The sequence below is a fragment of the Niallia yueguangensis genome (assembly GCF_052663115.1).
The window spans coordinates 57,672-115,342 of sequence record NZ_JBQTCX010000001.1 but is presented as its reverse complement, the minus strand read 5'-3'; the positions used below and the strand labels follow the sequence as shown (position 1 = coordinate 115,342).

Annotated in this window: 58 protein-coding genes and 1 pseudogene (1 of these 59 only partly in view); 14 read left to right on the top strand and 45 right to left on the bottom strand. The window is 34.2% G+C overall.

Features of this window, described 5'->3' with window-relative positions:
• Positions 1 to 62: 62 nt before the first annotated feature.
• The 5 genes from ACTYA4_RS00570 to ACTYA4_RS00550 all read right to left on the bottom strand — a co-directional run bounded on the left by ACTYA4_RS00570 (position 63) and on the right by ACTYA4_RS00550 (position 4,283).
• On the bottom strand, positions 63 to 650 hold the full coding sequence (locus ACTYA4_RS00570) for a hypothetical protein (protein WP_443479591.1): 588 nt from the start codon (positions 648 to 650) through the stop codon (positions 63 to 65).
• A 65-nt stretch (positions 651 to 715) separates the two neighbouring features.
• Positions 716 to 1,045, bottom strand: coding sequence for a hypothetical protein (locus ACTYA4_RS00565; RefSeq protein WP_443479590.1), 330 nt, complete (start codon positions 1,043 to 1,045; stop codon positions 716 to 718).
• Positions 1,046 to 1,069: 24 nt separating this feature from the next.
• Positions 1,070 to 3,028, bottom strand: coding sequence for a DUF6449 domain-containing protein (locus ACTYA4_RS00560; RefSeq protein ID WP_443479589.1), 1,959 nt, complete (start codon positions 3,026 to 3,028; stop codon positions 1,070 to 1,072).
• Entirely contained in the window at positions 3,000 to 3,902 is a 903-nt protein-coding gene (locus tag ACTYA4_RS00555; RefSeq protein ID WP_443479588.1) for an ABC transporter ATP-binding protein, read from the bottom strand. The genes ACTYA4_RS00560 and ACTYA4_RS00555 overlap by 29 nt, the downstream gene beginning before the upstream one ends.
• Positions 3,903 to 4,283 carry a GntR family transcriptional regulator gene (locus ACTYA4_RS00550; protein ID WP_443479587.1) on the bottom strand — a complete coding sequence of 127 codons (381 nt, stop codon included), beginning with the start codon at positions 4,281 to 4,283 and terminating at the stop codon, positions 3,903 to 3,905. It abuts the gene before it with no gap.
• A 270-nt stretch (positions 4,284 to 4,553) separates the two neighbouring features.
• Here ACTYA4_RS00550 and ACTYA4_RS00545 point away from each other — a divergent pair, with 270 nt between their 5' ends.
• Positions 4,554 to 7,556 (top strand): S8 family peptidase, encoded by a 3,003-nt coding sequence (locus ACTYA4_RS00545; protein WP_443479586.1) that lies wholly within the window; start codon positions 4,554 to 4,556, stop codon positions 7,554 to 7,556.
• Between the two features lie 58 nt (positions 7,557 to 7,614).
• Here the strand turns inward: ACTYA4_RS00545 and ACTYA4_RS00540 are convergent, their stop codons facing one another.
• Both ACTYA4_RS00540 and ACTYA4_RS00535 read right to left on the bottom strand, forming a co-directional pair.
• Positions 7,615 to 8,823: an MFS transporter gene (locus tag ACTYA4_RS00540; protein WP_443479585.1), complete on the bottom strand. Its 1,209-nt coding sequence runs from the start codon at positions 8,821 to 8,823 to the stop codon at positions 7,615 to 7,617.
• Positions 8,823 to 9,254: a MarR family winged helix-turn-helix transcriptional regulator gene (locus ACTYA4_RS00535; protein ID WP_443479584.1), complete on the bottom strand. Its 432-nt coding sequence runs from the start codon at positions 9,252 to 9,254 to the stop codon at positions 8,823 to 8,825. Before ACTYA4_RS00535 ends, ACTYA4_RS00540 begins: the two co-directional genes overlap by 1 nt.
• A gap of 263 nt (positions 9,255 to 9,517) precedes the next feature.
• On the opposite strand from ACTYA4_RS00535, the gene ACTYA4_RS00530 reads away from it, so the two are divergent.
• A complete protein-coding gene (locus ACTYA4_RS00530) occupies positions 9,518 to 9,940 on the top strand; it encodes a VanZ family protein (protein WP_443479583.1) in 423 nt (140 codons plus the stop codon).
• A 247-nt stretch (positions 9,941 to 10,187) separates the two neighbouring features.
• On the opposite strand, the gene ACTYA4_RS00525 is transcribed toward ACTYA4_RS00530, so the two are convergent.
• From ACTYA4_RS00525 to ACTYA4_RS00515, 3 genes are all read right to left on the bottom strand, one after another.
• On the bottom strand, positions 10,188 to 10,325 hold the full coding sequence (locus ACTYA4_RS00525) for a hypothetical protein (protein ID WP_443479582.1): 138 nt from the start codon (positions 10,323 to 10,325) through the stop codon (positions 10,188 to 10,190).
• A 205-nt stretch (positions 10,326 to 10,530) separates the two neighbouring features.
• Positions 10,531 to 11,256 (bottom strand): MOSC domain-containing protein, encoded by a 726-nt coding sequence (locus tag ACTYA4_RS00520; protein ID WP_443479581.1) that lies wholly within the window; start codon positions 11,254 to 11,256, stop codon positions 10,531 to 10,533.
• Between the two features lie 240 nt (positions 11,257 to 11,496).
• The gene (locus ACTYA4_RS00515; protein ID WP_443479580.1) at positions 11,497 to 11,820 is read right to left on the bottom strand and encodes a DUF3889 domain-containing protein; all 324 of its coding nucleotides are present in this window, start codon (positions 11,818 to 11,820) and stop codon (positions 11,497 to 11,499) included.
• Between the two features lie 681 nt (positions 11,821 to 12,501).
• Here ACTYA4_RS00515 and ACTYA4_RS00510 point away from each other — a divergent pair.
• The gene (locus ACTYA4_RS00510) at positions 12,502 to 12,675 is read left to right on the top strand and encodes a hypothetical protein (RefSeq protein WP_443479579.1); all 174 of its coding nucleotides are present in this window, start codon (positions 12,502 to 12,504) and stop codon (positions 12,673 to 12,675) included.
• 249 nt (positions 12,676 to 12,924) lie between these two features.
• Positions 12,925 to 13,899 (top strand): cation diffusion facilitator family transporter, encoded by a 975-nt coding sequence (locus ACTYA4_RS00505; protein WP_443479578.1) that lies wholly within the window; start codon positions 12,925 to 12,927, stop codon positions 13,897 to 13,899.
• A 218-nt stretch (positions 13,900 to 14,117) separates the two neighbouring features.
• Here the strand turns inward: ACTYA4_RS00505 and ACTYA4_RS00500 are convergent, their stop codons facing one another.
• The 3 genes from ACTYA4_RS00500 to ACTYA4_RS00490 form a co-directional block, all read right to left on the bottom strand.
• Positions 14,118 to 14,522, bottom strand: coding sequence for a hypothetical protein (locus ACTYA4_RS00500; RefSeq protein WP_443479577.1), 405 nt, complete (start codon positions 14,520 to 14,522; stop codon positions 14,118 to 14,120).
• Positions 14,523 to 14,863: 341 nt separating this feature from the next.
• Entirely contained in the window at positions 14,864 to 15,871 is a 1,008-nt protein-coding gene (locus ACTYA4_RS00495; protein ID WP_443479576.1) for an LLM class flavin-dependent oxidoreductase, read from the bottom strand.
• Positions 15,872 to 16,017: 146 nt separating this feature from the next.
• Positions 16,018 to 17,160 (bottom strand): metallophosphoesterase, encoded by a 1,143-nt coding sequence (locus ACTYA4_RS00490; RefSeq protein WP_443479575.1) that lies wholly within the window; start codon positions 17,158 to 17,160, stop codon positions 16,018 to 16,020.
• Between the two features lie 256 nt (positions 17,161 to 17,416).
• Here ACTYA4_RS00490 and ACTYA4_RS00485 point away from each other — a divergent pair, with 256 nt between their 5' ends.
• Positions 17,417 to 18,328, top strand: coding sequence for a MerR family transcriptional regulator (locus ACTYA4_RS00485; RefSeq protein WP_443479574.1), 912 nt, complete (start codon positions 17,417 to 17,419; stop codon positions 18,326 to 18,328).
• A gap of 148 nt (positions 18,329 to 18,476) precedes the next feature.
• Entirely contained in the window at positions 18,477 to 19,265 is a 789-nt protein-coding gene (locus ACTYA4_RS00480; RefSeq protein ID WP_443479573.1) for an HAD family hydrolase, read from the top strand.
• A 273-nt stretch (positions 19,266 to 19,538) separates the two neighbouring features.
• Here the strand turns inward: ACTYA4_RS00480 and ACTYA4_RS00475 are convergent, their stop codons facing one another.
• Positions 19,539 to 19,967, bottom strand: a complete 429-nt coding sequence (locus tag ACTYA4_RS00475; RefSeq protein WP_443479572.1) for a hypothetical protein — start codon at positions 19,965 to 19,967, stop codon at positions 19,539 to 19,541.
• A 261-nt stretch (positions 19,968 to 20,228) separates the two neighbouring features.
• Here ACTYA4_RS00475 and ACTYA4_RS00470 point away from each other — a divergent pair, with 261 nt between their 5' ends.
• Positions 20,229 to 20,543 (top strand): thioredoxin family protein, encoded by a 315-nt coding sequence (locus ACTYA4_RS00470; RefSeq protein ID WP_443479571.1) that lies wholly within the window; start codon positions 20,229 to 20,231, stop codon positions 20,541 to 20,543.
• 72 nt (positions 20,544 to 20,615) lie between these two features.
• On the opposite strand, the gene ppc is transcribed toward ACTYA4_RS00470, so the two are convergent.
• The 3 genes from ppc to ACTYA4_RS00455 form a co-directional block, all read right to left on the bottom strand.
• Positions 20,616 to 23,375: a phosphoenolpyruvate carboxylase gene (gene ppc, locus ACTYA4_RS00465; RefSeq protein ID WP_443479570.1), complete on the bottom strand. Its 2,760-nt coding sequence runs from the start codon at positions 23,373 to 23,375 to the stop codon at positions 20,616 to 20,618.
• A gap of 270 nt (positions 23,376 to 23,645) precedes the next feature.
• Positions 23,646 to 23,945 (bottom strand): iron-sulfur cluster assembly accessory protein, encoded by a 300-nt coding sequence (locus tag ACTYA4_RS00460; protein ID WP_443479569.1) that lies wholly within the window; start codon positions 23,943 to 23,945, stop codon positions 23,646 to 23,648.
• Between the two features lie 327 nt (positions 23,946 to 24,272).
• Positions 24,273 to 24,653: a hypothetical protein gene (locus ACTYA4_RS00455; RefSeq protein WP_443479568.1), complete on the bottom strand. Its 381-nt coding sequence runs from the start codon at positions 24,651 to 24,653 to the stop codon at positions 24,273 to 24,275.
• 345 nt (positions 24,654 to 24,998) lie between these two features.
• On the opposite strand from ACTYA4_RS00455, the gene ACTYA4_RS00450 reads away from it, so the two are divergent.
• Positions 24,999 to 25,454 (top strand): Lrp/AsnC family transcriptional regulator, encoded by a 456-nt coding sequence (locus ACTYA4_RS00450; protein WP_443479567.1) that lies wholly within the window; start codon positions 24,999 to 25,001, stop codon positions 25,452 to 25,454.
• A gap of 159 nt (positions 25,455 to 25,613) precedes the next feature.
• Here ACTYA4_RS00450 and ACTYA4_RS00445 read toward each other — a convergent pair whose 3' ends face one another.
• From ACTYA4_RS00445 to resB, 16 genes and pseudogenes are all read right to left on the bottom strand, one after another.
• The gene (locus ACTYA4_RS00445; RefSeq protein ID WP_443479566.1) at positions 25,614 to 26,402 is read right to left on the bottom strand and encodes an HAD family hydrolase; all 789 of its coding nucleotides are present in this window, start codon (positions 26,400 to 26,402) and stop codon (positions 25,614 to 25,616) included.
• Between the two features lie 141 nt (positions 26,403 to 26,543).
• A complete protein-coding gene (locus ACTYA4_RS00440; protein ID WP_443479565.1) occupies positions 26,544 to 27,731 on the bottom strand; it encodes a class I SAM-dependent rRNA methyltransferase in 1,188 nt (395 codons plus the stop codon).
• A gap of 143 nt (positions 27,732 to 27,874) precedes the next feature.
• Positions 27,875 to 28,477 (bottom strand): ATP-dependent Clp endopeptidase proteolytic subunit ClpP, encoded by a 603-nt coding sequence (gene clpP / locus ACTYA4_RS00435; RefSeq protein WP_443479798.1) that lies wholly within the window; start codon positions 28,475 to 28,477, stop codon positions 27,875 to 27,877.
• 8 nt (positions 28,478 to 28,485) lie between these two features.
• Positions 28,486 to 29,145 carry a sigma-70 family RNA polymerase sigma factor gene (locus tag ACTYA4_RS00430; protein ID WP_443479564.1) on the bottom strand — a complete coding sequence of 220 codons (660 nt, stop codon included), beginning with the start codon at positions 29,143 to 29,145 and terminating at the stop codon, positions 28,486 to 28,488.
• Positions 29,146 to 29,551: 406 nt separating this feature from the next.
• A complete protein-coding gene (locus ACTYA4_RS00425) occupies positions 29,552 to 30,085 on the bottom strand; it encodes a hypothetical protein (protein ID WP_443479563.1) in 534 nt (177 codons plus the stop codon).
• A 127-nt stretch (positions 30,086 to 30,212) separates the two neighbouring features.
• Entirely contained in the window at positions 30,213 to 30,404 is a 192-nt protein-coding gene (locus ACTYA4_RS00420; RefSeq protein ID WP_443479562.1) for a hypothetical protein, read from the bottom strand.
• 70 nt (positions 30,405 to 30,474) lie between these two features.
• On the bottom strand, positions 30,475 to 30,762 hold the full coding sequence (locus ACTYA4_RS00415) for a hypothetical protein (protein WP_443479561.1): 288 nt from the start codon (positions 30,760 to 30,762) through the stop codon (positions 30,475 to 30,477).
• A gap of 391 nt (positions 30,763 to 31,153) precedes the next feature.
• Complete coding sequence (locus ACTYA4_RS00410) at positions 31,154 to 32,581, bottom strand: DUF4153 domain-containing protein (protein ID WP_443479560.1); 1,428 nt, start codon at positions 32,579 to 32,581, stop codon at positions 31,154 to 31,156.
• Positions 32,582 to 32,722: 141 nt separating this feature from the next.
• Positions 32,723 to 33,367 (bottom strand): hypothetical protein, encoded by a 645-nt coding sequence (locus ACTYA4_RS00405; protein WP_443479559.1) that lies wholly within the window; start codon positions 33,365 to 33,367, stop codon positions 32,723 to 32,725.
• Positions 33,364 to 33,696, bottom strand: a complete 333-nt coding sequence (locus tag ACTYA4_RS00400) for a PadR family transcriptional regulator (RefSeq protein WP_443479558.1) — start codon at positions 33,694 to 33,696, stop codon at positions 33,364 to 33,366. The genes ACTYA4_RS00405 and ACTYA4_RS00400 overlap by 4 nt, the downstream gene beginning before the upstream one ends.
• 278 nt (positions 33,697 to 33,974) lie before the next feature.
• Positions 33,975 to 34,301 (bottom strand): annotated as a pseudogene (locus ACTYA4_RS00395) (PQQ-dependent sugar dehydrogenase); the annotation flags it as partial.
• Between the two features lie 117 nt (positions 34,302 to 34,418).
• Positions 34,419 to 34,556, bottom strand: coding sequence for a hypothetical protein (locus ACTYA4_RS00390; protein WP_443479557.1), 138 nt, complete (start codon positions 34,554 to 34,556; stop codon positions 34,419 to 34,421).
• A gap of 113 nt (positions 34,557 to 34,669) precedes the next feature.
• The gene (locus ACTYA4_RS00385; protein ID WP_443479556.1) at positions 34,670 to 35,398 is read right to left on the bottom strand and encodes a cytochrome c biogenesis CcdA family protein; all 729 of its coding nucleotides are present in this window, start codon (positions 35,396 to 35,398) and stop codon (positions 34,670 to 34,672) included.
• A gap of 19 nt (positions 35,399 to 35,417) precedes the next feature.
• Complete coding sequence (resA, locus tag ACTYA4_RS00380) at positions 35,418 to 35,945, bottom strand: thiol-disulfide oxidoreductase ResA (RefSeq protein WP_443479555.1); 528 nt, start codon at positions 35,943 to 35,945, stop codon at positions 35,418 to 35,420.
• A 163-nt stretch (positions 35,946 to 36,108) separates the two neighbouring features.
• Positions 36,109 to 37,284 (bottom strand): c-type cytochrome biogenesis protein CcsB, encoded by a 1,176-nt coding sequence (gene ccsB, locus ACTYA4_RS00375; protein WP_443479554.1) that lies wholly within the window; start codon positions 37,282 to 37,284, stop codon positions 36,109 to 36,111.
• 17 nt (positions 37,285 to 37,301) lie between these two features.
• A complete protein-coding gene (resB, locus tag ACTYA4_RS00370) occupies positions 37,302 to 38,918 on the bottom strand; it encodes a cytochrome c biogenesis protein ResB (protein ID WP_443479553.1) in 1,617 nt (538 codons plus the stop codon).
• A gap of 771 nt (positions 38,919 to 39,689) precedes the next feature.
• Between resB and ACTYA4_RS00365 the strand changes: the two genes are divergently transcribed.
• Positions 39,690 to 40,763 carry an alpha/beta hydrolase gene (locus tag ACTYA4_RS00365; RefSeq protein ID WP_443479552.1) on the top strand — a complete coding sequence of 358 codons (1,074 nt, stop codon included), beginning with the start codon at positions 39,690 to 39,692 and terminating at the stop codon, positions 40,761 to 40,763.
• Positions 40,764 to 41,046: 283 nt separating this feature from the next.
• Here the strand turns inward: ACTYA4_RS00365 and ACTYA4_RS00360 are convergent, their stop codons facing one another.
• The 9 genes from ACTYA4_RS00360 to ACTYA4_RS00320 form a co-directional block, all read right to left on the bottom strand.
• Positions 41,047 to 41,610 (bottom strand): M15 family metallopeptidase, encoded by a 564-nt coding sequence (locus ACTYA4_RS00360; protein ID WP_443479551.1) that lies wholly within the window; start codon positions 41,608 to 41,610, stop codon positions 41,047 to 41,049.
• 409 nt (positions 41,611 to 42,019) lie between these two features.
• Entirely contained in the window at positions 42,020 to 42,727 is a 708-nt protein-coding gene (locus tag ACTYA4_RS00355) for an SDR family oxidoreductase (RefSeq protein WP_443479550.1), read from the bottom strand.
• 143 nt (positions 42,728 to 42,870) lie between these two features.
• Positions 42,871 to 43,443 carry a cyclophilin-like fold protein gene (locus tag ACTYA4_RS00350; RefSeq protein ID WP_443479549.1) on the bottom strand — a complete coding sequence of 191 codons (573 nt, stop codon included), beginning with the start codon at positions 43,441 to 43,443 and terminating at the stop codon, positions 42,871 to 42,873.
• 284 nt (positions 43,444 to 43,727) lie between these two features.
• Positions 43,728 to 44,195, bottom strand: a complete 468-nt coding sequence (locus ACTYA4_RS00345; RefSeq protein WP_443479548.1) for a cupredoxin domain-containing protein — start codon at positions 44,193 to 44,195, stop codon at positions 43,728 to 43,730.
• A 241-nt stretch (positions 44,196 to 44,436) separates the two neighbouring features.
• On the bottom strand, positions 44,437 to 45,081 hold the full coding sequence (locus ACTYA4_RS00340; protein WP_443479547.1) for an SDR family oxidoreductase: 645 nt from the start codon (positions 45,079 to 45,081) through the stop codon (positions 44,437 to 44,439).
• Positions 45,082 to 45,216: 135 nt separating this feature from the next.
• On the bottom strand, positions 45,217 to 45,915 hold the full coding sequence (locus ACTYA4_RS00335; RefSeq protein ID WP_443479546.1) for a DUF4405 domain-containing protein: 699 nt from the start codon (positions 45,913 to 45,915) through the stop codon (positions 45,217 to 45,219).
• 102 nt (positions 45,916 to 46,017) lie between these two features.
• Complete coding sequence (locus ACTYA4_RS00330; protein WP_443479545.1) at positions 46,018 to 46,803, bottom strand: cytochrome P460 family protein; 786 nt, start codon at positions 46,801 to 46,803, stop codon at positions 46,018 to 46,020.
• A 522-nt stretch (positions 46,804 to 47,325) separates the two neighbouring features.
• A complete protein-coding gene (locus tag ACTYA4_RS00325; RefSeq protein ID WP_443479544.1) occupies positions 47,326 to 47,919 on the bottom strand; it encodes a cyclophilin-like fold protein in 594 nt (197 codons plus the stop codon).
• 96 nt (positions 47,920 to 48,015) lie between these two features.
• A complete protein-coding gene (locus tag ACTYA4_RS00320) occupies positions 48,016 to 49,185 on the bottom strand; it encodes an MFS transporter (RefSeq protein WP_443479543.1) in 1,170 nt (389 codons plus the stop codon).
• A 154-nt stretch (positions 49,186 to 49,339) separates the two neighbouring features.
• Between ACTYA4_RS00320 and ACTYA4_RS00315 the strand changes: the two genes are divergently transcribed.
• The gene (locus ACTYA4_RS00315; RefSeq protein WP_443479542.1) at positions 49,340 to 50,248 is read left to right on the top strand and encodes a LysR family transcriptional regulator; all 909 of its coding nucleotides are present in this window, start codon (positions 49,340 to 49,342) and stop codon (positions 50,246 to 50,248) included.
• A gap of 331 nt (positions 50,249 to 50,579) precedes the next feature.
• Here the strand turns inward: ACTYA4_RS00315 and ACTYA4_RS00310 are convergent, their stop codons facing one another.
• Both ACTYA4_RS00310 and ACTYA4_RS00305 read right to left on the bottom strand, forming a co-directional pair.
• On the bottom strand, positions 50,580 to 51,125 hold the full coding sequence (locus ACTYA4_RS00310) for an NAD(P)H-dependent oxidoreductase (RefSeq protein WP_443479541.1): 546 nt from the start codon (positions 51,123 to 51,125) through the stop codon (positions 50,580 to 50,582).
• A gap of 202 nt (positions 51,126 to 51,327) precedes the next feature.
• Positions 51,328 to 52,077 carry an SDR family oxidoreductase gene (locus ACTYA4_RS00305; protein WP_443479797.1) on the bottom strand — a complete coding sequence of 250 codons (750 nt, stop codon included), beginning with the start codon at positions 52,075 to 52,077 and terminating at the stop codon, positions 51,328 to 51,330.
• A 465-nt stretch (positions 52,078 to 52,542) separates the two neighbouring features.
• On the opposite strand from ACTYA4_RS00305, the gene ACTYA4_RS00300 reads away from it, so the two are divergent.
• Positions 52,543 to 52,803, top strand: a complete 261-nt coding sequence (locus tag ACTYA4_RS00300) for an HPr family phosphocarrier protein (protein ID WP_443479540.1) — start codon at positions 52,543 to 52,545, stop codon at positions 52,801 to 52,803.
• A gap of 412 nt (positions 52,804 to 53,215) precedes the next feature.
• Here ACTYA4_RS00300 and ACTYA4_RS00295 read toward each other — a convergent pair whose 3' ends face one another.
• Positions 53,216 to 53,590, bottom strand: coding sequence for a MerR family transcriptional regulator (locus ACTYA4_RS00295; RefSeq protein WP_443479539.1), 375 nt, complete (start codon positions 53,588 to 53,590; stop codon positions 53,216 to 53,218).
• Between the two features lie 728 nt (positions 53,591 to 54,318).
• Here ACTYA4_RS00295 and ACTYA4_RS00290 point away from each other — a divergent pair.
• The 3 genes from ACTYA4_RS00290 to ACTYA4_RS00280 all read left to right on the top strand — a co-directional run.
• Positions 54,319 to 55,380: an NAD(P)-dependent alcohol dehydrogenase gene (locus ACTYA4_RS00290; RefSeq protein WP_443479538.1), complete on the top strand. Its 1,062-nt coding sequence runs from the start codon at positions 54,319 to 54,321 to the stop codon at positions 55,378 to 55,380.
• Positions 55,381 to 55,668: 288 nt separating this feature from the next.
• Positions 55,669 to 56,838, top strand: a complete 1,170-nt coding sequence (locus tag ACTYA4_RS00285; RefSeq protein WP_443479796.1) for an MFS transporter — start codon at positions 55,669 to 55,671, stop codon at positions 56,836 to 56,838.
• A 164-nt stretch (positions 56,839 to 57,002) separates the two neighbouring features.
• Positions 57,003 to 57,671, top strand: the 5' portion of a protein-coding gene (locus ACTYA4_RS00280; protein WP_443479537.1) for a CAP domain-containing protein. Its footprint extends 465 nt past the window's final position; only the first 669 of its 1,134 coding nucleotides appear in the window; the start codon lies at positions 57,003 to 57,005; its stop codon lies beyond the right edge, outside the window.

Sequence of the window (57,671 nt, the reverse complement as noted above, 5' to 3'; positions counted from 1 at the left end):
GGGAACCCTTGATTTACAGAGGGTTCCCCCTATTCACATTATTTGTTCATTTCATTTTAAAGTTATTGGTCATTGTTTGGCTCAATTTGAGTTTTAAGTCTCACAATCACTAAATACATAATAATACACATTATCATTAAACAGAAGGTAACATTTTGCGAAATACTAATAATGTTACTCCAACTTCTTGTACCGTTTACAGCCAACTGCAAGATTAATCCTACAAGTAAAAATAATAATGCATAAGGTGTTTTCTTTATGAAAAATCCTACTATGCCACCAAGAATACCGCCGACTGCTGATGCCCCGTACCAAATTGCATAAGCAATAGCCTGCTCTTTAAATGAAATTGTTACTGGTACAACCACGTAAAAATAGCCAATCAAAAAATAAAACGTAATGGCAGTAAGTGTATACATAGCACCAAATAACACAGCTTTCTTAATATTACCTGCAAATATATAACCAACAAACATGGCGAGTATAAACCACACCGGTAAAGAATTAATCATTACTGCCAAATAGGAAATAACGTATTCAAGAAGTGTTATACCATCACTTAAATTCGGTAAATTATCAGAAATAACTGAAAGAAAGCCAACAATTAAACCTGTGATTAATGTAAAAACAATAAAACGTCTCGATTCCACACTATATTTTTGAAATTCCTTCAACGATATCTCTCCCTTGATTTTGCCGGAACAAACAATGTGTTCTACTGAGCTTTCGTAAAAAAGGAAATATTCTTTTCACTAACGGACAGTGTTCGGTTGTCTGTAGATTTTTGCTGGTGTTGTTCTAGCAATCTTTTTTTCTCGTCGTTTGTTGATTTTTTACAAACGATTGCAGTTTTCGTTGTCAATTGCATGAGATATTGTTCCCATTGTGCAAAATCGATTGCATCAAATGATTCGTAGGCTGTTATCATTACTTTTTCCACAACTAGCTCTGCTAATTGCCTATCTTGAACAATACAAAAGGCCATTTGGAAAAGTTTTTGTGTATAATTTGTGATCATTTTTTTATATCGTTGTTTTTTTGTCACAACACATCCACCTTTCCATTCCTTTTAATTTTTTTCCAATTCTTCGATTAAAGAATCAGGTAGTTCTTCTTTCGAAATATGAGCAATATCAACATAATTTCTGAATTTATACGTTAACACAACAACATAGTCCTCTTTATTATGAACGGATGAATCCAAGATTTTTTGCTTCAAACGATCATCCTTTACGATCACTTTATGTTTTATGTCTGCCATGTTCTTTTCTTCATAAGCGATTTCTGACATCCCATGATACTTTATGCCAACATCTTTTGCTTTTGTTACGGCAACTTCTTGTACATCATCTGAAACTAACACTGCTTTTTCAAGCATATTCTTTTCTGCTAACCATTTTCTACTTTCTTTATAGGAAGGTTTTAATTCGATATGATATGTCTCGTCTCGTTTACCTTGGAAAGAAATCATAATACTAGATGAAATGGCATAGTTTGTTGTCATACTTTTATATGGTTCTTTCACGATATCTTTTAGTAAAACAGATAAAAATTCTTTTATTTCTTGTTTGCTGCTCAAGCGAATATAATCATTTTTATATTGCGGCTCAATTACCATGTCATTTATTTCATCACTTCTAAAGGTGAATAATGGCAAGTGAAGTATTTTAAATTCTTCTGATTCATAAAGCGGCTGCAGCCACTCTTGATAATCCGCTCTATTTATTTCATAGCTCCGTACTACTTTTCTGCCGTTATTTAATTTATATTTTAAAGTAATAAGCGAATCTTTTTCCTTTGTAGAGGGCTCCCTCTTCTGTTCCAAAATCTTTTTATGTATTGCCAGAACATGTTGAATATTAGCAGATGAATTCATCATCTTTTCTGCAAATGGATCCGATATGAAATTATCTTGGAAAGAAACACTTTGAATGGACCCAGCAGCTGGCCGAAACTGTTCGTATTTATGTACAAGTGGAATTGAACTAAACATAACAATTGCCACGATTCCAATAAATAGAGGAAACTTCTTTATTCGAAAAAATACCCTCCATGTTTTTTCTAGTATCATTTCTACTAATATAAAACCGATAAAAGCCCCCATTATATTTCCAATCACAATCCCTATTTTTCCGATTGTTACCAATTCTCCATAAAGACTGCCGATTAACATACACGAAATAGTAAATGTATATTTAAAAACGCCTTTTAGTTTGGAAAAAACAAATGCTTGTGAAATAGATTCTACTTTTCTTTTTTTAAAAAGCGCAAATGCAAAAACATAGAGGAAAATAGAACATAAAAAATAACAAGTATAGTAGAAGACTTTCCCTTCTGAACTCTCTAGTATAACTGGTACTAATATTGGCGATAACAAGAGCGTTTTATCTGTAATTATTTCATTCAATGGAAAACCATCTATCCAAAAATGGAAGTTATAACATAACACGGTGACAAAACCAGTTGGAAATAACAAGAATAAACAAGTAAAAACCCCTTGTAAAATCGATATTCCTGTAAACATTCCAACAAAAACAGTGGAAATATATAACAAAATACTAAACACGCAAAAAACTGCTGTCCAATAATAGATTTCACTGACAGGAAAAAACTTCTCCAATTGAAAGAAAGGATAAATAATTCTTAATAGGAATCCATTTAATAGAATCGGCAAGATTAACAAGAGAGCTCCACTGATACAATAATAGTGGAATAGAAACGTTCTGCTGATCGGCAAGCTATGTATTAAATCACTATATGCTTTATGCTGCATAAATCGAAATAAAAAAATAGCTAATAAAATCGGCATTACAATAATTACTGCCATTTGAAAGAAATCATTTACATTAAAAAGATGATCATATATTTGATAAGAATAGGAATCCTCTTTCAACTCTTTGTCTATTAACATTAAATGAAGCGGGACAGCAAAAAAGACAACCAAAAATGATAAAATACTCACCCAGCCAACACTGCGAAAAATAAGCAAGGACAGCTGCTTATGATAAAAGGATAGTTTGAAAGGCATAATTTTTATCCTCCAATTCATAAATAAATATTTCTTCTAATGTAAGCGGGAGTATGTCTAAAAGGAGTGGATGCTGCTCCTCTAATTCTGTGATGATTTGTTCTTTGTTTCCTTTTACGATAAGCATGACAACACTTCCCCGCTGTTCTACATATAAAGGATTTAATTTTTCCTTCCATATAGGGTCAGTTCCTGTTTTAAAGGCAATTTGGATTTTATGAACATCTGATTTTAAATCGTCAATATCTTTCTCTAATATACATTTTCCTTCATGGATAATACTGACATGATCGCATATATCTTCTACTTCTCGTAAGTTATGAGAAGATACGATAACCGTCATTTCCCTTTCCGCAACCTCTTGCACAATTAGATTTTTTACTTTTGTGCGGATGACAGGATCAAGACCATCAAATGGTTCATCGAGAATTAACAGCTCTGGAGTCGCAGCAAAAGCCAACCAAAATGCAGCTTGCCGCTGCAAACCTTTCGAGTAAGTATGTAATTTTTTATTTTTATCTAATTTAAATAGTTTAGCTAACTCATTAAATCTTATATCGCTCCAACTTGGATACACTTCTTTATAAAATTTCGCCATTTGATTTAATGTATATTGGGGAAAAAAGGTTGGAAAATCAGGCAAAAAAAATAAGGTTCTTTTCGTGTTAATATTTTCATATACCTCTTGACTTTCGACGGTTATTTTCCCGCTATCTTGTTTCAAAATTCCCGCCAGCAATTTTAATATCGTTGTTTTTCCCGCACCGTTTGAACCGAGCAGACCATAGATGGAGCCTTTATTAACGGTTAAGGATACATTTTCAAGAATCGGTTCTTTTTCGATTGTTCTGCTTACATTCTGAAACTTGATCATTTAGGCGGTTCCTCCTTTCTGTTCAGCTAGCCGTTGAACTATCATTATTATTTCATTAGGTGTAATCCCTAAATAAAGTGCTTCGGACAGAAGCTTCTCTAATTTAAAGAGTGCGTCCTTTTTTTTGCTGTCATTTACAATATTTTGAGAGGCATTCACAAAACTGCCTTTCCCTTTTACAGAATAAATATATCCTTGGCTTTCCAACTCTCTATATGCTTTTTGAATCGTATTAGGATTAATCGTTAATTGAGTAGCTAATGTTCGAACAGATGGAAGCTGTTCATCAGCTTGTAATAATCCAGAAACAATTAACTGTATTAACTTTTCCACTAATTGTTCATAGATAGGGGTTCTGCTTCTTATATCAAGCTCAAACATCAAGTGCCTCCAATCTGTATTAAGTGTACTATGATTCGTAATACAGTTAACATTATATAGCATATCTTTACAAATAAAAAGGATTATTTTGCTAATTTATGTTTATTATTTAAACACTGGAAAATCGAAGGATAGTTCCTCCTACCTATTGTTAGTTTAATAAACAAGGACAAAAGGAATAATTTCCCATACAAACTATGTAAATATTAACACTTATTGAAAAATTATGTTTTAATAGATTTATATTCTACTAAAATTAGGAGGCAAAATATGAAAAGCAAAAGAATGAGAGCATTTGCTGTTGTATTATTAACTATTGCATTCATAGTTAGTAACATGACAATGATGAAAGCGTCTGCAGCAAGTAATACGATTCAAACAAAAGCAGAACTAATGAATGGGCAATCGATAAATGAACGATTTGCTGATGGGGAAAATACACATTGGTATAAGATAACACCTACCAACACAGATTTTGAGAATTTTACCCATTTACAATTGACATTAAGGTCACATTTGGAAATGAATATATCGGTATATTCTAGCTTGGAAAATGCCGAATCTGGATCAACATTTGATCAATATAACCGCTACAGCTATGATAAAACTCCTGCAGTAATCAACTTTCCACTAGCATGGAACGATACTTATTATATTAAAGTAGAATACTACCCTAATGAAGAAGTAACTGAAGAACCAAGTGCGAATCAAGCAATACATACGGATGAAAATGGAAAAGAAGCAATTAACACTTCTTATACGCTAGAAACAGCAGGTGTTGTATTAGCTCCATCAACCGAAACAACGGAAGAATGTCCTGTAGAGCTAAGTACAACTGATAAAAAAGATGGCCAAAGCATTTTAAATGATTTACGCACCATTCGCGACACCTTACTGTCTCAAACGGAAAATGGCAAAGAACTATCTTCTCTTTATTACAAAGCAGCTCCTTTTTTAGGTGCAAAAATGGTATGGGACAAAACGCTGCGTGAAAATATTTTAAATGATTTACGACAGCTGAAGCCTATTTATAAGGAACTTATCAATAATGGAACAAGTAGTACTTATACGTTTACAAATGCAGATGTAGTGGCCATTAATAATTTATATAAGTATACACTTGATGCAGTTCCAGCAGTTCTCAAAGATCAAATTGAAAAAATAGAAGCTAAAGTCAATATAGCTAGTTTAGAAGACAAAACCGTTTCTTCGGTTTTCACCAAATTAGGTGCGTCCACTTCTGCAATTACAAATAAATCTAATGATGATAAATATATTGTAAAACTGAAGCCTTCTATATCATTAGCAAGTTTTAAAAGACAAGCAAAATCATTAAATATTCAATCGTTTGATGATTTAGGTTCGGAAGATCAAATTGCTGACAATCTCTATGTAGTGGATTTAAAAAAGGACGTTAATCCATTTTCAACCAAACAGAAAAGCAGTGTTATTACATCCTTACAACATTCTAGAGAGGTAGAATTTATCGAACCTATAAAGCAATATAAAGCATTGCAAATAACCAAGGACGTTTCCAATAACTACCAATGGTCATTAAACAATACCGGCCAATCAGAAGGAACTTTTGGTGTGGATATTCAATTTAAATCATTGAATCCATTAATTCAGGCAAATAAACCAGCTGAAACTTTAATCGCTGTTTTGGACACAGGTGTTGACGGCAGCCTCGCTGATTTAAAGGAAAATGTTCGGTCAGACATTGGAAAGAACTACATTGCCAACAACCAGGATGCATCAGATGATAATGGACATGGTACACACGTAAGCGGGATAATTGCAGCTGCAATGGATAACAACTATTCTATTGCAGGAATTAATGGTTCTGCAAAAATTCTTCCAGTTAAAGTACTAGATGCAACAGGTGCTGGAGATTTGGAACAAATTGCAAAAGGGATTAAATATGCTGTCGACAAAGGAGCAAAGGTGATTAACTTAAGCCTTGGCGGACAATATAGCAGAACATTGGAATATATGCTTCAATATGCAAGAAGCAAAAATGTCACTGTTATTGCCGCAAGCGGTAATGATGGTTCAGGAATGCTTTCTTATCCAGCTTCTTCTAAATATGCGATTTCTGTCGGTGCATCCAATGATATGGATTTGGTCTCCGATTATTCTAATTATGGAGAAGGACTTGATTTAGTAGCACCAGGAACCAATATTCCAAGCTTAGTTCCAAACGGCAATGTAACCTATATGAGCGGCACTTCCATGGCAGCTCCCCATGTATCTGCAGTTGCTGGATTATTATTGTCCATTGATCCAAGGCTTACTCCTGCTGATGTAGAAAAACTGTTAACAGAAACAGCAAAAAATATTGCCTTTACTGAAACAGACAATACTCTCCCTGCTCAAACGGATATTTCAGATATTCCAGTTGATATGGGCCAAGAGATTCCAAATGATCCACAAATCCCACCAGTCAAGCTAGAACCAGGATATGACCTTGTTTCTGGATGGGGACGTTTGGATGCCTACCATGCAGTAAGTGCAATATATTTACATGCAAAAATAAATGCTGTCTATAACAGTTCTAAACTAATTAAAGGTACTGCACTTAGTGGCACAGAGGTTTCTGTTGCGATTGGAAAAAATGTGTACAAAAGTATAGCAGACACTAATGGTAACTTTAGAATAGAAATTCCTTCACAAAAAACAGACAGTATTATTAACGTTGCTTTTAAAAATACGATAAATGGTGCAGAAGCTAATGCTAATATTCGATTAACAGTTAAAAAAGATAAAATAGCCCCAAATGCTCCATTAGTAAATACGGTATCTGATAAAGATACAAAAGTAACGGGTAAGACTGAAGAATTTGCTACTATCACTGTTCAAGTTAATGGGAAAACGCTTGGAAAAGGAACAGCAAATATAGATGGTAACTATTCTATTTCTATTAAAAAACAGACCGCCGGTTTAAAATTAGCTGTTACGTCAACAGATAATGCCAAAAATACTAGTAAAGCTACTTATATAACCGTACTGGATAAAACGGCTCCTTCTGCTCCTTCCATCACTGGTTCTATTAATGACCAATCAGTAAAAATAACTGGAAAAGCAGAAGCTAACGCAACAATAACAATTAAAAATGGAAAAGCTGTCGTTGCAAGTGGGACTAGTAACAATAAAGGTGCTTTTACTTTAAAAATTAAAAAACAAAAAGCCGGTACAAAACTTTCGATTACAGCAACAGATAAAGCTGGAAATACGAGCAAAAAAAACAACAAGACTGTGAAAAAAGCAAAATAACTATTCAAGCAAAACAGGGTGACAACAGGTAGTCACCCTGTTTTTATTTAATTAAAAATTAATTGGAGGGACTTTTTAAGCCCTTACTAAATAATGACTTCTCCTTTTTTCGCAGCAATAAATAGTACACCGCCAAACAGATAAGAATATAAATACTGCTGTATAAATAAAGATGTCGAAATCCAACTATTTCCCCAATGACTCCAGCTAAAAAAGAGCCTATTCCAATACCAGTATCAAATAACGATAAAAAAGTAGCAGTTGCCAGTCCCCTTCGTTCTGGTTCCGCTGATTGAACCGCAATCGTTTGAAAACTAGGAAATAAGCTTCCGTACCCAAGGCCAATTAATCCTGCTGCAATAAAAAATACTGTAGCCGTATGCATATTGCTTAATACAAACATTCCTATCGAAAAAATAATAATGCATGGATAAATAATCATATTGGCACCATATTGATCAAACCATTTTCCTGCAAACGGACGGGCAAGCAGCATAATCACGGCATACATGACGAAAAAATATCCTGAAACAGAGGATAGCCCCTCTTCTTTTGCAAAAACGGAAATAAACGATAAAATCGTCGAATACACCATCCCAAATAATCCTGCAACGATGCTTATCTTAACAGCTGCGGGTTCTAAAATATTTGACAAATGAAAGGATACTTTTTTGTTCACGTATGAGGTTGATTTATTTTCTATATGCGGTACGTGAATAAAAAATCCGATTATAAAAGATAGGAATGCACAAAAACTAGCCAATAAAAACATGCTGTTTATATTCCAAGAATGTACAGCCATCAATCCGAAAAAAGGACCAATAACCATTGCTATATTCATCGACATTGAAAAGTATCCCATCCCTTCTCCCCTTCTAGAATTTGGAATTAAATCCGCCACGATCGTTCCCGCCGCTGTTGTAGCCATTCCAAAGCCAATCCCATGGATGGCACGAACGATTAGTAATCCTTTGATAGAATGTGGAAAAAAGTAAAATAAAGACACCACAAAATATATGATCAGGGATAAAATTAATATACTTTTCTTTCCAAACTTTTGCAGAACATTTCCAGCTACAGGGCGAACCGCAATAGCAGAAATTAAAAAAACGGTAACGATTAATCCTGCATTACTTTGCTGTCCATGCAATTTTTCAATTGCATAGACTGGCATTGATACCAACAAATAATAAAAAGTTAAAAATAAAAAAAAATTGCTTACGCAAATATTAATAAATCCTTTTGTCCATAATGCTTCCTTTCTCATCAGATTTTCCCCCTAGTTTTTAACCGATTCGTCCATTCGATTATTGTCTTTGTTAATAGCTCTGGTGAAGGGTGCGGAAAATTATCAAGCAATTGCTGATTTTTTTGTAATACAGCTTCTTCCCACTTTGGATATAATAATAGCGCTTTTTCTGTTAGGATAATATATTTTGTTCGTTTATCCTCCCCTTTTACTTGTAATACATATCCTCCTGCGACGAGCTTTTGTATCGTTCGTGTCATTGGTGGCGCTTCTACAGCCAAATAATCCGACAATTCCTTTTGAGTAAGTGGACCTTTCTTTTTTAACAGATAAAGAACAGACCATTGCGAACTATATAATTCAAATGGCTGCAGCGCCTCATTCAACTCTTTTGTAAGTTCCCGAGCTAACTGATGGACACTATGAAACAACCGATGCAAATCCTCCATTTATATACTCCCTTTCAAACAACAAATTAGTTATCTAGGTAACTATTAAAATAAAAAAATATCTAAGTCTTCTTTCGTTGGTTACCTAAGTAACTATATCACAAAAAAATTATATGCTGCAAGAAATATTTACCTATTGACCATAATTACATGTTTATAATTTCCACTTTTCTATTTCCTTTTTTAGAAAAATAAACTACGATAAGACAAGTGGCTTTTAGCTTAGACTGGATGAAATAATTTTGGATTGGATGTTATCATAAATGCTAAAAAAATCAATTTTATGGATATTATTTTTGACGTATCTTTTGCTATTAGTGTATTTATTATTTTTTTCTGCTTACCGGCAGTCTGTACATGGGCAACTTACTTATAATTTCATTCCATTTAAAGGAATAATGGACGAATGGCGTATGATTGATGCATTCCAAATAACGATGTTAACGAATAACTTATTTGGCAATATTCTCGCATTTATGCCATTGGGGTTTTTTATTCCTCTTTTGTTTAATGCATCCTTCGTTCGGACCATCATTCTCTCGTTTTTATTATCTTGTTTTATAGAGTTGCTGCAGCTGCTATTTTATATCGGGGTTTGTGATATTAACGATACGATTTTAAATGCCATTGGGGGAGGAGTGGGTTATTGTATTTATGCAGTTTATGTGTTTTTTACTAAACGATAAGGTGTATACCTTACTTAAAAAGGACCAGGTGAGGTTTTCAGGCTGCTCAAAAATGTTCGCTCTCTTCGTCACTCCCCGTTTTTTTTTGCGGTGCTCATTACCAGGTAAGAGAGGAAGAACGACTAAGTATGTCATGTCCTATGACAACAACGTTCTGACCAACATCCTGTTGCCCGCCGCTCCACAAAAAGGGTCGTTCCTCGATAGACAAACGTTTTCATTCAGCCTGAAATTTTGCATATTCAGTTTAGTGAAATATGATGAACAAAATAATCGCCCCAAAAACGATAAATCCTCCAATTGTTGGGCTACCATAAAATGTTCTGTTCCAACTATCATTCGTCTCTATTTTGCTTTTTTCCGTTTGCTTTCTCTCTATTCTCACTGATCTTCCCCCCTATTTAATTGTTACGATTTAGATTAATTATAGATTCATATTTAAGTACATTCACCATTTTCATAAATGCAGAACAAACTTTAAAAAAATAATAAAAAAATTCTTTGGAGCAATACTTGCTGATAAACCCCATCTTTACTTTCAAAAACTTTTTGAAACTTCGTCCAAATCGTTAATTAGTTGCCCAAAATTTTTATAGCTGGATTTCGATTGAATCTCCCACGTTAATTTTTCCCGTCTTAATAATAGATGCATAAATGCCGAAATGATTATTCCGTTCTTTTACTACTTTTTTTAACAAGGAAGGCTGTTTTTCACCTGTTTTGGGATCAACGGTGATAATCATACATCTTTCGCAAAATCCGTTTACTTGTAAAATAACTTCATCTCCTAATTTCAACTTTTGCCCAATAAGCTTTTCTTCTGTATAAGGGGAATCATTCGGAATGGTAAATACAATATTGCCTCTAAACCTTCTTTCATCAATCGTTTCTCCCCATATTTCTTCTAATGAACGAAGAGAATTCTCTGTAATCAACAGGACATGGTCTACTTCAATCGCAGGAAAAGGCACATAATCTGGCGTATGCTGTTTTGTCTGAAGTTCCTTTTCTGTATTCTTTTCAAGCTCTTGTAATAACTGTATATCTCCCCATTGAAATTTTTCACCTTTTTCGTTTGTAACCTCAACCGGTGGATACTCGTTCATATTATCCTCACCAATAAATCTCGCATTATATGTAACCATTTTCGGATATTGTGTAATCGTTAAATATTTATTGTCGTTATTCTTATCGATAAACCCATGACTTCTATCTCCGTATACTCCATAACTCATTATATTTGCAGAAGAAATACTTTCTCCTGTAAAAGATTTAACTGGATGTCGGACTAACTTTGTTATTTCTCCTATTTTCATAACAATCACCTCATACATAACCTAAAAAGGAAAAGTATTCCTTTCTTAATATTATATTATTATGAAAGGATAAATTTTTCCATAAAAAAGACCGTCTTTTCCTACTTCCAACAACTTTGCTGCTCATAACTATAATGTGGAAGTTTATTAACGGGGTGAAGAAGACAAGACGGTCTTATTTAAACCTATTATAAATGTTCTCATACCTTTAACCTTCTATTTACTTTCTTACCTATCCTTTTATGGTTTAATTTCCGTCATATTGACTGACAATAACCGTTCCGTTCTTGTATCAAAAGTTAAATCGACCAATACACCTATTTCCTTATTTTCTTTTTTTACGATTAGTTTAAATTTTTCAATTGACGTATTATTTTTTTGTTCTTTGCCGATATGCAAATAGTCAATTATTTCACTATTAGGATATTTTTCTTTCGTTTTTGTCATCGCAAGTTTCCCCCATTTCACATAAGAAGGCAAACCATTATTTGCAGATGCAGGTAATACGCCGGATAAAACGAAAATGCTAACAAGCAGTACACTTAAAATCTTTGATTTTTTCATTCAATAAAACTCCCTTCTTTTATGTTTTTAGTGTAAACATCTACTATAAAAATATGTAGAGATTTAATCCACACTGAATACAGATTTACGTCAGCCTATAGATTACCACTCCTAAAATATTTCCTATTTTAATTCTGCTTTTTTAAGTTTACATATCAATTTGGATGCGTAAAATTTTTTGCTTGCGTACTAAACATAGACTATACTTTTCCTATTCATTCGACTATTTTCCATCCATTAAGACAATTTCCGACTTTCCCGAGAAAAATCTGTCTAAATCTGCGCTTTCCCGAGAAATATTTAGGTCATTTCCTCGGTATTTGTAAGCTTTAAACGTTTATTTGCAGACTTACAATGAAAGTACATTTCATTAAAGGCTGTTTTCTAAGAGTTTGTTGTTTTGAATAAAATAATAAACATGACTGAAGTACGGAGCAGCCTGAATACACGTAGACTCCTGCTTAGAAAAGCGAGAAAGACGAGACCCCACAGGAGCATAGCGACGAGGAGGCTCGGCACTCGTCCGCGGAAAGCGAAGTGTATTCAGGCTGCGGGGTAAATAACAACTATCTATACGAAAAGAGCGTTAGAATAATCACACTAAGAAAAAATTCAAAAGTATTTGTATATTACTTTTTATTTCAGGAAAAAATGAAAACAGATAAGGAAGGAGGTATTAGAATGGAAGTAAATATGACTGCAGAAGAAGTTATGATTGCTATTCAACAACTACAATCACGTGGAGAAAATTTAACGAAGAAAAAGGTGAAGCAATCGCATCCTGATTTAATGAGACATGCTCTTCATTATTTTCCTGATTGGAATAGTGCCATTGCAAAAAGTGATTTAGCATAGTAATCGTACTAAATTAGTTTGTCTTATTTGTCAACTTCTTGCTTCCGAGACTTTAAAACATAAAATTATACATAAACTGTAACTCTGATTGTTACTTCGAAGTACAGTAAAACTTAAAATGAATAACAAACCCATAGAAATTATTTTCTCTATGGGATTTCTTTTTTACAAAATTTATATTTTCTATATTGATATTATTATTTTTTTATTGCTAAAATATAAAGAATCATGTAGGAACGAGGTTTATGTATGAAGGAATTTTTTTTACTTTTACGCAATGGAAATAAATCTGCTCTGTTAGCAGCAATAATCAATACATTGATTGCCATCATTAAAGGAGCTGCTTATATGATGACGGGGAATGTAGCCATGTTTGCTGAGACCATGCATTCCTTGGGAGATGCTGCAAATCAGCTATTTGTTTTTATTGGATCTGCACTTAGTAAAAAACAACCAACTAAAAGGTTTCCAGGCGGCTTCGGCAGACTCGTTAATTTAGTTCTTTTAGGTGCTGTTCTGATCGTCGGCATTATGTCCTATGAAACAATCACGGAAGGTTTTCAGCATCTATTCAATCCGACAGAATCGAGTGGATTCGTGTTAAATTTAATCGTATTAACGATAGCTGTATGTCTTGAATTGATCGTGCTATTTAAGGCAATGAAAGAAATAGTTCATGAACAAGGACTGTCAACTAGAGGTTGGAAGCTGTTTACCCACAGCTTTCTTTATTTAAAAAGAGCAAAACCTGCAACTAAGTTAGTCTTTTTAGAAGATGTTGTGGCAACAGGTGGTGGCTTGCTTGCCATCATTGCTGTTATTATTGCAGAATTTTCGCCGTTTGATCAAGCGGAAGGAATCGCATCTATTATTATTGGTATCATGATGTTTATTGTTGTTGGCAGAGTATTTTTAGACAATGCAGCTGGTGCAATTGGAGAAAGTGATGCAGAAATGGAAGGGAAAATTGGCATCATCGCGATGAGAGATCCTGATGTCCGTGATATCCAAGACTTAACCGTCTATAAAGAAGGAGAAAATTTCCATGTAGAATTAAGCATTGAAATTGACAGTAAATTAACAGTAGAACAAGCAGATAAGATCCGCCACCGTGTTGAAGATCAAATCTTAGAAGAAAAAGGCGTTTCAGATGTTATTATAGAATTTGATAAAGACGATGGCATACTAAAGTGGACAGTAGGTACTGAAAATAAAGAAACTTAAAGTAGACGTTTGTATATTTAACAGAAATGGCAATAAAAAGGAAAGAACACTTCTCCCCTTTTTTAAAAGTAAGCATAAAATTTTTGAAGTTAGACGAGTGTCTAGTTGCAGCGCCTAGCCCTTGGGAAAAATAACCCCATGCCTCTAAAAATAAAAAGCACTTTCCCGAGTCAAATGAACATTTTTCTTCAGGGCTGAACAAGTCGCTTCCGCTTTTCTTATTTGCCATTTTCTTTTTTTACAGCTTCTTCAAAAGGCGCATAAAACACGCCTTTTGGTGCTAATATATCCGTTTCTGATTCCTTGTCTTGTCCATTAACTTGATAAATACCTGCCGGAAAATAATCAAAATTACCTGACTCTATATGTAAATCCACATACAAATCGTCTAGTTTACGCATTAATTCAGTATAGCTTTGTTGATCTACAATGTCACCATATTCATCCAATTCGAAATTCTTTTTTATTGCTTCCTCTAATTCCGGATGTGAATCTTTAGCAACAAATAAATCCACATCACAGCACTCCATACATAATAATATTTCATCTTCTTTAATTTGTTCGTATGCATGCTGTACCATGTTTTTTAATATCGTTTGCACTTCTTTTTCATTATTAAGCAAATCGTCAACCTCCTCATAAGAAAAACGCAGGCTCATTGCTCAGCCCCGAAGAAAAGTGTTCTCTTGCCTCAAAAAGTTTTTTTACTTTTAGAGGCAAGAGGTTATCTTTCACAGGGGCTAGGCGCCGGCCGGCTAAATGCGCACAGAGGAAAATCGACTAAGTACGCCACGTCCTTTGGCAACGTCGATTGACTCGCATCCTGCGAGCCTGTGGCAACGCCGGCACTTGTACATCCTGTACGTCGGAGCTAGATACTAAACTAGGTTCGAAATTTTATGCTTTCTTATTTAAAAAAATAAATACCTTCCTAACGTTAATATAGGAAAAAATACAAAAATCACTAGTTAATGACCAGTTCACTTAACAGTCGATAAGAGTTTAACCGCTCAGAATGACTAAAAATTTGGCTATTAACAATTATTTCGTCTGCCTTCGTTTCATCTAGAAATTGCTGTAATTTTTTTTCAACTGTTTTTTGCGTTCCAACCATAGAATTTTTTAACTTCTGTTCAATAACTGCTTTTTCGTTAAAATTCCAAATATTATCCATATTGTGAACAGGTTCCTTTAAGCGTGTTGGCTTTCCTCGTATTAAACTTAATAATTGCTGTTGAGAAGATGTTGCTAAAAATTGGGCTTTTGCTTCCGATTCCGCAACAATCACATTAGCTCCTACCATCACGTAAGGCTCTTGCAACTCCGTTGATGGACGGAAGGAATTCCGGTACATTTCCAGTGCAGACAAGGTAAAATCTGGAGAAAAATGACTAGCAAAAGCAAATGGCAATCCAGATTCTCCAGCTAATTTTGCACTAAAAATACTAGAACCTAACAGCCAAAGTGGTATATGTAATCCTTCTCCAGGAATTGCACGAACTGGCAGCATAGACAGTTCATTTGGCTGAAAATATTTTTTTAGTTCCTCTAACTGGTCTGGAAAATCGCTTCCATCCCTTTTTCCACTTTTTCTAAGTGCATATGCTGTCATTTGGTCACTTCCCGGAGCCCTTCCCAACCCCAAATCAATTCGGCCTGGATACATTGATTCTAACGTACCAAATTGTTCTGCGATAACTAACGGAGCATGGTTTGGAAGCATAATACCACCAGAACCTACGCGAATCGCTTTTGTCCCCCCTGCAATATAGCCGATTAATACGCTTGTCGCACTGCTGGCTATTCCAGGCATATTATGATGTTCAGCTAGCCAATAACGGTTGTATCCCCATTTCTCAGCATGCTGAGCTAAATCCAAACTATTTTTAAAGGCAATTGCTGCCGTACTGTCTTCTGTAATTGGCGACAAATCAAGGACAGAAAATTTTATGTCTCGAAAAGCGTTTCCCATTTCTGCTTCTCCCCCTATGAGTTTAACCTTCTCTTTACTATATAACTGAGTATCCATCTTTTTCAAATATATTGAACTATATATCATTGGTTTATTTAATGGGTCTCTTAGCTTTAAGAATTGAGTCCTCATAGTTTCAGCCATATTTACTTATGTTTTTGATTATTTTTTTCCAAAAAGTCAAGCGTTTCTTGATGATATGTTTTCATCAAATACTCGATTGGCTGATAAGGAGATACAATCGGTACTTTTTTACCTTTAATAATACGAATAATTGGTTTTGCTAAAGATTTCGATTCAATTATACGCCATTTTCCATCTTTTTGCTCTAATGTTAAGTCAATAATCCCTAAATGATTTCCCCAAAAACCTGCTTGAACTGCTGGCTTGCCATTTATTTTTCCAGTATCATGTTGCACATATAAATAGCTTTTTTCTCCTTTTTTTGGGAATAAACTATGGGAATGTCCGTATAAAATAACATCGATTCCGTCTACTTTGCTAACATCTTTTACATTATTCCCTTTTTTTTCTTTTAAACCGTTATCGGACTGCAAACCTGCATGAACAAGGGCAATAATAATATCTGCTCCTTCTTTCTTCATCTTTGGGACTATTTCTTTTGCTGTTTCTTGCATATTTTTTATTTTCACTTTATGTTTTAAATGCTCTTTATCCCATTCAGCAGTTATTGGCGTAATTAATCCAAGCACTCCTACTTTTAATTTCCTTTTTTGCCCATCCTTCGTCGTTACTTCTTTATCGATGATGATATAAGGTGAAAAAAAATGAATATCATCTTGCTCATAATCATTTTGATCATCCACATAAATATTAGCATTTACAAAAGGAAAATCTGCACCTTTAATGCTTTTTAGTAAAAAATCAAGTCCATAATTAAATTCATGATTTCCAACGGTTGCTGCATCATACTTTAAAAGGTTCATACTTTTATAAGCAGGATGAATATCGGTATAGTACAGTACATGACTTGATGCCACATAATCTGCTAATGCATTTCCTTTTATTACATCGCCAACATCAAATAACAACGTATTGTCTTGATCTTTTCTCGCTTGCTGAATAAGACTAGCTGTTCTGTCTAATCCATATTCAATCGTTCTTCTTTTTTTTTCATAATCATATTCGAGAATATGAGCATGAATATCAGTCGTTTCAAGAATTCGCAACGATGCTTGAAACGACTGATTCAACTCCTTCCCGTAACCATTATTTATTGGAACGAGTAAAATAATAATAATCATTACGCACATATATTTTTTCCACATAGCAACAATCACCTCTATTACAAAAAACTTTAAGTGAAAAAATCCTTCTAATACCTAATATTGTTCACCTTTTTCTTCAAAACAACACCGAGATATTCTTTCCATTTACTATTTTGATGAAAAATGTCTACTTATTAGAAGTTTTGATAGCTTTTGTCTTGTCGCAGGAAAAGGAGCGGAAGATATAAAAATATATATACACCAACATTCTTATCAGTGCTTGAATCACTAAAACAAATAACAAGGAGCGATATTAATGAAATCCTATTCTCTTTTTGAAGTATCAAAAAAACTGACAACCTCTCGAAATACGATAAAGAAATGGGAAAAGGAATTAGAAGATGTACTATTGATTCCCCGTCGTAATAATGGGTCTAGGTATTATACAGATAAAGAATTATCACTATTAGTCGAAGCCAAAAATTTGTATGCAAATAATAGACCAAAATCAGAAGTAAAAGAAAGATTAACTATGCTTCTTCATCCAAAGCAAGAACAACCATGTTTACCATCTAATGAAGAAGTACTTCATCAACAGTCACCAAATAAAAATGCTATTGATGAAGGCTCTGCCATTGCCGAACATAATCGCAACGTATTTTTTTCTTCTTTAGAAAAATATAAAGAAGATTTTTTAGAGGAAATAAAAGAAGAAATTCAAAACTGCATTCAGAAAGATGTGTTAGAAAATATTAAGCAGGAAATAAGAATAAGCCGGTCTGAAGTGGCGAGCAGTCTATCTGCAGCGATAGAAGAATCAAATGAAAAAATCAAGGAAAATATGGAAAGTTTAGCGAGCACCATACATACAAGTGTAAACAAAAGCCAGTCAAACTTTGAAGAACTACGGGGAAACATTTGCAAGTTAACTGCCAATTCAAAAGCGGAACGGAAAACATACTCTAAACAATGGACATCCTCTCATTCTTCTTCCAAAGAAATAAAATCGATGATCGAACAATTATCAAAATCAAATGAAGTAATAAATAAATCGGTTGAACAACTGCATCAAAATGATCATTATATATTGGAAACATTGCAACTAGAACGAGAGCAGCTTCATAAAGAAATTAGAGAACGAGAACAGACCTTTCAAAATCTAGTGCAAAGTTTCCGAAATACAGCAGCAGAAAATGAGAAGAAAAAACAATGGTGGCATTTTTGGTAAAAATAATTGCTAGAGCATGGTTAACATACCTCTGACTTATTGGATCGTTATCCTTATGCTCTAGCTTTCTTACGCCAATAAATATATGGTAAAATAAATAGTTGTATCGGTAATTTTAAGCATTAGAATGAAGAGATTGGAGGAAATAATGAGTACATATAAAATATTGTTTCTTGATATAGATGGAACCATTTTACGTCCAGATGACACAATGGAAGACAGCACAAAAAAAGCGGTTCAATTAATGAAAGCACAAGGGATAGAAGTGTTTTTGGCAACAGGAAGACCACTGCATGAAATTGCTGAAATTGCTGAAACACTTAGTATTGAATCCTTTATTGGCTATAATGGTGCATATGCCATTTATAAAGGAACAGATGTATTAAAAGAACCAATAAGTCCGGAACTAGTCAAATCGTATGTACAAATCGCACAACAAAACAACAATGAATTATTTTTATATACTAGTACACATAATTTATTAACACATCCTAACAGTCCTATAACAAAAGAATTTGCAAGAAAATTTCATTTACATAAAAATAAAACTTATACGGAAGAGGAAATAGACAATATTTTAGGAATAACGATCATTCATGCAAAAGAGGAAGATATACACCGGTATGAACAGTTTGAAAACATACATTTATCACAAGTAAATATTGAAGGATTTAGACATGCTTATGATGTGATTAGTGATAAAGTGAATAAAGGGAAAGCCGTTTCGAAGATTTTAAATACACTACAATTTAAAAAAGAAGAAGCAATTGCTTTCGGTGATGGATTAAATGATAAAGAAATGTTAAGTATCGTTGGAGAAGGCTTTGCGATGGGCAATGCAGATGAACGACTATTTTCCTATGCTAAACATAAAACGACATCTGTAACAGATTCTGGTATTTATAATGGATTAAAATCACTTGGGCTGATTAAATAATTCTTGCTTAAAAGGCTCCATCATATCGATTGATGGAGCCTTTGCTCTTTTACATAATGGGCTGTTTTCGTATAGAATGTTGCTTTTAAAATCGCAGACTGAATACACTTCGTCCGTTTAGCGAGCGTCGAGCCTCCTCGTCGCATACGCTCCTGTGGGGTCTCGTCTTTCTCGCATTCCCACAGGAGTCTACGTGTATTCAGTCTGCTGAGTACTTCTTCTCCCATTTTTTTACGTAAAATACAACAAACTTTGAGAAAACAGCCTACATAATTAATTAGTCTTATCCGTACTAACTTCCACAAGATGCTGACCTATCTTTTTATCATAATAGCTTGGATTCATTTTATAAGAAATTTCAAACGGTGGAGTAGTTGCATACTCTTTTTTAATCCAATAAAACGATTCTTCTTTACTTACTTCGTTTAACTCAAGCATAATAGTTACCTCTAATGATACAAGGTGCTTATTTTTTGTGATGGAAATAGTCGGATTAGATGTTCTGACAGGTTTGTTTATTAATTTCTTATTAAAGAAAATTGAAAAATTCAGTTCGTTTCCACTTTTACTTTTTTTATTCATCTTCAGTAAAAAAGAATCTCCTAAATCTTCTAGTTTATCTTTATCCATATCCTGAATGGATAATACTAATTTTATGTACATGTTTTCAACTGGTAAAATCGTTATTTTTGTTGCGCTCATCTATATCCTCCTTGTTACTAGCAGCCCTACCTCTAATTATATGACCAAATGATGGCTAATATAACGAATACTTTAGAAAGTATAGCGTAAAGCAGTTTTTTACAGCATTTTAATATCATAGTATATAAAGAAAGATAATATCAAGACCAAAGTCGACAATTAAGCAGAAAACGAGAAAAATTTTCATCTTTTGTTTATAATTATAGTGTTAGTGTTTTTATCACAATACTAACAGTAAATAAATGCTTATCGAGGTGTATGATGAAAGAAATACAAACAGTAGAAGAATTTGAACAAATTATTCAAAATGGAGAAACCAATATTATTAAATTTTTTACTACATGGTGCCCTGACTGTACAAGAATGGACCTTTTTATTGATGATATTATCGCAGCAAATAGCGATAAAAAATGGTACAGTTTAAATAAAGACGAACTACCAAGCATTGCAGAAAAATTTGATGTAATGGGTATTCCAAGTTTATTAATTTTCAAAAACGGCGATAAAACCGGTCATTTGCATAGTGCAAATGCAAAAACACCAGAACAGGTAGAAGAATTTTTAGAAGCATATTAATACCTATTCTTATAAAGTAGAAAGAAGAGAAAGGTTTATTTTCCTTTTCTCTTCTTTTTCATTTTTAATGGATCAGCCTGTATTGCGTAACCCAGCTGCTATTCCATTAATCGTTAATAAAACTTGGTTCATTAATTCTGGATCTGGAGTTTCTTGTTCACGTAGCTGCTTAATTAATTCTACTTGGAAGAAGTTTAATGGATCCACATACGGATTACGTCTGTAAACCGATTCTTGAATGGAAGGTGTATGATCCAATAATTGCTCTTCTTCTGTAATTTGCAGCAAGATTGATTTTGTTTTATTATATTCTTCTTTAATGTTCTCATAAATTCTTTTGCCGATTTCTTCATTTTCTACTAAAGAAGAATATTCTCTTGCAGTCGTTAAATCTGCTTTCATTAATGCCATTTGCAAGTTATCAATCGTTGAACGGAAAAACGGCCATTTTTTATACATTTCTTGAAGGGTTGCTAAATGATTGTCACCCATCTGTGTATATTCATAAAGACCCGTTCCTGCTGCATACCATCCAGGTAATAACTGTCTACTTTGAGTCCAAGCAAACACCCAGGGAATAGCACGAAGATCTTCAAAGCTTGTTTTATTTTTTCTAGCCATTGGTCTAGAACCAATTTTTAAATTTCCTATTTCATTTAAAGGTGTTGCTTCTTTAAAATAAGTTAAAAAGTCAGGATCGCAGAAAACTAACGATTGGTATTTTTCTAATGCAAAAGATGAAATTTCTTCCATCGTTGATTCCCATTTTGCTTTCTCATCCAGTTTGTCATCATCTTGAGAAATATGAGCAAAAGCTGTTAACAACGTAGAAGTTGCTTGTTCAAGACTTCTAAAAGCAATATCTTCTAATAGATATCTTGAAGATAATACTTCCCCTTGCTCTGTAATTTTCACTCCATCTCCTAATGTTTCCGGTGGCTGGGATAATATGCTCTTATTTAGCGGGCCGCCGCCTCGACCGAGTGAACCGCCGCGTCCATGGAAAAATTTCAACCCAATATTATAGCCGCTTGCCATCTCATGGATTTCACGCTGCGCCTTATACAGTTTCCAGTTTGCAGTAAGTGTGCCGCCATCCTTGCTTCCATCTGAATATCCTAACATGATTTCCTGTTGATTATTATGTTGTTTCAGATGCTCTTTATAAACAGGCAGATTGAACAATGTTTCCATTATCTCTGGTCCTGCAATCAAGTCGTCGATTGTTTCAAGCAATGGTGCAACATTTAAGTGGCTTTCCACAGAACCGTCCGCATGCAAACGGTATATTCCTGCTTCTTTTGCTAATACTAACACTTCTAAAATATCACTTGGTGCTTGTGTCATACTAATTAAATATACGGAAATAGCACGTTTGCCAAACTTTTTATGCGCATCTCGAATCATCGTAAAGACTTTGATCATTTCTTGTGTTTCTTTCGAATAATCTTCGTTCAAAAGCAAAATTGGTCTTGGATTTTTTAATACTTCCTCCAGCACCTTCACTTTTTCGGCTTCACTTAAACTGCTGTAATCGTCTGTAATACGAACTTTTCTTAAAATTTCGGATATAGCAGCTTCATGTTCTCCGCTATGATTGCGAATATCTAAAGTAGCTAAGTGAAATCCAAACAGTTGAACTTGACGAATTAGTTTTTGCAGCAATTTTTGTTCATGATTTTTCGGTTGATGATTTTTGATGCTTTCTTTTATGATGATTAAATCCTGCAATAATTCATCAGCGTTTTGATAGCCTTTATCAGAGATTCCAACTTGCTTTAATCTTTCAATCATAACAGCAAATTTTCTGCGGTACACTTCTTTATCGACTGGCCACTTTTTCTCATCTGATAAGTACAATTGTTCTTCCTCATTAATCGTTTGCATTAATGTTGGACTAACTTCCACGCGGTTTGTGGAATGACTAAAACGTTTCATAAGCTCTACAACCGCATCCGTATACTTAGTTATGACTAACTGATTTTGTTTATGCAACGTTTCCCACGTTACTTCTGGTGTTACATTCGGATTTCCATCTCTGTCTCCACCAATCCACGAACCAAATGATAAAAAATTTGGAACATTCCAATTAAAGTTTGGATAGTTTTGGTGAAGCGCATCCTGTACTTCTTGATGAATCTCTGGCAAAACGTCAAATAACGTTTGATCAAAATAATACAATCCATTTCGCACTTCATCCATAACAGATGGCTTTTGAAATCGCAATTCATCCGTTTGCCACATAATCGTAATTTCATTAAATAAGTCTTCCTCTATTTTTTTACGTTCTTTTTTTGTTAATAGAGGGTTATCCGATTGTTTTAATAAATCAGCAATTCGTTTTTGAATCTCTAAAATCGATCGTTTAGTAGATTCAGTTGGGTGAGCTGTAATAATTAATTCTAATGAAAGTGTATTCAGAACTTTTTGAATTTCAGACTCAGATAAATTTTTACTTTTAAACGTCTGGATCGCACTTTGAATAGAATCTGGCTGAATGCCTTTTTCGTCTAACAGCTGATAGTCCCTTCTGCGTCTAATACGATGATTTTGTTCGGCCACATTCACTAAATGAAAATATTTGGAGAAAGCTCGAATTACTTGGCGACGCATCGGCCTTTCTAGCTTTTCCATCTCTGCTTTTAATTCATTATATGTAGATTCATTATAGTTTTGGCGAAGCTCTTTTGCTATTTTACGAATTGTTTCTACTTTCTCTAAAAGCTCCTGGCCACCATGGTGAACAAGAATTTCTCCTAATATATAACCTAATTGTTTTACATCTTTTCTTAGAGGAAGACTGCTTTCATTTACTTTTAATCTTGTTGTCATTAGATTACCATCCCTTAATCTAAATATTATTTCAAACATTATAAACTCTATAAATTAATCCTATCATTATTTTTAGAAAAATTCATTAACAATTAACGTTTATTAATAGATAGATACGATAAATCACTATTGATTCATCTAATTTTTATATCAATACGTTCTGATTAGGTAATATATGGTTAAAATTCCCTTTTTTATATCCGTGTTTTATGATAAATAAAAAACGCTGTCTCCTTTCTCAATTGGGGAAAAAGAAGACAAAACGTTGGATTAATGATGATGATGTTCTTTTTGTGGATTATAAATCACAAACCCAGGTTCTGGAACATGGAAATACTGAACCCAAACCCCGTCTAAAAAGTCTGATTCACGTGTATCTAATAATACTTCTACATCCTTATCTGTTTGTACTATTTCATCATGTTCTGTTTGCTTATCTAATTTTACATCATAATGGGCATGGTTGCCATGATGCTCTGTTATGTAAACACGGATTTTTTCTTCTTCTTTTGCCTTGCTTAACATTTGCTTCAACACTTTTTCTGCATGTCTATTTACTTTAACCTTCACCCTATCTTCCCTCCTGAATTTCTCCAATTTTTTTTACTAATATACCCTCATAGTAAACTTTTGGAAAAATGTTTGCAAATAGATTGCTTGTACAATGTAATGCTAGCAACTTTATTAGAAAAAAACCAGGATCCTCTTCACCTGGTTTTTTCTTATTATTGTCATAATTTATATGCTTCAAGTTAGGTAGCTGTCTAGCTCCAGCGCCTAGCCCCTGTGAAAGATAAACTCTTGGCTCTAAAAGCAAAAGACTCTTTTTGAGCCAAGAGAACATTTTTCTTCGGGGCTGGTCAAGTCGTTCTGCTTTTCTTATTATTCAAAAATTTCTTATCGAACCGCAACACTTTCTTGTATTTCTTTCAGCTGAATAAGCTCTTTTGCATATAAGGAGAAATTATTTTTATCCATACTATCTAATGTTTCATTCACTTTAAATTGTAAATAATTTATTCTTAATTCTAAATCCATAACAGAATAGATTTTTTCTTCCTTAACAAACTCTTCTAGTTCTTGTGAGTACATGTAAATTCTGTGATCTTTTATTAATACAAGGACCAACCAGCCAAGTGTATCCACATACTTTTGCTCATCTGTAACAGTAATAATGTCCCCTTTATGTAAATCAATCATAAAAGAATGATCTGGACTAGGACAAGTGCATTCAATTATATATTGAAATGACTTTGCGACAATGTAGTTATTTTTCATTCCCTTCCCTACCCTTCCAATTTTATCGAATGAACGCTCACTTTAGAAATGTTGTTCGTTTATTTGTTTTTATTTTAAATGAAAATGATTATCAATGTCAATTGTTTTATAATCAGAACGATAAATCTTTATTATTCTCTTATTTAAAATTCTCTCTAAAAAAGAGTAGAAGCGTTTGGTTTAGTGGAAAAGCAGTAATGTAGTGACGCTGTGGCATTATGAACATATTAATGATAGAATGAATAATGCATTTCCACTTATCAAAAAGCATAAAACATTACATTTATACTTAAATTTCGTATTTATTTTAGATATTTCCATTACATTTTGTTTAAGGAGCTTAAGATGGATAAAGTAGATATACAATTATTAAAAATTTTACAGGAAGATGGAAGAATTACGGTTAGTGATTTATCCAAACAATTAGCGTTAAGTCGACCAAGTGTTTCGGAAAGATTATTAAGACTGCAGGAAAAAGGAATCATCTTAGAATTTAGCGCAAGAGTTTCCCCTGCTATGCTAGGAAGGGAAACATTGCTTTTTATTCAAATAAGCGAATTAAAAGAAGATGCTCAAACCTTTGAAGACTATATTAAAACAGAAGAAGACATCATTGAATGTCATCGAGTGACAGGACCTATCAGCTATACGATAAAAGCAGCTGTATCTGGCATTGACGGGATGAGACAACTTGTTGATCGCTTAATACCATATGGAACGATCAATACATCAGTTATTTTAGCTTCGCCTGTACCATATAGGCATCTATTACCAATTGAAAGCACAGACTCAGAAGATTAATCTGCCGAAGAACAAAAGCGCAAGTATGTCCTGTACGTCGAAGCTAGATGCGGACCAACCGCTAAGTTTTCCACAACTCCGTTTCGTCTATAATTTTCTATAAAATTAAAAAACAGGAAAAAAGATTATTCATTCCTTTTCCTGTTTTTTTGATTTATTTTATTTAGAAAGTGATTCAATTAATCCGAATAATTCATGAAGATTTGTAATTTCAAAAGTTGGTACTACTTCATTATATTTGTTATTTTCACGATTAATCCATACAGATTTAATTCCCGCTCTATTTGCACCAAGAACGTCAGTCATTAAATTATCGCCTACCATTAATACATCTTCCTTGTTCAGCTGTACTAATGATAATGCATAATCAAATATTGATGGATCTGGCTTCCCTTTTCCAAATGCTCCAGAAATTATAATCTCATCAAAATAAGGGGCGATTTCTGGAGTAATTGTTAATTTCGTATTTTGCAAATGTGGTGAACCGTTTGTTATCAACACCAACTTGTATTTGTCCTTTAGTTGATCTAATACGGCAAACGTTTCTTCGTAAACAAAAGGAGATTCTTTTCTGAACTTAGGAAATGCTTCTGCCAACTCTTCCCCAAATTCTTTATCTTCAATTCCAATAGCTGCCAATCCTTTTGTCCAAGCATCTTTTCTGTAGAACGGAACAATGTCCTTCATTTTTCGAAATGAATCATGATCATCTAAAAATTCTCCCCATAACCCTTCAAAAGGATTGATGCCAATCATTTGTGTAAAGGAATAAGTTTCATATCCCTCATATAATGAACGGGCTTCTTTTCGCACCGCTTCTTCCATTTGTTCCAAATCTACCCCATATTTTTTTTCTGCTAGTTGACATGTTTTCACAAAAGCTTCTTTTACACTTTTTTTATCCCATAATAATGTATCATCTAAATCAAAAAATATTGCTTTCACCATTAAGCTTGTCCCCATTCTGTTATGTAGTTTAATGTCGTCCTTCAGGTATTAGATTACTAGGTTATGTTATGGATGTAAATACTTACTTCTTAGGCTATTGGCAAGCGCTTGCTTTCTTCGTTGCGCGTCTTCTTCAATAGGTTATTTTTTTTGCAAAAAAACCACTTTTAAATAATTGCTTTCTTTCAGTATGTTAATTGAACGAAAATCTGCAGGAAGCTGAAATTCCTCTACTATTTCATAACGATTAGGCTTGTTTTCAAACGCATCTAGGATAAAACGTTTAAATTTTTTCATATCAAAAGTACTGCAATTTGTAGATGCAACAATAATGCCATTTTTCTTTGTAATGCTAATTGCTTCTTTCAACAAACTAGTATAATCTTTTGCCGCACTAAATGTATGCTTTTTTGACCGAGCAAAGCTTGGTGGATCTAATATGACCATATCAAACAACAATTCTTTTTTTACTGCATATTTAAAATAATGAAAAACATCTTCTACGATAATTTTTTGTGCAGCAAGATCAATTTCATTAATAGTAAAATTTTCGGTTGTTTTTGCTCTGCTTCGATTTGCCAAATCTACACTTGTTGTCGATTTACTTCCACCTAATGCAGCAGCAACAGAAAAAGCTCCTGTATACGAAAATGTATTCAGTACATCTTTTCCTTTTGCATATTTGTCCCGGATCGTTTTTCGAACTTCCCTTTGATCCAAAAAGATTCCAACCATCGCTCCGTCATTTAAGTCAACCGAATAGTTCATGCCATTTTCTTTGACGATAATTGGAAATTTCCCTCTTTTTCCTATGACAAAATCATCGTCTTCCACATAACTGCCTTTTTGGTCAAACCGTTTTTTTTCGTAAATAGCAGAAAAGGACATACATTTTTGAAGTGCCTGAATGATCATCTCTTTAAATGCATAAATTCCTTTACTGTACCATTGAATAAGTAAATAATCGTTAAAACAATCGATGGTAAAACCGCCAATTCCGTCTCCTTCGCCGTTAAATAAACGGAATGCTGTTGTATCTTCCTGCTGTATTAATCCCTTTCTTTTTTCAATTGCTGCAAGCAGCTGTCTTTCAAAAAACTGTTCATTAATTTCTGTTTGAGAATCGAATGTTAAAATCCAGCCTACGCCTTTATTTTGAATTCCGAAATATCCTCTGCCTAGAAATTGCTTAGACTTGTTTTTTATATCAATAATTTGTCCCTCTTCTAATCCTGATACATTTAAAAGGGCCTCTTTATACAATAACGGATTTCCATTTTTTATTCCTTTTTCAAATGATGGATTTATAATTACTTCAATTGATCTCATATTGTCACCTATGTACTTTCTTTAAAAAATAAACTATTTCCATTCTTCTTATTATACATAAAAATAGAAAATCCACCTACTTTTCTATTGTTAAATCAAAAAGGTTTCTTTTCATTTATTTAATGATAAGAAACCTTTTTTGTTTATTTCGAAAAAATAATATCATCAATAATCCCGTAGACTTTTGCTTCTTCTGCACTCATATAATAATCCCGGTCTGTGTCATCAGCTACTTTTTCTATTTTTTGGCCAGTTCTTTCTGCAATAATGCCGTTAATTTGTTCTTTTAGTTTTAGAATTCTTTTTGCTGTGATTTCGATTTCCGTTGCTTGGCCTCTTGCTCCACCTAATGGCTGATGAATCATTATTTCACTATTTGGAAGAGCATATCTTTTCCCTTTTGCTCCTGCAAGAAGCAGCAGCGCGCCAAATGATGCTGCCATTCCTGTACATATAGTTCGAACATCTGGTTTTATATATTGCATTGTATCAAAAATAGCAAAACCAGCTGTTGTCGATCCTCCTGGACTGTTAATATAAAGGGAAATATCTTTATCAGGATCATCCGCTGCTAGAAATAAAAGCTGTGCCACAATATTGTTTGCAACATGATCATTAATTTCGTCGCCTAACATAATGATTCGATCTTTTAACAATCGGGAATAAATATCGTAAGACCGTTCACCGCCATTTGCTTGCTCGATAACATAAGGAATTGCACTCATTTTATTCTCCTCCTTCTGCAGTATAAGGGCTATGCAGCCATTGATAAGCCAGAATACCAGCTTCGAACTTTCATATTCTTCTGTTTTGCAGGGGCTGTTTGTAAACAAATATGATTTGATCGAATCTCTTCCAATAATAAGGATGGATCTCCTTTTTTTAACACATCATAAAAAATCCTAAAAGTCTCTACTTCTACTTCCCTTACTTTTTCTTCTTGTATAAATGATTTTTGTTTTAAATTGGTTCTTGCACGAAAAAGAATAGACTTTACTGCTCCTTCTGATGAACCAATAACCTCGGCGACCTCTTTTAAGGAATAACTGAATCCTTCTGATAACAAGTAGACAATCCCTTGTTTGGTGGTAAGCTGGTTTACAAGATGTTCTGCTAGCATCATTAAAGTATCGATTTCTTTTTTGTTGCTTTCTTTTTTATCTGGTTGATCCAGTTGCCATTTTTTATTTTTTCGTATCTCATCAATCCATTGATTATAGACCATTTTTTTTAGTAAGGCAGTGGTAATAACCTTTTCCTCATACTTTTCTAACGCTTTTAAAAATGTTTCTTGAACAATATCTTCCCTTTCCCATTTATTCATTCCAAGATATTTACAATAATTTTGCAATAAAGGATAATTTTCTGCGAAAACCATTTCCATTTTATCGGGTGTTAATTGGTCAACGTTCATGATTTCCCTCCCTTTTTCCTTTCTATAATCATAACGTTTTAAAATAGAAAAAAGATACGGGCAGAAAAAATTATTATTGCGAAAGTTTTAAAGATTATTTTTATTTTATTTAGCCTCTTTAATAAGTGTCTCAGTTTCATTTTTCCGTAATTAATTTTGGCATTTTAGTATAGTTTGTTGTTATGTAACCCACAGCAGGAATACACTTCGCTTTCCACGGGCGAATGCCAAGCCGCATCAATGCTTCGCTCCTGTGGGGTCTCGCCTATTTCACTTTTCCCGTAGGAGTCTTCGTGTATTCCTGCTGCTCAGTGCTTCAACCATGTTTATCATTTTATTCAAAAACAACAAACTTTTGAAAACAGCCTTAACTTTTCAATATAACAATTGTAAATGTTATTTGCTTTTACTTTACCCTTGAGTCATCTAAGCGAATTTCAGCAACTTTACCACTATTGATACACCAAAATTCTAATGTTATTCCTTGTTTGTGATCAATATAGCCGATTATGTCTACACCTTGCTCATTACTCTTATAATAATTATGCCCATACAAAGTAAGAACCTTTTCTTTTGTATCACCTAATTTGATTCCTTTTGCAGTTTGCAGAGGGTTATCAAATGGTTTTTTGTCAGTACCAGTAATTATTAACCGCATAATGGAGCCTTTACCTTTACCAGAATGAAAAGACGCAGTTTCTAATCCACCTTTCCAATGATAATAATCATATAAGTCATTATCTTCTCTATCTAATGGTTTGCCATATTGTTTTATAAAACTGGTTTTATTTATGCTTTCATGTATTTTTACCCCACCAACAGATTCATTAGAAAGGTTTGTAGATTTTGTCAATTGTTCTGAATAGGTTGAAAAATACTTAAAAGCTATTACTCCTATTAATAAGAATATAAAAATTAAGGTAAGTCGTTTTTTGCTCATTTTCCCTCCTAATTTTTTAAATTGATAAATGTTCAACTCTCTCATAATCGATTGTTTTTATGTATTATCAAACCATTCGTTTGTTTTAATCGAATTTAACTATGAAGCCAACTAAGTGAATAAATATTCATTTCAAAAGCTCAGAAATAATGTCGGAACTACCAGGTAATAGTAATATAAGTGAGGAAATAATAATCAGTATTCCAAGAAAAAATAACAGGATAACTATTTTAACTGAAAAAGAAACATCTTTTTTTAATGCACCTGTTATGATAAGAACGATCCCAATAATGAACATTAAAATATACCAAACCCCCATTCCAATCCCCTCTTTTCTAGCGTCCTAGTATTATTATTTTTCAGGCAATACGTTGAGCAACTCATTCCTTTTATGGCATTAAACTTGTAGCTAACTCAATTAATAAAGCAAGTACACCTAAAACAATGGTTATTAAAGTGGAACAGAATACTATTCTACTAACCATCATGTTTTTTTCTGTCTTGAATAAATAATGATAGGCTAGATAAAACACTATGCCTAATAGAATGGAACCAATCCAACTAATTTGCCCCATTTTCATTACAAGCTTTTCCCAATCGAAAATCCAAAAGTAAAGAATAAATAGGTGAATAATAACTAAAGGTATTGAAATTATCGCAAAAAGGTTCTTTAACATAACTATTCCTCCAAAATAATCATTGTAAAAGGCTGTTTTCTCAAAGTTTGTTTACGTAAAAAAATGGAAGAAGAAGTACTCAGCAGCCTGAATACACGTAGACTCCTGTGGGAATGCGAGAAAGACGAGATCCCCACAACGAGGAGGCTCGACGCTCGCTAAACGGACGAAGTGTATTCAGGCTGCGCGTTTAAAAGCAACTATCTATACGAAAAGAGCGTTGTAAAAAGACTAAAAGATAAATAAATCCCTAGAAATAATCGTAATAACACAAGGTACAAAAAACAAAACAGCCAAGCCTTTATTTATTTTCCACTGTTTGATACCGAAGAGCGTACATGCACCAACAAAATATAACATGATTGATGAATCCTCCCAGTTATTCATTCTATTATTCTATTCCCGTTAATGCTTTTTTTGCTTTAGTTTCTGCTACATTATACGATTGCCAAGAGGAATCTCTTTTCGTTAATTCTTGTTTTTTTACGTTTAACAGCTGCTTTAAAGCATCATTCGTTGTATCTTTTTTATACAACTCAACTAATAATGGAACAGAAGCATCTGATAAATAGGACAAATATTGCAAATCTATATTACCGGTCTTTTCATACCGATGAATGTTTTGGCTAACTATCACTCGGTCCATGTTTATTACATTTAAACTACAATAATATAAAAGAGAAGTTAATAAGAAAATGCGGATAAGATTTAGTTTTTCCATCCAGATTTTTATAATGGTAAACGCAAAAATGACGGCTAATAATACTAAAAAGGAATGGGAAAACACTCGTAAATACGTATATCCATATGCTTCTTCATATAATGATAATCGCAAATGGGAAGATAACAGCATAACGAAACTGAACATAACCATCATCGACAAAAATACTTTTAATAACTTTGTTTTTATTGAGGTAAATGTATTCACACATATAATCATAAGAAAATTAATAACCGTAACAAACATTAATTCAAAAAAGCCTTTTTTTGCATACGTTGCATACGTATAGTCTTTTATTAATACATCATTAAAAAAATATCGGAATTGCACAATTGTAAATAATACATATAAAAAGTTGATCGATAAAATGATGGTCATTACAACGGTATGATCCCATGTACCGCTCTTGGTGATATTTTTTTCTGGAACAACAACGGATTTACGTCCAAATGTTTTTATACCAATAACAAATAAAACAAATAGAACAATTACTCTCGTTACGATCCAGACTTCTGTCATTTTGATCGATATGATATTTTCGATAATCGTTGTCATAAAAGAACTAAATTTTTCATCAGATGCACTTAACAACATCATAAGGATCGTTACAATCGGAAAAGCAATAATTAGGCCAAGCAAAACTTTTTTTGTTTTCACGTAAGTTCCTTGTTTTGTATTTTTGGTTGCTTTTTTTAGTAAAAACATCGATATTTTTTTTCCAAAAGTCATAAATTGTCTTATTTTCTTTCCTAAATAGATAAGAAACAAAGCAGAACTCCAGTCGATAAATTTTGGACTAGTGATAAGATTGGTATGAATAAACAGCAGGCAAAAAATGATAAGAAGGTTCAATCCGTAAAAAACTGGATTTGCAATAAACACATAACTTAACGTTAAAATCCAAATGCAAATAAACACATACATTCCTAACAACTTATGGGTCGTTTCTTTTCCTTTTACATAATAAAAATACACCCCATAAAAAAATACGATAAAAATACTTAAAGAGATTCCTATTGATCCTTTAAACAAAGTGACTTCTGCAATAATCGATAATATAAAGCAGGTAAATAAATAGAAGATATTTTTTTTATTCATTTTCTTTTAACTCCTTTGCATAGTAATTCTATATAGTTATCGGTAAATAGTATTTCTTTGTAGTTTATCATAGTAGTTATTCTAGGTAGATAAAACGACTTGTCAACATAGAATTTCTACATAGCAGACAGACAGAACAACTTAAACAGATCTTGTTGTTCCAAACCGAAATCCTAATATAGAAATAGGATATAAGAAAAAAGTTGCTGCTATACATAGTAATATAAAATCTGGTGTTAATAATGGTGCAAACACCTCAATTGGAATTATCCGAAATACAACCAGCATCATTAAAAGAAGATTTGGTGCCAATGATATGTAAAATGTTTTTTTCAAAAGCCTTTTCCCGCCAAGTCCAAATTCCTTGCCTACCTCATATCCAAGCAGCAGCCAAAAAAATAGATAAAGGAGAATAATATAAAAAGGGATGCTCGTTAAAAAAGCCCACATCTTCTTTATGAACGGGAAAGAAAGATAATGATAAAAAATGGTTAAACAAATTCCTCCTATAAAAAAGAATAAATTACAGAAAAAAAAGATCCATTTTGTTTTGCTTGCAGTTACAGTTAATTCTTCTGCATATAATTGCGCTATTTCATCTGGAGTACCAAATTTATTCAGCACTATATTCATGGCATCTTTCTCTTCCAATCGCTGTTCTATGTAGATGTCTTCTAAAAGTTCGGATAAATGATGATCGTATTCTAATACTATTTCATATTGATTTACGTTGTTTTTTAACTTCTTCTGAAGCAGGTGTAAATACTCCTGTTTAGAAGCGATCATATTCCCTTTCTCCCAATTACTTTATCAATTGTTTGCACAAAATTTTTCCATTCACTTGTTTTTTGCAATAGAATCTCTTTCCCAATGTCTGTAATACGGTAATATTTTCGTGCAGGACCTCTCTCTGATTCCCGCCAAAAAGATTCTACATATTCTTGTTTTTCCAATTTATGCAACGCTGGGTATAGTGTCCCTTCTTTTACTTGCAAGGAATAATCGCTTCTTTTTTCCATTTCTTTTACAAGCTCATATCCATACATTTCTTTTTCCGCTAATAATTGTAGTAAAATCAACGAAGTGCTTCCTTTTACTAGCTCGCGATTAAACATTTTCTCACCTACCTAGAATATTAGTATACTGTAAATAGTCTAAACTTTTTATTTACTAAATGCAAGAAAAATCCAATTTATCTTATTAGACTAAGCCCAAGCTCCCTCTAAACCAAAACAAATCATACCAAAGTACCATTTATCTTAGGTTTCTCGAGGGAAAGGATAATCCTTTTTGACACTTAGAAATGTACACACCCCTTAGCTGGCGGGGATCTAGCACGGTCACTAGAAGAACACACCATAGGTTTTCAATTATGAGGAAAATTTGAAGTACCTTAATTTAATTCTGAAAGTAAAATTCTGTACAACTTATCATCATTTTCCTGTGGAGAACCCCGCCCATCTTTATTATTACTAATAAAATAAAGAGAGTTATCTTCAATTAGCACATCTCTAATCCTACCAAGGCCGGTTATAACTTTGCGATATTTACCTGTTTTCAGATCAAATTCTAAAATAGCAGATCCCCTTAATGCAGCAACGTACAATTTGTTATTATAATAGTCTATTCCGGAAGGTGCCCAAGTTGAATCATCTTTATTTCCAGAAGTAAATAACGGTGAGATCATCCCTTCTTGTTCCTCATGTCCTTCAATGATCGGCTTCATTTTACTTTGAGCTTTGAAACAGGTTTGACATGCTACTCCCTAAGATTGGATCTCCAAATATAAAGCTCTCGTCCATTAGGCTTAGAAAAATATCCATCTGTTGTTTTTAAATTAAATTCCTTCACATTTGCCTTCTTCCATTTCATCCATTTTGTTACTCTCTACCTGGTATAAATTTTTCAATCCAGTTACTGAAAAAACAAAAAGAATTATTAAAAACAAGGTAATCCACATCCAACCCTTATGCATTCTATAATATCCCTCCTCATAATCAACTACTTTTAATTGGTGATCTCATCTAATATTCATCCAACATTATTACTTTAAAAAATAAAAATTGAATTTGTCGATTTCCATATAACTTAAATGCAGGGGTTAATTATTAAAATTCCAGTAAATCCCCCAAATAAAGGAGATAGCCATGCTATAATCTTCATCATCCAATTAAAGTACAATAGAATACCAACTCCAATCATTAGTAAACCGCCTATTATCATAAAAAGCTTGCTATTTCTTTTTAAAAACTTCATTTTATTAATAAAAAAGGTCATGATGATGAAAGGAATAGAGAATCCTAAAGTATAGAACATCATATAAAGAAGTCCTTTTCCTGGGTCTGTGACACCTAAGGCAATTACACCTGCAAGGATAGGCCCTGTACACGGAGTCCATCCAGCTGCAAAACCCATACCGATTAGTATAGAACCTGCATAACCCGAAGGTCTCTTTTGAAATTGGATTTTTTTATCCAAAAGTAAAAAGGAAAATTTAAGTACACCTGTAAGAACTAAACCAAAAAACACCATTAAAATAGCGCCTATTTGTCTTAAAAAATCATGATACTCACCAAAAAAGGTTCCAATGAAAGACGTTGATAACCCTAAGGCTAAGAAAATAATAGAAAACCCTATTAAAAACAGGATGGTATGGATAAAAGCATTTCTTCTAAAAATTCCTCGTTCTGTCTCCAAGTCATTGATGGATAATCCAGTAATATACGAAAGGAAAGCTGGATACAAAGGCAGAGTACACGGGGACATAAACGATAAAAATCCGGCACCAAATGCTAAGAATACGTTCAACTGTTCCACTAATAAACACCTAGCATTTTCATGGTTTTATTAACTCCATGTAGTTTTTTATATCGCTTTCAGTCATAGTACCAGTTATAACCCTTAGAACCTTTCCATTTTTATCGATTAAAAATGTAGTCGGGATTGGCGTAATATCATAAGCTTCGGTAACTGCTCGATCTTTATCTTTTAGAACGGGAAATGAAAGATTATGTCTTTTTACAAAAGCTTCAATGGCAACATCACTTTCCGCAACATTAATAGCTAATATTTCTACACCAAGATTTTTATAGTGATTGTATTGTTTTTCCATATAAGGCATCTCCCTCTGGCATGGTTCACACCATGTTCCCCAGAAATTCAAAAAAACCCCTTTCCCTTTTAAGTCTGATAGTTGTACTTTATTTCCTCTCATATCTTCAAGCACAAAATCCGATGCTTGATCTCCTGCCTGAACTCGAATTTTTTCAGTGAAAAAATTCTGATAAAGCGTGTAAGTTATAGCTGAAATCATAACGAGTAATAGACTCAAGCGAATAATTAATCTAGCCTTTTTGTTTTTCATCTGAACCTCCTTTTTTTATTGATGTATTCAGTAAACTAGTTAGCAATTTAGTATTAAATTTGGCAATGAAAAACTAAATTTTTTAATCTGCTATGCACGATGGTTTTTATTAATAAAATTGTTGGCGAAATACTTTCTATTTTTCTTTGCAACAAATGTCAAATTAAGCGTAAGAATGTAAACCGGCAATGATTAGGTTAACAAAAATTAAGTTAAAAATAATTATCCCAAAACCAATGACCCCAAGCCATGCAGATTTCTCACCATGCCAGCCCTTAGAGAGCCGTAAATGTAAATATGCAGCATAAAATAACCATGTAATGAGAGCCCATACTTCCTTAGGATCCCATCCCCAAAAACGTGTCCAGGCAACTTGAGCCCAGATCATCGCAAAAACGAGTGCACCCAAAGTGAACACCGGAAATCCAATCGCAACCGATCTGTATCCAATTTCATCAACTAAATCAAGATTCAAGTTCTTCGTTAATGGCTGAAGAGCTGCAGAAATTCTTTTCCTTAAAATCTGTCTTAGTATTCCGTATAAAAATAAACCCGTAACTGCAGACCAGATCACTGTATTTAGTTTTCCAGCGGCAATAATAGCTGGCACCTCAATAAAAGCCTCCATCTTATCTTTTGTAAGTAATTCACCTTGATTAGGTCCTACAAGTGAAGGGAGATGATAAGTCATTTCAACCTCTTGATCATTTTTATCGACCCATGTATAGACAGATTCATAATCCAATCCTCTAAAAACACTTGTAATCACTACAAATGCAAGTGTTGCCACAATCGTGTACATGATAACCTCAAGCCAAAAAGTTTTCTTTGATTGTTTCGTCTGGTCAACAGAACGGATTAAATAAATGACACCTGCAATAAAACTACTAGCTAAAATAGCTGAACCTAGTGCCGTTGTCGTTACATGAATAGCAAGCCAGTCCGATTGCAATGCTGGTATTAATGGAGAAATATCTGTTGGGAACATGCTTGCATAAGAAATAATTAATAATGTAATAGGTAAAGTAAATAAACCTAAAATTGCCACTTTATATAAAAAATAAAGAATGACGAATGCTAATACAAACATCATAGAAAAAGCAGTTATAAACTCAAACATGTTGCTCACCGGTGCGTGTCCAGAAGCAATCCATCTGGTGATAAAATAACCAAGATGTGCAATGAAACCTAAAATGGTCGCACTTATTGCGACTGCAGCCCATTTACTTGGTTTTTCGTATTGTTTTCTCCTATCTCGAATTGCTCCACCAAAAAGAAATGTTGCAATTAAATATAGAAAGAATGCTGTATAAAGCAAGTTCCCACTAAAAACTACCATTCCTTATCCTCCTTCTATCAATTTTTTGTTTGATCGGTTAATTCTTGAAAGTTGGTTTCTTTTAAAATATTATTTATTTCATTTTGGATACCATACCAATTTTTATTTGTATGGGCTGCCATTAATATACCGTCATCATTTCGTCTGATCCATAATCGCCGGTGGTTCCAGTACATCCCTTGTATAACGCCAATCATAAAAATAGCTCCTCCTAATCCAAGAAACCATAACGTATTATCTTTACGAACTGTAAAGGCTGATAGATTTTTCGTTTCAGCGGTTTCAAATTTCATTCTTAATTGATTGTCTTCACTTCGTTCAATTGTTTCTTGAATAGCAACAAAGCTTTTATCTCCATCTGGTTTTTCAGGAGATATCATGTTAAAGACAAATGCCGGATTATCAGGAACTTGTGATCTTGTTGCAGGAAGACCTCGACTATTAAAATAGAAATTTGGAAAGTACTCCAAAAGTTCAACTTTATATCCCTCACCTAGATCATAATTCTTTTTTGGGTTTAACAAATCTACCGTAATTTGACCAAAACTTTCTTCTGTCTTTTTATTAACTAAGCTAAAAGTCATCTTATTTAGTTCATTTAATTTATAAGAAACCTGATAAACAGCATATGAATTATGTTTTAAAGGCTGGTTCACTTTGATTTGCTTATCTTTCACCTTTTTAAGATCAGGTTTGTCTCCATGAATTATTTCACCTTTTCGTTCATATAAGGTCACATTCGTTTGATAATTTTTAACGATATTTCCATCTCCAAGTCGTGAAATGGCATCTGCATATACTTTATCCTCTTGATCTTTTTGATAAGTTTCCATCATAAACTTGTCACTTTTTAGATAATACTTTCCATTTATTCCTGGAATAACACTTGTTTCACCATCACGAATCCAAAGGGTTTCGTCTACATACATCCCTGGTATAAATCGGAGCATTCCTCCAATAAGGAAAATAATAATGCCAACATGATTCACATATGGTCCCCATCTTGAAAATCGATTTTTCTCAGCCATAAAGTTGCCATTTTCTTCTCGAATATGGTAATGTCTTTTCTTTAATTTAGATATTACCGAATCTAACTGTTCATCAAGATTCTTTGTTACTCTTGTTTCATTGAAAAGACGTTGTCTACGTATAAAACTATCATGACGTGTAACCCCTTGATTTTTTAAAGAATGATACAGTGGAATAACTCGGTCCAAACTTGCGATAACAAGTGACATTCCTAGAGCAGCCAGTAGTAGAAAATACCACCATGATCCATATAAATTGTTAAAACCTAATTGGTAAAATATTTGGCCGAATAAGCCATATTCATCTCGATAAAATTCTTCGGGTACAACATTTTGGGGAATATACATCTGCTGAGGAAAAATTGTTCCAATCGCAGAACCTATTAAAATAAGAATAATAATCCATATTCCTACTTTAACAGATGAAAAAAAGTTCCAAATTTTATCGATTGTTGTCTTTTTATACGTTTGTGAACGTCTTGCACTTCCTTCATAACGCATATCAAATGACTTTTCCCTATTTCCATCGACTTGTTTCCCGCAGGATTCACAAAGAATTGTTCCGAATGGGTTAACATGACCGCATTCGCAATTTACAAGTTTCATTATTAAAAACTCCCTATGTTAAATCTATTCGATATATTTTGGTGAATAGTATTTTTAATAACACCTTCAGCAGCTTTCACTAAGGTAGACTTGAATAAACATCGATTATAAGACGTAGGATCTTCTACTCTTGCCCCTAATTCAATTAGCTGACCATATGTGTGAAAAATTTTTTAGCGCCAACTAAGTATTAACTGCCTATTAACTCTATTGTAAAATAACATGATGCCCTTTTTCCTGCAATATTTGTGATAATTATTTCCTTCATTAAAGTTACACATTTACTTTACACTTTAAAGTTGACTTTAAGTCAAGTGATATCAAAATGATTTTTAAAATTGTTTAGCATATGTACTTTAAACGTTGTTATTCTTCTACTTAAAAGTAATGGTTAGCAACTATTCAACCTGAAGAACCTTATGGATATTTTTTTCAGAAATTATAGTACAGCTCTGAAGTAAAATGTTCTCATGACTCAAAAAGTGTTTTTTACTTTTAGAGGCATGGGGTTATTTTTCGCGGGGAGCTAGGCGTATACGCTGGATACGGACTAAGGCCGCTAAGTTATCCACAACTCTGTTTCGTTTATAATTTCCTGGTATACAATAAAAAACCCCATAAATCCCTTGCTTTAAAGTCGACTTTAAAGATTAAACTTTTATTAACCTGTCTAGAGAGGAGGAATAAGGTACCAGCAAAATATATTTTGTATAATTTTCAACCGTCAACAAAATAGTCATAACATCAGAAAAAACATCGGAGGCATTTAAATTGAAAAAAAAATCTATCATTATGCTTATAACAATGGTTTTGGGCTTGGTTTTATCCACGACCAGCATTGGCGTTGCGGCTAAAAATCAATACACGCCGGACATGTCCAATGGAGCAGACAACTTTTACAAGAGCAACAAGGTAACCATGCAGAAGGTTAAGTTTAAAAATCAATACAACATGAATGTTGTAGGGAATCTTTTTATTCCTAAAGGTTTGAAGAAGAACACTAAAAATCCCGCGATCATTGTCGGGCATCCTATGGGCGCAGTAAAAGAACAAAGTGCAAATCTGTATGCCACTAAAATGGCTGAACGGGGATTCGTTACTTTGTCCTTGGATTTGTCTTTCTGGGGAGAGAGTGAGGGTCAGCCTCGCAACGCTGTTTCGCCGGATATCTATGCCGAGGATTTCAGTGCTGCGGTGGATTTCCTAGGAACCCGGAAGTTTGTTGACAGAAATCGGATTGGTGTTATCGGGGTTTGTGGCAGCGGAAGCTTTGCCATCAGTGCAGCCAAGATCGACCCGCGCTTGAAAGCCATTGCGACAGTTAGTATGTACGACATGGGTGCCGCCAACCGTAACGGGCTTAAACACTCGCAGACTCTCGAGCAGAGAAAGAAGATTCTCGAAGAGGCAGCGGAGCAACGCTATGTGGAGTTCACAGGCGGTAAAACCAAATACACCAGTGGGACAGTACATGAACTAAATGAAAACTCTAACGCCATTGAGCGTGAGTTTTATGATTTCTACCGCACTCCAAGAGGTGAATACACCCCTAAAGGTCAATCGCCAAAACTTACAACGCACCCGACGCTTACTAGCAACGTCAAATTCATGAATTTTTACCCGTTCGAAGACATCGAGACGATTTCTCCTCGTCCAATGCTTTTCATCACGGGTGAAAACGCTCATTCCAGAGAGTTTAGCGAAGAAGCCTACAAGCTGGCGGGCAAACCGAAGGAACTCTACATTGTTCCGGGCACAGGTCATGTGGATCTGTACGACCGGGTGAATTTAATCCCCTTTGACAAGCTCGAATCCTTCTTCAAAAAAAATCTGAAGAAAAAATAAGGCTTGTGTTGAAGATCGTAGAGAACTTTGCTTGCCAATGGTACTTTGAGTGAGAACCGCTGTGTGAATCCCGTATATCTTGTCGGGATTCACATTTTTTTGTTAAGAAAACCCTAGGCTAGGCCTAGGGTTTTCTTAACAAAGTAAATAACTTATATTTTTTTCATAATTCATTTCCCTTTTAACTACTGGTATGTATATAAACGTTTTGAAAACTTAAACATCTACTTTCAGTTGGTTTCAGTTATGTTGACACTTCCTTAACAAGAAAAAAGCTAGGATTTTAGCTGGGGTATTTGGGACGTTTTCCTGTTTGTAGATCATTAATAGTTAAACCAAAATCCATCTGGAGGTGGGGATAATCTTTAAAGCCGGTCCAGTCTCCTCCCCATTGAAAGCCCAGCTCCTTTGCAATTTCTGCAACCTCAAACCAGTCTGATTGACCATTTCCATTCCCATCATATTCAGTGTCCCAGATCACATTACCGTTCTCAAGCTGAAGAGCAAAATCCACTGCAAGTCCAAAGTTATGATAGGATTCGCCTCCCTCCAAATAAGTAACTACTTTTCCGGGAGTCTTTCTGCCCTTGTCATAAAGCTTGTCTTGCTCCTCAAACGAGCGGTAATCATCTGTGATAAGGATTGTAATCCCTTTTTCTGCTGTTTTTTCTTTTAAAATCTCTACTTTCTCAGCTACAATTGGGAGTAGCTCAGTTGGCAGAGTCTCTGTATTTACTTCGTATTTAACATCGTCCGCAGAGCTGGAATATCCCCTAATAAATAGGAAAGATTGATAGACGATAAATACAAAAAGGAATAACAGAAATAATTTTAATAGTTTCTTCACTATTTGTTATCCTACTCCTTCTTAATTTTTTTCGATAAAATCTATTATTATTTTAACGTCAAAACGCCCCGGATGCTACCGGGACTTATTGTATCCTTCACGACTGATCTATTATTCTACTATGACTTTCGCTTCCATAGACGGATGGATTAAGCAATAATAGCTATAAGTGCCAGGTTAGTCAAACGTATAAATAAATGTCGAACCTCAACCAAACTCTTCGCTCTTGAACATATTATTCATTTCAAAGTTTTAGTGATAAAGAGATTCAAAGCATCACTTACGATCAAGCATGCTGGGTGAGCAAATCCCGTCACAGTAACGATTTTAAATTGTGTTTCATCACTTTTCTTCCGTTCCTTCCAAGTTCCTCCAGAAAAGAATTTTCATGACTAAGAAATTGCTAATGTTACCAAGGAATTTGTTTTTCATCTCTAAAAAACCTTCCGGAAGGTCCTTCAGGTCCAATCGTCGCTAACCAAAGGATAGACTCAGCAGCTTGCTTTGGCGTTCTCGGAGCCGATGGTCCACCCATATCTGAGCTTACCCATCCTGGATCAACTGCGTTTATTTTGATATCACCTTTGATTTCTGCAGCAACCAATCGCGTCAATCCATCTAGGGCAAGTTTAGACAACTTATAAGCCCCTACTCCTTGATAGGACATTTCACTCATCGCCCCATATTCTGAAGAAACATTAATAATTCTCCCATAGCCTTGCTTTTCCATGAGCGGAATAAAGGAACGGATGACATGGTAAGCACCGAAGAAATTAGTTGCCATCGTTTTCTCTAGAATAGACGGATCCATAGTCAATAACTTTTTATTCTCATCCAAATAAACTCCAGCATTATTTATCAATACGTCTAATCTTCCATACCGCTCATTTACTGTAATCGCAGCTTGACGGATGCTATCTTGATTGTCTACATCCATTGCCACAAACGAAACGTCAAGATCTGACTCCCTAATTTTTTGTGCAGCTTCATGACCCATTTCTGGATCCCGACTTGTCAAAATGACCGTAAAACCATTCAAAGCCAATTGTTTGACCAGCTCATATCCAATTCCTCGATTCCCGCCGGTGACAAGCGCAACTTGTTTATCGAGTGACATTTAACTCCTCCATTTCTCACCTAATAATAACCTTGACTATAGGCTAAGGTAACTTTTAGTTTTTTCGGCTTTTTAATTATGGTCAATATAAATATGAGTAAATTATTTTGTTTTTGTAAAAAAGTTCCTCCAAATCTCTTCCTTTAATCGACTTTTTCAATATGAACTGTGAAATCACCTTGAATATTTTCAAAGTTTTCTTTTCCTGATTCAATCTGACCTAGTATAATAAGATCATTTAAGGCATCCCCATTACCTTTATAAAATATAGCCAAATTTCCCCAAGGAGAATAATATGCAAAGTCTCCTTTTTTTGGTTGGTTTCCGGATTGGATATTATCTGCCGATAATTTTTTTTGTAAAATACTAATTTTCTCTTTACCTACAAAATCTTCAAATGTTATCGTTAACGGCAATTGAGCTAAAAAATCTCTACTTGCTGAATTATCATACATTTTCACAATTACTTCCTCTTTGTTAAATGTCAATTTGACTTTAACATCTCCCATATTATCTAAACCTCCATTATCCATTGTTGAATCCTCACTATTCTGTTTGTCCTGCTCATCGATTTTATCTATTTGTTCACCACTTGAATTTTTATTTGGAGTAACATCACCATTGTTTTCCCTCTCATTATTACTACTTCCGCAAGCTGTAAGAAACGTTGATATCGCCAATATAAACAAAAGTGTGAATTTAAACCGATTTCCCACTAATTCTCCTCCTTATTGATTCGTACAAATATTTTGAAAATAACATGAAGAATAACCAAAAATCTAGAAGTGATTATAAATGCTCTTATTGAACCTATTCCTGAAAAACCAGTTCAAAAATTCACTCACAGATAAAAATAGCATGGTGTCCGCAGCCACCCTTCGTTGACTGCAGACAAAAATCAAAAGTTTTTCATTTTGTTTATCATTGTCTTTTATTTACTTTGGAGATTCTTCTTCTAAAACCGATAGTGAAAATAAAAATTTATGGTCTAAGTTTACAACTAGTTAACTGTTATTTTCTGAACCATATCGTCATGACCATCTCCACAGAAGACAGTACATTTTATTGTATATTCTCCTGCTTTTTCTGGGGTCCAGGTGACTTTTTTTGTTTCTCCAGGTGCAATTTGCTCTTTTATATTTGTACCTTCAATTGTAAAACCATGAGAACTATCTTGTCCTTCGATAGAAAAGGTCACTGGCTCGCCTACTTTAAAAGTAGTTTTAGACAAGTCCCATTTCCAATTAGAAGCAACTATACTTACTTCTTCACCTGAACTTGCATTTGACGATGAATTGGAATCAGATGTTGTAGAGTCATCCATGTTGGTATGGTCCATGCCCTCCATGTTTTCCTGATTCGTGTTGTTGTCCGTATTATCCGCGCCCTGTTGTGATCCTCCGCATGCACTAAGAATGAAAATCAAAGCAATTAAACTAAGAAATAATAGATTTTTTCGTGTTTTCATTGTAGAATACCTCCTCAAATAATATCTTCTTTGTTATTGTAAAATGGAGGAGCTCCTTAACTAAAAAGGAGTTTAATTGTAGAGATTTTTCCTTATATAGAAGATTCCTCTCTCCATCTTTTTTATTACATTAACAGCTTCTATATATGATAAATAGCTTCTTTCACTTTCTTTTATTTAACTAGTAATTATCCTTAGATATATAAAGGGGGATACTAGTTTTTCTTGATAGAATAACTTTTTATAGCATTTTCAGGGCATTCTCAACTGAAGTCTCTCCACTAATCATATCAAAGGCTTTACCTATCGTACTGTTATTCTCCAGTGAAGCAACAATTGCTAATGCAACATCTTCGCGAGGAATTTGTCCATCTTCAAGGTCAACTGCCATTTTTACCTTCCCTGTTCCGGAATCATTAGACAGTCTCCCAGGACGGATAATCGTATAATCAAGACCACTCCTCTGTAACCAAGCATCTGCGTAATACTTAGCCGCACTATAATACGATGCACTTTTCAACCATTTTTTACGATGATGAACACCAATCGCACTAACAATGATGAAACGCTTCACCCCAGCTTGTTTAGCTGCTTCCATTGATTTAATGGCTCCATCCAAATCAATCATCATTGTTTTATCGGCTCCCGTATGACCACCTGAGCCAGCTGTGAATACAACTGCATCCACATCTTTTGCAACATTGGCTATATCATCGATGCTCCCTTCCAAATCAACGAGTACTGTTTTGACTCCTTGTTCTTCAAACTTTGCTGTTTGCTCTTCCTTTCGAACCATAGCAATAGTGTTATATTTATTTGTAGCTTGCAGCTTCTTTACAAGATGTTGGCCTATTTGGCCATTTGCTCCTATAACAAGTACATTCAATGATTTCTCTTCCTTTCCCCTTATTTTTCTGAGCATCAATTTGTTTATGCAAAATAGAAAATAACTGGATTTTCTAGCTTCTTATAATCTGCCTTTATATACTTCTTCCTCAAGACAGCCAATGCTTCTAAACTTCTAAACCTTATCAGTTTTTTGAACTGCTCTTTGTTCTTGTTTCTGAATAAATTTCAAAGCATAATGTGTTCCACAAATATAAATTCCCATAATCGCTAAGTGGTCAATTAAAAATCTTATAGTGGAATTATCATTAAACCCAAAACCAAATGGGCTATAAATCATTAGCTTCGAACCCATCTCTCTCTCGATGGAAGAATGTACCCCATAGATTACAATTAACACCGACAAAGTACGCAACGCAATGGTGCGAATACGGCTAGTGCTGGTAATTCCCGTCATTTTCCGTACTGAATTGATAATCATACTCCAAGAAAACCCTATGTGTACTGCCATGATGATGAATCCCCAATAGGCTGTCTGAACATGTAATTGCCGATAGATCATGTCATTATTTACTGGAATAAAAGGAAATATATCACTGGATATTAGTATTCCACATATCATCATCACAGTCATTACGACTAGAAAAAGCAAATTAAGTCCTATTTGCAGAATGCGACGTAGATTGTGTTTTCCCTTAAGTATCGTACTATACCAACGTCGATTTAAAAAATTGTGGACTATAAATAATACAAGTACCGACACACCAAGGAATTCATGGATTGTGTTTCCGGTAATATAGTAGGCAATTGTTATTAACATAAGAACTGTCATAACAATATCATTTACGAGTTTGAATACCATCTTTCGATTCAAAGAATTCTCCTCTTTCTATTTAGTTAATCATTGGATTTTTGTTCCAACAGTGATCCTATTTTAAGTAGACTTGCAAATATCCTTTAATCGCAGGTACGTGCACTAGCTATTATATTGCTCTAAATACATCTTCAAAAGAACGTCCTGAATTTTTTTCGCTTTTTTCTCATCATCAATTAAATTACTTTCTTTTTTCTTTACATCCTTCGAATCATTCATATGAGCAGATATCTCATTTACCTTCCAGTGCTCTGTAGGAATAGCTGCAATTGGGGTTTCCGTACTGCTGTTCTTTGATTGTGCAACTTTTCCTAAATCAAACTCTTTCATGTCATCATACGAATTCATAAATTCGTCCCTTTCCTGATTTGCGTGGCAGGAATAGCATCGTCCAATAGCTTGTCCGCCAATACCATCTTCCATCACTTCTCTGTCAGGAGTAAATGCCTGGAATTCCCATTCCCCAGTACGCTCCTCAGGCGAGTACTGGGAACCCCAGCCGGTACGCTTTTCCATCACTAAATAATGCTCAATCTCTCCATCTCGAAATCCTTCGAGAGTGATCACGGTGCCGCTCGGAAGCTCCTCTCCGTTCTGCACTGCTTCAATTGCTTCCCTACTATTTACATAGATGTTTTCATGAATATCTCCTCGATCGTAAGTCGTAAACACGATATGATCTTTAAGGTCAGGATATTTCACAAGATGAGCCCCAGATCCAATCTCAGCGTATTCCCCGGAATTAGCCCCAGAGGAGGTCTCCCCTTGTTGAGAATTGTCCGTTGTATCATCCATTGAATTGTCCATTGTATTATTTTCATTGTTGTTGCAAGCAGTAAGGGTGAGGGACAGCAGCAATATAAGTATCAGAATGAATCGTTTTTTCATATTCTTTTCCTCCAAGTTTCGTTTTATTGTCTCGTTATTTACCACAATTGGACTTCTATCTTGCTTCTATTCCAAGTTAAAATCGCTGTTTTTACACCGTAAAGTAATTATTAAATGAAAATTATATGCTTTATATTTGGATAATCATCTCCTCCTTCATTAAGGTTATGCATTCACTTTACACTTTAAAGTTGACTTGAAGTCAAACGATATCAAAATGTTTTTTAATTTTTTAGCTTATATATCTTGAACGTTGTTTTTTTCTCCTTTACAAAACGATGGTTCAAACTAATGATCAATATAATGAAAATTGGACTTACAAAAAATAAGTGAACAGTATGAACAGTTATTTCAATTATTTTGATGGTATACTTGGCGATAAAAAAAAATTAAACAAAACGTAAAAATAGTGATTTAACTATTGAATCTACATTCTAACCACTTCTAAAAAATAAAAATGTATCCAACTAAAGCGATAAATATGCTTAGTTGAATACATTTTTTTGCACATGGAAAACTTATTTAAATATCCAGTTCAAATGTAACAGTGACACTTCCTCTGCCAAGCGCATTTGCTAATCCTGTCGCATCTTCAGTATAGCCTAATCTCGTATAACTATAAGGAGTAGAGAAACTTTCATAAAATAGAACAAAACAATCCGAACCATATAAATTCAAATCTCCAGCATTGATACTTCCTACTCGCTCACTATTCGTAGGTAACGAATGACTGAAATAATACAATTTCTCATTTCTGTTCAGGTCATCCATTTTAACCGTCATAGGTAATTCTTTAACAAGAGCTCGGGTAGTTGGGTTATCGTACAAAGTAATAGTGAATTTTTCATCTCCAACTGTAATTGTCATACTACTCATCGCATCATTTCCTTCCCTTTCATTTGATTCTGAAATAGATGAATTATCTGTCTCTCCCATAGAGTTATCTTGCGCTACCTCATTATCAGTCTGATTATTATTTAATGAATCAGAGGATAATTCTGAATTAGAGTTCGACTCTGGCTTATTAGAATCATTAGGTTTAGTGTTACTACAACCACTTAATACTACAAATATTACACATAATAAAAACATATAAAATATTCTTTTTCTTCTCATATTTCCTCCTCTTTATTTATTCATAAAGAATAATCAGTCATCCAGTAAATGAAGAATACTGATTAGAAAACTGTTATAGATTGTTGAATGAATACCTTATCTAGAAAGTTGTTTTATAGGACTATACATGTAGTTCCTTAACATAATAAATACCAAACTTAATACCAGCGATAATAATCCCACTAATACGACGTATTGTGTACCTAATTCTGAAATAAATAATCCACCTACAGCTGTTCCAATTGTTGTTCCTAAGTTAACGGATGATAAAAATAATCCATTAGCGAAATCAGGAGCTTCTGGAGCTGCAGATGTCATCCAATATTGATTAATATTAACTGCTATACCAGCCAATATCCCCCAAACTAAAGTAATGATAGCCATAGGAAAAGTAAATTGTCCTAATAAGAATAATAGGATGTAAACGGCTCCCAAAGCAAAAGGAAAAGATACAACAGATTTAATGGCATCTTTAGTAAGTAACTTCCCTGCCACAATGTTTCCAATAATATTTGCTCCCCCGAATATGAATAACATTAAACTAATTGCTTTCCCAGAGGTATTCGTAACGGTTTTAAGATACTCAGCAAGATAACTATACACCCCAAATACTGCTGAATTTAGTAAAATGACAGCAACAATGGAAAGCCAAGTAATTGGTTTTTTTAATACGCTTACCTGTGCTCCGTAAGAAAGTCTTTCTTTAACAGGCATAGAAGGGAAAAATACTAATGTAGCAATAAATACTATTGCGTTCACGATAGCAAAAAACGCCATGGATATTTGAAACGAAACTATACTTGCCAGAAAACTGGCGATTGGTACACCAAGTACCATACCCGCAGATACTCCAATAAAAACTTTTGAAACAGCTTTTGGAGCTTCTTCCTTGCGAACTGAGTTAGCAGCTATTGTAAAAGCTGCTGAAAAATAAATAGGATGAAAAATGGCCGGAATCACACGCGCAATTATTGCAATGGTATAGTTAGATGTATATATAGAAAAAATGTTTCCAATAACAAAAATACCAAGTACAAATAACATCGCCTTCTTGCGATTTATCCCCGAAAATAATAACGGCATAGTTGGACCAGATATTGAAACAGTAAGTGCGAATAGACTTACCAGCCACCCGGCCTTAGTTACACTGATATGAAATTGATCAGCAATGTAGGGTAATATCCCTATAACCCCCATTTCAGTATTTATGATCCCGAAAGCCCCTATGGTTAATATAAATATGAGTAAATTATTTTGTTTTTGCAAAAAAGTTCCTCCAAATCTCTACCTTTAAACTCGTTTATTATTTATTCTAGCGTGTTTTTTGTATATATCCTATTACTTATATCTTATATTAAGATATGCTTGATGAGCATATCTTAAATATATATACTAAAACATTATATAGGAGGAGTGTTATATGGAATTTAGGGTATTGCGATATTTTCTTACTGTTGCAAGAGAAGGAAGCATAACGGCTGCAGCTAATTTTTTGCATGTTACACAGCCAACCTTGTCAAGACAATTAAAAGACCTTGAACAAGAGTTAGGAAAAAAACTATTTATTCGCAGTAGTCATAGTATCATTCTTACAGAAGAAGGAATGTTCTTGCGAAAGAGAGCAGAAGATATAGTTGGTATGGTCGATAAATTAGAGGTAGAATTTAGTTCAATGGAAGAAACAATAGGTGGTGATGTCTATATAGGTGGTGGGGAAACAGACTCTATGAGACAGATTGCACGGGTAGTAAAAGATTTACAGTTAAGTTATCCAAATATCCGGTATCACCTCTACAGCGGAAACGAAGACGATGTGACTGAAAGACTTGACAAGGGATTACTTGACTTTGGTATTTTAATTCAACCAGCTGATATATCAAAATACAATTATATCAATGTCCCAACCAAAGATGTTTGGGGCGTTGTTATGAGAAAGGACAGTCCTCTTGCTTTCAAAGATACCATTCAAGCAGTGGATTTATTAAATGTTCCGCTAATCTGTTCACGACAGGCTATTAAACAGACATTTTCTAAAAATGAATTTGCGGATTGGTTTGGTGAAGATTTTGATAAATTAAATGTCGTGACTACATACAATCTTGCATATAATGCTGCCATTATGGTGGAAGAGGGCATTGGTTATGCAGTAGTCCTTGATAAAATAGTGAATACGTCTAGTGATAGTAAGCTTTGTTTTAGACCGCTGGAGCCAAGACTTGAATCTGGCTTAAATATTGTTTGGAAAAAGCACCAGGTTTTTTCCGCTGCTGCGGATATGTTTTTGAAAGAAATTCAGGTGAAATTTTCAAAATGTTTATCAGATATATAGGATTCATCTCTAGAATAAGCACTATTTTAGATTTTCTAATTTGAGAGTCATTAAGCATTCTTTCAAAGAGTGCTTTTTTATTTTCCAATAACCTGAGTCCTTATCGATACAGAACTCAGGTTGTATCATTTGCTTTTTTAATTAAGGACTACTAAACAGGAGTGCACTTGATCTAGCATTAACGATTAAAATTGTAATTCATCCTTATTAGAGAAAAATAGTTATTCGTAGAGGATGACTATTCAAATTCGAAATTGATGAGTTCAAACTATTAGGCTTCTTTGTGAGAGGTTTATTGTTTGAACAAAATTTTTGCCGTTACAGCGCCATCTTAGCGGACGGGAAGCGGCTTAAGTTCTGGGTTCAATGCATGAGCCATGTAATCCTTCGCACTTTGCTCAAGCTGCTCGTCGGACAGTTGATTCACTCGGTACAATATATAAGGTGTTAAAAAGCTTGTGCCAATCATGTTACTGGTTGCCTGTAGAGGTCGCAGTAGCTCTGGGACGGTGTATTTAAAATTGCCGTCTAGTGAATAGCTTTCTTTAGCGGCGCCTATAGAAACGGCAATCAGCAGCTCTTTCCCGTACAGCTTGTTCCCATTGCTTCCAAAAGCCCAGCCGTATGAAAAGACGACATCCTCCCATTTTTTTAAGAGTGAAGGCGTACTGTACCAGTAGAAAGGAAATTGTATAACGATACGATCGTGCTTCTCCAATAACCTTTGCTCGGCTGCGACATCGATCTTCTCATCGGAGTAAGTCTCATAAACTCGGTGAACGGTCACGCTATTTTGCTTCTCCATTTCTTCTGTCAAGAGTCGATTAACACGAGAAGCAGTTAAGTTAGGGTGAAAAACAAGAACAAGAGTTTTCATTTTATTATCTCTCCTTAAAGAATAATTTGTTTTTCAATTTGATTTATTTAAAACTAACATGAAACCTATATACTGGATAAGGTATTGATACCCCGTTCAAGCGCTTTTTTAATAATTGATTTAATTGTAGATAAGCTGATTTTCCTAAACGAAAAAATCGGCTTTTAGTTGTAGTGAATGACTTTATTAATGACTACATCCATTAGATAACTTGCTTCGTTGGGCGAATCAAGATTTCGCTTACCGCTACAGTTTTAGGTGTGCTAATCGCATAAGCTACTGCATCGGCGATATCACTTGATTTCAAAGAAAGACCTTCTTCATTCTTACTCATAAGATCCTTTACCCACTCTCGATTTTCAGGATCATTAATTGTTGTATAAAGTTCTGTGCTTACAGCCCCAGGTGAAATGATAGTTGACCGAATATTATTTTCTCTTTCTTCCTGGCGCAATCCCTCCATAATCGCTCTAACTGCAAACTTAGTCCCACAGTATACAGCAGACCCTGGATAAACAACATGTCCAGCTACGGAATCAGTTGAAATAATGTGACCAGATTGTTGTTGCTTCATAATAGGTAAAACCGCCGCAATTCCATTTAAAACACCCATAATGTTAATATCTAACATTTGACGCCATTCATCAAAGCGAGTTTCTGAAAGTGGAGCAGTTGGCATAACTCCAGCGTTGTTGTAGAGTACATCCACACGACCATATTTTTCAACAGCTAAGTCTACAACTGCTTGAACTTCTTCTTTATTCGATACGTCGGCAACCGCGTATGAAATTTCAGCGTTTGGTAAAGATTTAACAAGGGCTTTCAAGCGATCTTCCCTGCGAGCAGCAATCACTAATTTTGCTCCTTCTTGCGCAAGTTTCTTGGCAGTTGCTTCACCAATCCCACTTGATGCACCCATAATAATAACAACTTTTCCTTCAATATTTGTCATCATAAGTTCCTCCTAATGATTATTACAAACACACTCTACTCCTTAAAGTCGACTTCAAGTCAAGTGTTATACAAAATTTTTCACCTTAAATGCTTTGGAGTGTCATTCATTCTACTGAGAAACCACATGTATAGTCCTAAAAGAGAGCTTTTATCATAAAGAATTAATAAAAAAAGCTGTTTAATAGTCTATAAAACAGCTTTTTTTATTAATTACACCTTGCTTTAAAGCTAACTTTAACACTTAAACTATTGTTACAATTTTTACATATATTTTTTAAATTAAGAATTTTAAGAAATTAAATGAGGTCGTTTACGAAAGAGTATAACAACAAATAACAGGTGCTAGTAGTAGCGCTAATAAAAATAATACGATTTCTCTTGTAAAGAAGGAAATGATCCATAAGAAGTATTTATACAGGTTAGAGAAATAAAAAATAAGTGAACAGAAATAAGGTGAAAAATTATGTTAAAACAAAAACTTATAATTCGACTTCCGCAAGGCCTTCATGCTATACACACAGCTTTATTTGTGCGTGAAGTTTTTTCTTTTAAAAGCGAGGTATTTCTTGCTAAAAATGGAATTTCTGCAAATGGAAAAAGCATAATGAAGGTGATGGATTTAGCAGTTAAAGAAGGTGATGAAATTACCTTACTGGTAGATGGAGTCGATGAGCAAATTGCAATGGAGACCTTAAAAAAATTTCTTTTAAACATGCATACATAAGAATTAACACCCCTAGAAATAATATAAAAAGCAGAAAGACCTACAAAGTAAATTAAAAAAACTCTAATTCTTCATTTTCACAAAATAAATTTTAGCATCTTAAAATTTCCAAATATACCTATAACAAAGAAAAGGGGCTTTCCAATAAGTCGATTTCTCGGCTATTGGATGTCCCTTTTCATGTTCAAGAATGCTGATATATCAACGATCTTTGTTTTCAATTTTTAATAGATTTGCCGTTTTAGGACAGCCATTAATAATATCACAGCAAAAAATTAAGGGTTTATAAAATCACCTATGAAACATCAGAGTTGCGTAGATTCATTTTCCAAAAGATAATATCGTTACTCTATAAATGATTTTAGGTAGTGAATATTTTGTTTTTAATACACTTTAAAATGACATATTCATATTATCTTTTCTCGTATTTCTTTTCTAATTCATCGAAATACTGCATTCTCTCTTTGATTTTTACAACAGCTTTATCTAAGTCTTTTTGTTTCTCCATCATTTTCTGTTTATATTTTCCAAGTATCTGTTTACGTTTCAATTCTGTACATCCCCCTTCTTTTGTTAATTCGACAATCTCACGTAATTCTGAAAGACTGATATCCGTTTTCCTTAAACAAATAATAAGTTCTATCCATGATAAATCTTTTTCGTCAAACATACGATTTCCATTATTATCTCTTTTTATGAAAGGTAGAAGCCCCTCTTGTTCATAATAGCGCAGTGTATGTGCAGGTAACCCTACCTTTTCAGCAGCTTCCTTTATATAAAATAGCATTGTATCTTCCCCCTTATTTTTTATTCTCCTTTCATTACAACTTCATGTACTAATAGCAATAATTGTTTTTTAATTTTTAACTTAATGATCTTTCCCCCTTGATAAAGAATGCCCATATTAGAAACCAAATGAATTACCTCTCCTCATAAGAAAAGCGTGAGCGCCTTGCTCAGCCCCGAAGAAAAATGTTCACATGACCTCAAAAAGTGCTTTTTACTTTTAGAGGCATGGGGTTATTTTTCACAGGGGCTAGGCGCTGGAGCTAGACACTCATCTAAGTTCAAAAATTTTATACTTATCTTTTGAAATATAAAGCAGAGATGAAGACTTGATCAGTGACTTAAATCTTTATCCATCTGGACAAATTTAATCATTTCACCTGCAAAAGCATCGGTTGCCCTCTCACCTGTATCCCTTCCTTTCCTTACTATTAGCTATATATTTTGTTCTTTCATGATTATAAACTTTAAAGTTTGCATTAAAGCAACCCGTAGTATTAAATAAATTTTTTATCTTCTCTAAATCAAATTGATGATTATTTAGCTTTTATCAGACAGTAAAAATATGTTAAGAAAAAAGATCAAATTTTTTTAAAAATTCTCTTGCTTTAAAGTCTACTTTAAGGATTAAACTGTTTTTATCACTGCTTAAATACATTAAAAATAATGGGTTGATGTGATTTCTTCAGTGAACTTATTATTTTTATTAAGAAAGGATTGTGTTTACTTATGTGTAATAATCATAAAAACATGACTACGACAGGTGTTCTAAGTGCTCCACTTGCAAAAGCGAAATTTGAACATACTACTATCGAGCGTAGAGAATTACGACCAGATGACGTTTTAATCGATATTAAATTTAGTGGTATCTGCCATTCTGATATTCATAGTGCTTTTGATGAATGGGGTGGCGGAATCTTCCCGATGGTTCCTGGACACGAAATCGCTGGAGTCGTAGCAGCCGTAGGATCAGACGTTACAAAATTTACTGTTGGTGATCGAGTTGGCGTTGGTTGTATGGTTGACTCCTGTGGAGAGTGCGAATACTGCCTAAGTGGTGAAGAGCAATTTTGTACAAAAGGCTTTGTCGGAACCTATAATTCATTAGGTTATGATGGTAATCCAACATATGGTGGATATAGTCAAAAAATCGTTATAAAAGAAGGATTCGTTGTCAGCATTCCAGATAACCTGAAGATGGATGTTGCAAGCCCTCTATTGTGTGCGGGTATTACCACATTCTCTCCTTTGAAACACTGGAATGCTGGACCAGGTAAAAAGGTTGCCATTGTGGGAATGGGAGGCCTTGGACACGTAGCCATTCAATTTGCGCATGCTATGGGTGCTGAAGTAACGGTCTTAAGTCGTTCTATAAATAAAAAAGAGGAAGCACTAAGTTTTGGTGCAGATCATTACTATGCAACTAGTGACCCTGCTACGTTTACTGAATTAGCTGGTCGCTTTGATCTTATCTTAAACACTGTGTCTGCAAACCTCAATGTTGATGAGTATTTATCTTTGCTTCGCATCGATGGAACACTTGTAAATGTTGGTGCACCAGCTGATCCAGATCAATATAAAGTGTTTTCTCTAATCATGGGTCGTCGTAGCCTTGCTGGTTCACTTATAGGTGGCATTCGCGAAACACAAGAAATGCTTGATTTCGCGGCCGGGCATGGCATTGCTCCTATGATTGAAGTAATCCGCGCTGATCAAGTAGATGAAGCGTATGAACGCATTCTCCGTAGTGATGTGCGATATCGATTCGTTATTGACATTTCTACCTTATAACTCGGAAAGATGTCTTCTGTCATCTTGACCCGGACCTGATGATAGGTGGGGCAGCCTTTTGAATTGGCTACCCCGCCTTTTGTTTTCCGAAATAGTGTCTTTGAGATCTTTTGGTTATGTAAATTAACATCCATGCACATTACAAGGATATATAGGCGACCATTATAGCTGAAAGTATAGTGCATACGCTTGCTTTACGATAGAACTTTCAAAGGAAAATTAGAATAAGGAAGCAACTTCCTTATTTAAAGGATGAATTGATCATAAAAATAAGGGAGAAGAATGATAATAATGAAAAAAAATAATTTACTTATATTTATATTAGCCATAGGAGCTTTTGGCATTATCAATACTGAAATAGGAGTTATGGGGATATTACCTTTCATTGCTGATAACTTTCATATCAGTGTAGCTACGGCCGGGTGGCTGGTGAGTCTCTTTGCGCTTACTGTTGCAATATGTGGTCCTACTATACCGTTACTGTTTTCAGGAATAAATCGCAAGAATGCAATGTTATTTGTACTTGGTATGTTCGTTGTAAGTAACATTGTCTCCCTATTTGCACCAAACTTTACGGTTGCAGTCATTGCCCGTGTAGTTCCAGCCATTTTTCATCCCATTTATTTTTCAGCAGCATTTACAATAGCTGCGAACTCAGTTCGCAAAGAAGATGCGCCAAAAGCTGTTGCTAAGGTACTTATGGGCGTATCTGCAGGTATGGTACTTGGTGTTCCAATCACAAGTTTTATTGCTAGCACCGTGTCGTTTCAAATGGCGATGTTATTCTTTGCTATTGTAAATGCTATAGCATTTATTGCTGCATTAGTATTTTTCCCTTCTATGCCTGTTAAGGAACGACTTTCTTACGGTGCACAATTAAGCGTATTAAAGAAGCCTATACTTTGGCTTTCTATTGTGGCTGTTATTTTAATAAATGCAGGAATATTTGGAGTGTATAGTTATCTTGCCGAGTATCTTACAAACATTACCAATATCTCTGGGAAAACAATTAGTTTAATGTTAGTCATATACGGTGGGGCCAATATTATTGGAAATATTATAGCAGGAAAGTTACTTTCTAATAGTGCCATCAAATCTGTAGTGTCGTATCCTTTTGTATTTGCAGTAGTTTACATCCTATTATTCTTAATGGGACAATTCACTGTACCTGTAGCTATCATTACTTTAGCTTGGGGAATATTAGCTGGTATAGGAAATAATATTAGTCAATATTGGATGACATCTGCAGCCCCAGAAGCTCCTGATTTTACTAATGGATTATTTATAACATCCTGTAACTTAGGAATAACACTTGGTACATCTGTAGGTGGATTATTCATATCAGGAATAGGTACAAAATATGTTGTGTTAGTGGGATTGATATCATTGATATTGAGCCTAGTATTTATTTTGCTAAGAAATTACATGTATAGTCCTACAACACAACTTTCTAAATAAAGAACGTAATAAATCAGTGTATGCCTATTTAAAAAATGACATACACTGTTTTACCATTGAAAGATTATCAGATATAACTCTGTCTTTGTACGTTCCGTTTTTACGGAAAAAAACTTTTCAAAAATAATAGTAATACAATAATACTAGAATTGGAGAGTGTCAGTGTGAAACGGTTTTTTCTCTTATTAATGATTGTATTTATCGGTTATGTTTCAAAGGAGGTATGGGAAGAGCCACTTCACCAATTGGTTTCTTCAACTTCAGCGGAATCTATTCATTCTTTAGTCGATTCGTTAAAAGAAAATTTAGATATCAATTCTGAGACTGATACTTCCAATCAGCAGCCGAATTCTATCTCTACGTCAATTGATCATTCACATTTAGAATCAAAAGATACAGAAGTTGAAGCACCCAAATTAACAGCTCCTAAAGATCAAATATTTTCGATTCGTAATATTGAATTAGGTGTATCACGAGCTGATGTTGAGCGAGAATCTGGAAAGCCGAACAGAATTTCGAAAAATGAATATGGTGTCAGTTGGGCAACGTATCATAAGAACTATCACAATTTTATCATGGTTGCTTATGATGAAAAAAATATCGTTCGTGGCATTTATACCAATCAAGATTTGATTGCGTCTTCAACGGGAGTAAAATTGGGAAGCTCTAAGCCATTGGTTCATAAGCACCTCGGTACTCCTGAATCAATCATGAGAAAAGGCTTGATTAACTATAGGATTAGTAGTGATGGCGAGTACGATGTATTCCACCTCGACAACAGCTATGTCACGATTTTTTATGATAAACACGAAAACAATACGGTTACAGCTATT

Excerpts from the sequence above, each read along its gene's own strand:
- ACTYA4_RS00545 (WP_443479586.1), top strand. The coding sequence starts at position 4,554 with ATGAAAAGCAAAAGAATGAGAGCATTTGCTGTTGTATTATTAACTATT.
- ACTYA4_RS00290 (WP_443479538.1), top strand. The coding sequence starts at position 54,319 with ATGTGTAATAATCATAAAAACATGACTACGACAGGTGTTCTAAGTGCT.
- ACTYA4_RS00495 (WP_443479576.1), bottom strand. The coding sequence starts at position 15,871 with ATGGGAAACGCTTTTCGAGACATAAAATTTTCTGTCCTTGATTTGTCG.
- ACTYA4_RS00505 (WP_443479578.1), top strand. The coding sequence starts at position 12,925 with ATGAAGGAATTTTTTTTACTTTTACGCAATGGAAATAAATCTGCTCTG.
- ACTYA4_RS00415 (WP_443479561.1), bottom strand. The coding sequence starts at position 30,762 with ATGTTAAAGAACCTTTTTGCGATAATTTCAATACCTTTAGTTATTATT.
- ACTYA4_RS00555 (WP_443479588.1), bottom strand. The coding sequence starts at position 3,902 with ATGATCAAGTTTCAGAATGTAAGCAGAACAATCGAAAAAGAACCGATT.
- resA (WP_443479555.1), bottom strand. The coding sequence starts at position 35,945 with ATGAAAAACAAAAAGGCTAGATTAATTATTCGCTTGAGTCTATTACTC.
- ACTYA4_RS00530 (WP_443479583.1), top strand. The coding sequence starts at position 9,518 with ATGCTAAAAAAATCAATTTTATGGATATTATTTTTGACGTATCTTTTG.
- ACTYA4_RS00560 (WP_443479589.1), bottom strand. The coding sequence starts at position 3,028 with ATGCCTTTCAAACTATCCTTTTATCATAAGCAGCTGTCCTTGCTTATT.
- ACTYA4_RS00315 (WP_443479542.1), top strand. The coding sequence starts at position 49,340 with ATGGAATTTAGGGTATTGCGATATTTTCTTACTGTTGCAAGAGAAGGA.
- resB (WP_443479553.1), bottom strand. The coding sequence starts at position 38,918 with ATGAAACTTGTAAATTGCGAATGCGGTCATGTTAACCCATTCGGAACA.
- ACTYA4_RS00475 (WP_443479572.1), bottom strand. The coding sequence starts at position 19,967 with ATGAGCGCAACAAAAATAACGATTTTACCAGTTGAAAACATGTACATA.
- ACTYA4_RS00295 (WP_443479539.1), bottom strand. The coding sequence starts at position 53,590 with ATGCTATTTTATATAAAGGAAGCTGCTGAAAAGGTAGGGTTACCTGCA.
- ACTYA4_RS00485 (WP_443479574.1), top strand. The coding sequence starts at position 17,417 with ATGAAATCCTATTCTCTTTTTGAAGTATCAAAAAAACTGACAACCTCT.
- ACTYA4_RS00400 (WP_443479558.1), bottom strand. The coding sequence starts at position 33,696 with ATGTTTAATCGCGAGCTAGTAAAAGGAAGCACTTCGTTGATTTTACTA.
- ccsB (WP_443479554.1), bottom strand. The coding sequence starts at position 37,284 with ATGGTAGTTTTTAGTGGGAACTTGCTTTATACAGCATTCTTTCTATAT.
- ACTYA4_RS00330 (WP_443479545.1), bottom strand. The coding sequence starts at position 46,803 with ATGAAAAAACGATTCATTCTGATACTTATATTGCTGCTGTCCCTCACC.
- ACTYA4_RS00440 (WP_443479565.1), bottom strand. The coding sequence starts at position 27,731 with ATGAGATCAATTGAAGTAATTATAAATCCATCATTTGAAAAAGGAATA.
- ppc (WP_443479570.1), bottom strand. The coding sequence starts at position 23,375 with ATGACAACAAGATTAAAAGTAAATGAAAGCAGTCTTCCTCTAAGAAAA.
- ACTYA4_RS00450 (WP_443479567.1), top strand. The coding sequence starts at position 24,999 with ATGGATAAAGTAGATATACAATTATTAAAAATTTTACAGGAAGATGGA.
- ACTYA4_RS00355 (WP_443479550.1), bottom strand. The coding sequence starts at position 42,727 with ATGTCACTCGATAAACAAGTTGCGCTTGTCACCGGCGGGAATCGAGGA.
- ACTYA4_RS00345 (WP_443479548.1), bottom strand. The coding sequence starts at position 44,195 with ATGAAAACACGAAAAAATCTATTATTTCTTAGTTTAATTGCTTTGATT.
- ACTYA4_RS00550 (WP_443479587.1), bottom strand. The coding sequence starts at position 4,283 with ATGTTTGAGCTTGATATAAGAAGCAGAACCCCTATCTATGAACAATTA.
- ACTYA4_RS00430 (WP_443479564.1), bottom strand. The coding sequence starts at position 29,145 with ATGAACGTTGACCAATTAACACCCGATAAAATGGAAATGGTTTTCGCA.
- ACTYA4_RS00535 (WP_443479584.1), bottom strand. The coding sequence starts at position 9,254 with ATGGAGGATTTGCATCGGTTGTTTCATAGTGTCCATCAGTTAGCTCGG.
- ACTYA4_RS00515 (WP_443479580.1), bottom strand. The coding sequence starts at position 11,820 with ATGAAAAAATCAAAGATTTTAAGTGTACTGCTTGTTAGCATTTTCGTT.
- ACTYA4_RS00540 (WP_443479585.1), bottom strand. The coding sequence starts at position 8,823 with ATGAGAAAGGAAGCATTATGGACAAAAGGATTTATTAATATTTGCGTA.
- ACTYA4_RS00420 (WP_443479562.1), bottom strand. The coding sequence starts at position 30,404 with ATGGGGGTTTGGTATATTTTAATGTTCATTATTGGGATCGTTCTTATC.
- ACTYA4_RS00410 (WP_443479560.1), bottom strand. The coding sequence starts at position 32,581 with ATGAATAAAAAAAATATCTTCTATTTATTTACCTGCTTTATATTATCG.
- ACTYA4_RS00310 (WP_443479541.1), bottom strand. The coding sequence starts at position 51,125 with ATGAAAACTCTTGTTCTTGTTTTTCACCCTAACTTAACTGCTTCTCGT.
- ACTYA4_RS00470 (WP_443479571.1), top strand. The coding sequence starts at position 20,229 with ATGAAAGAAATACAAACAGTAGAAGAATTTGAACAAATTATTCAAAAT.
- ACTYA4_RS00510 (WP_443479579.1), top strand. The coding sequence starts at position 12,502 with ATGGAAGTAAATATGACTGCAGAAGAAGTTATGATTGCTATTCAACAA.
- ACTYA4_RS00325 (WP_443479544.1), bottom strand. The coding sequence starts at position 47,919 with ATGAGAAGAAAAAGAATATTTTATATGTTTTTATTATGTGTAATATTT.
- ACTYA4_RS00480 (WP_443479573.1), top strand. The coding sequence starts at position 18,477 with ATGAGTACATATAAAATATTGTTTCTTGATATAGATGGAACCATTTTA.
- ACTYA4_RS00455 (WP_443479568.1), bottom strand. The coding sequence starts at position 24,653 with ATGAAAAATAACTACATTGTCGCAAAGTCATTTCAATATATAATTGAA.
- ACTYA4_RS00425 (WP_443479563.1), bottom strand. The coding sequence starts at position 30,085 with ATGAGCAAAAAACGACTTACCTTAATTTTTATATTCTTATTAATAGGA.
- ACTYA4_RS00445 (WP_443479566.1), bottom strand. The coding sequence starts at position 26,402 with ATGGTGAAAGCAATATTTTTTGATTTAGATGATACATTATTATGGGAT.
- ACTYA4_RS00520 (WP_443479581.1), bottom strand. The coding sequence starts at position 11,256 with ATGAAAATAGGAGAAATAACAAAGTTAGTCCGACATCCAGTTAAATCT.
- ACTYA4_RS00390 (WP_443479557.1), bottom strand. The coding sequence starts at position 34,556 with ATGCATAAGGGTTGGATGTGGATTACCTTGTTTTTAATAATTCTTTTT.
- ACTYA4_RS00490 (WP_443479575.1), bottom strand. The coding sequence starts at position 17,160 with ATGTGGAAAAAATATATGTGCGTAATGATTATTATTATTTTACTCGTT.
- ACTYA4_RS00300 (WP_443479540.1), top strand. The coding sequence starts at position 52,543 with ATGTTAAAACAAAAACTTATAATTCGACTTCCGCAAGGCCTTCATGCT.
- ACTYA4_RS00405 (WP_443479559.1), bottom strand. The coding sequence starts at position 33,367 with ATGATCGCTTCTAAACAGGAGTATTTACACCTGCTTCAGAAGAAGTTA.
- ACTYA4_RS00305 (WP_443479797.1), bottom strand. The coding sequence starts at position 52,077 with ATGACAAATATTGAAGGAAAAGTTGTTATTATTATGGGTGCATCAAGT.